A 55,650-nucleotide genomic window follows, 5' to 3' on the forward strand; every position below is an offset into this window, starting at 1 on the left:
TCGGTCTATTGGGGGGCCGGGGGGTGCGGGGGGGGGCCGCGGGGATTACGGCGGCCCCGCCCGGTCACCGCGCAGGTCAGACCGCGGCCGCCTGCGGGGCGGCCACCGGGGCCTCCGCCTCCACGTTCTCGCCGTCCTCCCCCACCCTCTTGCGTCCGAAGTGGTTGAGCGCGAGGTTCAGGACGACGGCGGCGACGCACCCGGCGGAGATGCCCGAGTCGGCGATCATGGCGACCTTCTCCGGGAACGCGTCGTAGAAGTGCGGGTAGGCGATCGGGAAGACGCCGAAGGCCATGCTGACCGCGACGATCAGCGCGTTGCCGCCCTCGTTCAGGTCGGCCTTGCCGAGCGTGCGGATGCCCGCCGTCGCCACCGAACCGAACAGCACGACGCCCGCGCCGCCCAGCACCGGCTGCGGCACCAGCGCCACCAGCCCGCCGACCACCGGCATGAGGCCCATCAGCACCAGGAACAGCCCGCACACCGCGACGACGAACCGGCTGCGGATCTTCGTGAGCGCGACGAGCCCGATGTTCTGCGCGAACGCGGTGCACGCGAACCCGTTGAAGAAGCCCGCGAAGGCGGTGGCCAGGCCGTCCGCGCGCAGACCTCCCGCGATCGTCCGGTCGTCGGCCGGCTTGTCGACGACCTCGCCCAGGGCGATGATGTCGGCCGTCGACTCGGTCATACACACGACCATGACGACCAGCATCGACACGATGACCGCCGCGTCGAACTCCGGCGCGCCGAACGCGAACGGCTTGGGCACCTCGAACACCGGCAGGTCCTTCAGCGTGCTGCCGTGCACCTTGCCGAACGGGATCGCCGCGAGCGTCCCGACCACCAGGCCGAGCAGGATCGCGATGCGCTGCAGGAACCCGGTCAGCAGCTGGTGCAGGAGCAGGATCGACACCAGCGTGATGCCGGCCAGCGCCAGGTTGGACGCCGAACCGTAGCCCGGCGCGTGCGAGTTGCCGCCCTGCGCCCAGTTCCCGGCGACCGGCAGCAGCGACACGCCGATGAGCGTGATCACCGTCCCGCTGACCACCGGCGGGAAGAACCTGACGAGCCGGCAGAACACCGGCGCGAGGACGAAGCAGAAGACGCCCGCGATGATCGTCGACCCGAACACGACCGGCAGCGTCGCGTCGCCCTTGGACGCGACCACGGCCAGGATCGGCGACACGACGGCGAACGTGACGCCGTTGACGAACGGCAGCCGCGACCCGACCTTCCAGAACCCGATCGTCTGCAGGACGGTGGCGAGCCCGGCGATCAGCAGGCTGGCCCCGAGCAGCGTGCTCAGCTCGGCGGCGGAGAGACCGAGCGCCCCGCCGATGATCAGCGGCGGCGCGGCGACGCCCGCGTACATGGTGGCGACGTGCTGCAGTGCCCCGGCCAGCAGCCGCCCGGGCGGCAGCAGTTCGTCGACGGGGTGGACCGCGTCCGCGACGGCGGCGGGGTCCTCGGTGGTGCGCTTGGCGGGGAGTGTCCAGCCCATGCGATGTGCCTCCACAGGGGAGGCCGCCCCCTGCGTGTGGAGCGGCCGTGGGTGGCTGTGCGTACGGCCTTGCGGTGTTTCCGGAGAAGCGCGCGCGTGCCGCGGGACCGGGGGCGATGTCGCCGCTGCGCAGATATACGGACGTATCGAATTCCACCATGCGGAACCCGACTTCCGATTTGTAGAAAGCGACTGTAGGGACGCGCACGAGACCGGTCAAGACTCGTCCCATGCGACGAAACGGATGGCGCTCGGGCCTGCCCGCGCACCGGCCCGGACATGCCGAACGCCCGCATCCCGGCGCAGGTGGCGCGGGGCGCGGGCGTCCGCGGAACGTCAGTGGTGTTCGCCCGTGCGGGTGGCGGAGCCGCTGGCGGACCACTCGGTGTCCTCCAGCTCGTTGACGTGCTTGCGCATGCGGAGGGCCGAGACGATCTCGACGAGGCCCACGGCGATGAGCCAGCAGCCGGCCAGGACGGTGAGGACGCGGATGGAGCCGAGCGGGGCGACGAGCAGGACGACACCGGCGATCAGTTCGACGATCGAGAGGAACATCTGCCAGCCGCGGCCCGGCATGGCGCGGTCGGACATCGCGGCCATGACCCCGGTGATGCCGCGGAACAGCCAGCCGATACCGATCCAGATGGCGAGCAGGAAGATCGACTCGGTGGTGCCGCGGAAGCAGAACAGGCCCAGGAGGATCGACAGCGTTCCGCTGATGAACGCCATGACGCGCATCGCCGTGGAGGCGTGGGTGCCGAACGCGGCGATCAGCTGGAACACACCGGCGATCAGCAGGTACAGGCCGAACAGCACGCCGACGACGCGCAGCGTCGGCTCCGGCCAGGCCAGGACGATGATGCCGACGGCCAGCGCGATGACGCCCGCGATCAGGACGGCCTGCCAGGCGCTGCGCGCGAGCTGCTTGAAGACGCCGTCCAGGTCGTCGTTCATGGTGGGGTACGGCTCTTTGGGGTCCATGGCTCCGCCTTTCCTGGCACCTGCCGAACGCGAGACATGTCGACTCATCGACATAATCCCGCTATCTCGACTAGAGCAGGGGCCGGGCGCCGCCGCAAACGGGGCGTGCGCCCGGCCTTCCGGACCCGGTCAGGGCGTCATTCGTCCTCGAGCCGGAACCCGACCTTGAGCCCCACCTGGTAGTGCTCGACGTGCCCGTCGACGATCTGGCCGCGCACTTGGGTGATCTCGAACCAGTCCAGGTGCCGCAGCGTCTTCGAGGCGCGGGCGATCGCGTTGCGGATCGCGGCGTCCACGCCCTCGTGGGACGAGCCGACGATCTCGGTCACGCGGTAGGTGTGCTCTGACATGGCACTCCCTCTTTCGAGCTCTTGCCGTAGTTCGCGGGGTGCGAGGCACCGCAGGGTCGGTTTTCAGTAGAACCCGGGTCCAACGGCCCCGCAAAAGCGGCGGCCGCCGGGCCCGACAGGTTCGGGACCGGCGGCTGCGGCCGGGTCAGCCCTACGAGACCAGCGGCTGGTCCTCCAGCTCGGCGAGCTTGACGGTGCACAGGCCGCCGCGTTCTGTCTTCACGTCGGTGACCTTGAGCTGGGTGCCGGGCAGGAGGACGTACTCCTCCTCGTCGGTGAAGGCCGAGAAGCTGCGGATGCCGACCGCGCGCCTCGGCTGGACCTCGAAGAGGGTGCGCTTGCCGCGGCTGCCGAGGAAGGAGCGGGCCACGCCGAGCTCGGAGGTGCAGGACGAGACGCCCCACCACGTCACGGTCCGGCCGAGCGGGTACTGCGCGCGCAGGTCGAGCGCGACGCCCCGCCACAGCGGCTCGGTGCGGGCCGGGAGTGCCGAGACCGCCCCGAAGAGGAGCCGGAGGTAGGCGAGGTACGGCACGACCTTGCTGCGGTCCGGCGAGCGCAGGATGGCGTTGATCTCGCGGTAGAACGCCGACTCGCACGTGTAGAGGTACAGGGCGGCGATGGCGTCGGCGGAGAGCGTCGCGGTCGCGTCGTCCGCGCGGCGCAGGCCGAACTCGTGGGACCGCTTGACGTAACGGTCGAGGCCGGACAGGAGTGCGGCGACCGGGGCGACCGCCTCGGTGAAGTCCATCACCGGTGTGTCGAACACGCCCGTGATGTCAGGGAGTTCGAGGCCTTCGTCCTTGACGCTGGAGAGGCGGTCCAGGTACAGCTGGTGGAGTTCCATGGTGGACGCGATGAACGCGCCCATGCGCTCGGCGGTCCCGCTGTCGGCGCCGCCGTTCGCGCCGGGGACCTTGTCCCAGCCGGTGCTCGGCAGCCAGTCGACGGGGTCGGTGCCGAGCGAGGCGAGCGCGTCGTTGACCATCGCGAAGTGGTCGCCGTCGCAGAAGATGTCGCCCTGCGCCGCGGGGTTCGGGTGGTCTATGTGCCGGACCTCGACGCCGGGGTATTTCTTCTGCAGCCGCTCGACGACCTTCTTCAGGTTGCGTGCGTGCGCGCCCCACCACGCGAACACGACGCCGCGGTCCTCCTCGTCGGCGTCCTGCTTGGACTTGAGGATCTCCTCGACGATGCGTTCGGCGACCGGGCGCCAGAACGCGGTGTGCCGGTCGGTCGGGGTCGAGCCGTCGGCGCTGGCGGTCAGGGACGCGTTGAGCAGCAGGACGCCCTGCGTGAGCATCGCCTGGAACCACTCCGGCGGCTGCACCGTCTCCTGCTTTTTGAGCAGCGCCCGGATATCGGCGATCGGGGTCTTCTTTGGAATCCCGTACTTCCACATCGCCGCCGCTTTGATGATGCAGCGGATGCTCACCACGCGGCCGAACTGGCTGTCGCTCCAGTCGTGGAAGGTGTTGTCGAACATCGCGATTCCCGTCGCGCTTTCCGGGCGCGGATACGGGTTCTGCCCGAATATGACGACCTTCCACTTGTGCGGCGGATTCGGCTTGAGCGCCTGGAAGGTCAGTTCGCGGACCGGGACGGTTTCGGGACCGCGGTTCGCTCCGATGAACGAGGCCGCGTCCGTCTGCGCCTCGATCACCGGCTTGAGCAGCGGAAGCCACGGTTCGCCGCCGCCCTTGAAGAGGTCGGCGAGGGCGAGCGGGTCGTTCGCGTCGGGCGTGGCGGGGGTGTTCGCGTCGCTCATGGTGGCGGAATCTCCGAAATGTCGTACGGCGCAGACGGGTTCGCGGTGGAACCGTGGAATCGGCCGCAGGCTAGCAGCGCTTTCCGACAGTCTCGAAAGGGGCGGGAACAAAGCGACTACGGGTCGCGGGGGGCCACGGGCGGGCCTGTCGGTGCGGCCGCATAGAGTCGGAGACGACCGCAGCAAACGTTTCCCGAACGGGGTGGACAATGACCGGTGTTCGCGCGCAGGAGCCGCTCAAGGTAGTGCTGACCGACATCAACACGAGCGTGGTGTCGGCGTGGCGCGCGGCCTTCGCGGGAACGCCCGGGATCGAGATCCGCAAGGGCTCGATCCTGGACGTCAAGGCGGACGCGTGGGTCACCCCGACCAACTCCCGCGGCCGCATGGACGGAGGCGTCGACGCCGCCATCAAGCGGCACCTCGGCGCGGGCATCCAGCTGCGCGTACAGCGGGCGATCCGCGAGGAGTTCGGGAGCGGCCTCCCGGTGGGCAGCGCGGTGTGCGTGCCGTCCGGCGCGACCAATCCGCGCTTCCTGATCTCGACGCCGACGATGGAGTCCTCGTCGGAGAACGTCAGCGAGACCCTGAACGTGGCGCTTGCCTGCGCGGCGGCGTTCCAGGCCGTGCACCGGCAGAACGAGCGAGTGCCCGGCAGCATCAGGTCGGTCGCGCTGGTCGGCATGGGCGCGCAGACCGGCCGGGTGCCGGCGCGGGTGTGCGCCAACCTCATGTGGAGCGGCCACGCGTTGTTCGAGGAGCACTACTTCGCGGACTACGACGACCTTCGCGACACCATCGTCACCCAGCTGGACGACCTGGAGAGCGCGCCCGCCGAGGAGCCGGTGCGCATCAAGCCCCCGCAGCGCGGCACCTCGCGCCGCTGAACGACGGGCACTGACCGAACCGGCGCTGCGGGATCGCCCCCGGCGGGGCAGGATCGAAGGGTCCCGACCGCCACGAGGCATCCCGAGGTACGCATGGCGACACCCGGCGACCCGCCGCCGCCCGAGCGGTCATCGACCCCGACGCCGGGGGACGCCAAGGCGTACTCCCCCGCCCGGCAGGCGCCCGGCGCGGCCACGGTGGCCGAGCTCGACCGCCGGCTCGTCGACTGCCGGGCCTGCCCGCGGCTGGTCGCGTGGCGGGAGGAGGCCGGGCGGGTCAAGCGGCGGGCGTACGCCGAATGGGACTACTGGGCGCGCCCGGTCGCGGGCTTCGGGCCCGCCGACGCGGCCGTGCTGGTCATCGGGCTGGCCCCGGCGGCGCACGGCGGCAACCGGACCGGGCGGATGTTCACCGGCGACCGTTCAGGCGACGTCCTGGTCGAGGCGCTGTACGACCTGGGCCTGGCCAGCCAGCCGACCACCGTGAGCCGCGACGACGGACTCGCCCTGCACGGCGTACGGTTCACCGCCCCGGTCCATTGCGCCCCGCCGGACAACAAACCGACCCCGGCGGAGCGCGACACCTGCCGCCCGTGGCTGGTCCACGAACTCCGGTTGCTCCGCCCGACGCTGCGCGCCGCCGTCGTCCTCGGCGGGTTCGGATGGCAGGCCGCGCTCCCGGCGTTCGCCGCGACCTGCTGGCACGTCCCCACGCCGCGCCCGAAGTTCGCCCACGGAGCGCGTACCACGTTGACCGCCACCGACGAGGGCCCGGACCTTGCGCTGTTCGGCTGCTACCACGTCAGCCAGCAGAACACCTTCACCGGCCGCCTGACCCCGGCGATGCTCCGCGAGGTGCTGGACGAGGCCGCCGTCGCGGCCGGCCTGCGGCCCTGACCCGGTCAGTCGCGCCGGTTGCGGGCGAACAGGCCTGTCGACGTGAAGTCGATGAGGAAGCCGAGGACGACGACGAACCAGCCGATGCCGGTGACGCCGAGGCCGGGCTGGTAGGCGAAGACGTACATCAGCGTGGCGAACGGGAACACGATCAGGCCCAGGAACGGGACGATGAACGTGTCGAACGCGCGGTCGACCAACGTGGTGAAGATCCACACCAGGGCCAGGGCGAGGCGCGGCGAGAGCGCGGCGACCATGGCGAGAATGCATCCGCAGCCCACCGGGACCTCCGTTCACGGCCGGACGGCCTGTCTATTTCCGATCATTTGACACCATTCAGTGCATCCGCGAGCGGCGCCACGCTGACCCTTGATTCACTTCCGAGCCCCCCGCTAGCGTTGTTTACGCGTGTGTATACAACGACGACGGGGAGCCGCTGTGACCGCACAACTGCCGTTCGCCATCACCGAACCACTCCGCCCGCCGCCCGAGCAACGGCGGCTCCGGGACTCCGGGGACGTGCACAAGATCCGCACCCGCGTCGGGGACGAGGCCTGGCTGGTCACCGGCTACGAGCACGTGCGGGCGCTGCTCGACGACGAGCGGCTCGGCCGCACCCACCCCGCGCCCGAGACGGCGCCGCGGTCCGGCGAGTCGGCGCTGCTCGGCACGCCCCTGCCCGGGTTCGAGACGGAGAAGGCCGACCACACGCGGATGCGCCGGCTACTCCAGCCGTACTTCTCGCCGCGGCGGATGCGCGCGCTGCGAGCGCGCGTCGAGGAGCTGACCGCCGAACTGCTCGACGCGATGGAGAAGCAGGGCCCGACCGCCGACCTGTGCGCCGCACTCGCGCTGCCGCTGCCGATCCTGGTGATCTGCGAGCTGCTGGGCGTCCCGTACGAGGACCGCGAGCGGTTCCGGGCGTGGTCCGTCGCGGTCGGCGATGTCGCGGACGCCGACCGGTCGCTCCAGGGGCTGGCGGAACTCTACGGCTACGGCCTGGAGTTGGTCGCCCGCAAGCGGCGCGAGCCGGGCGACGACGTGATCTCGGGGATGTGCGCGACCGAGGGCGTGAGCGACGCCGAGATCGCCCGCATGTCGATGCTGCTGCTCTTCGCCGGCCACGAGACGACGGTGGTGCAGATCGGCTTCGGCGCGCTGCTGTTGCTGGCGACGCCGGGGCAGTGGGCGTCGCTGGTGGCCGACCCGTCCCGCATCGACGCGGTGGTGGAGGAGGTCATGCGGGCGCCGTCGGTCGGCAACGGCGGCATACCGCGCTGGGCGAAGACGGATCTGGAGGTCGCGGGCACCCGCATCCGCGCGGGCGAGCTGGTCATGCTGGACACGTTCGCGGCCAACCACGACGGCACGGTGTACGCGTCCCCTGACCTGTTCGACCCGGAGCGCGTCGCGGCGCCGCACGTGGCGTTCGGGTACGGCGCCCGCTACTGCCTGGGCGCGCCGCTCGCGCGCATCGAGCTGGCGGTCGTGTTCGGGCAGCTGGCGCGCCGCTTCCCGGGGCTGCGCCTCGCCGTCCCGCCCGCGGAGGTCCGGTTCACCGAGAACCAGCTGACGTCGGGCGTCGTGGCCCTGCCGGTCGCCTGGTAGCGGACGCGCGGAGGAACCGCCGCCGCGCTCCGTCCGGGAGCCGGCGGCTCCGCCCGACCGGCGTCAGCGGGTGGCCACGGACGCCTCGATGTCGTCGGACGCCACGGTCAGCAGTCTGTGCGCGAGGTCGGACAGCGCCCTGGCCGCCGCGAGCTCGTCGCCGATCTGCGGGACGTCGCGGTCGGCGGGGTTCTTGCGGGCCGTGCCCCAGCCGCGCAGCGCGGTGTCGGGGTCGGGGTTCGTGCTGTCGCTGGTGTGCAGGTGGGCCTCCGCGTGGGTGCGCACCCGCTCGCCGTCCTCGACGTCGTCGGCGCCGGTCTTCTCGGTCAGGTACACGTCGACGGTCCAGTGCTTGATGGCGGACATCGTCTCCTCCTCCGGTCCCCCGCTGCGATGGGACGGCCCTTCCAGTGTCGGTCGTCGCCGGTTCCCCGGCGCGTCGGGCGTTCGCGGGCATCCATTGGTATTCCGATACCAGGCATTGGATTCCTCATTGGATTCCAATGAATACCCGGCCTACCTTCGAGGCATCGTCGCTGACGGCCCGTGAAGGAGCCGTCAGGGACCGTCGAAGTGCCTCAGGCTGGGAGAACAGCAATGTCGAAGATCCTCTTCGTGATGACCGGTGTCGACTACTGGACGCTGGCGGACGGCACCAAGCACCCCACCGGGTTCTGGGCCGAGGAGGTCGTGACCCCGTACGAGGCGCTCACCGCGGCCGGCCACGAGGTGGTCGTCGCGACGCCCGGCGGCGTGGCGCCGACGCCCGACGCCGGGAGCCTGTCCGCCGGCGCCAACGGCGGCGAGGCCGGCGCGGCGCGGATCGCCGAGGCGCTGGCGTCCTTCGAGAGCCTGCGCGCACCGCTCACGCTGAGCGAGGTGGACGTCGACGACTACGCGGCCGTCGTGTACCCCGGCGGCCACGGCCCCATGGAGGACCTCGCCGTCGACGCCGACTCGGGGCGCGTGCTGACCGAGGCCCTCGCCTCCGGCCGCCCGCTGGCGGTCGTGTGCCACGGCCCGGCCGCCCTGCTGGCCGCGCGCAACGCCGACGGCACGTCGCCGTTCGCCGGCTACCGGCTGACCGGGTTCACGAACGCCGAGGAGACGCAGGCCGGCTTCGCCGACAAGGCGAAGTGGCTGCTGCAGGACCGCCTCGTCGGGCTCGGCGCGGACTTCCGCGAGGGCGAGCCGTGGGCGCCGCACGTCGAGGTGGACCGCAACCTGGTCACCGGCCAGAACCCGGCCTCCTCGGGCCCGCTCGCCGCCGAGGTGCTCACGCTCCTGAACGCGGCCGGCTGACCGCTCGCGCCGTTCCCCGCTGACGCCGCCGACGCGACCCGGCATACTCCGTAACCCCTACGAGCCTTGGACCTTCATGCCTGTCACCAGCCGCGAATGGCACCTCGTCGCCCGCCCCGTCGGCGAGCCCCGGCCGTCCGACTTCTCCCTCGTCAGCACGACCGTTCCGGACCCCGGGCCCGACCAGGTGCTGGTGCGCAACGACTTCCTGTCCGTCGACCCGTACATGCGCGGGCGGATGAACGAAGGCGAGTCGTACATCCCGCCGTTCGTGCTGGGTGAGGCGATGACGGGCAGCGCGGTGGGTACCGTGGTGGCGTCCGAGAGCGCGCGGATCCCGGTGGGGTCGACCGTCTCGCACTTCGCCGGGTGGCGGGAGTACGCGCTGCTCGACGCCGGGGCCGTGCAGCCGGTCGACCCCGGACTCGCGCCGCCGCAGGCGTACCTGGGGGTGCTCGGGACGACCGGCCTGACAGCGTGGGCCAGCCTCAAGGACACCGCGCCGGTGCGCGAGGGCGACGTGGTGTTCGTGTCGGGCGCGGCGGGGGCCGTCGGCTCGGTCGCCGGACAGCTCGCGCGCAAGCTGGGCGCGTCGAGGGTCATCGGTTCGGCGGGCGGCCCCGAGAAGGGGGCGCGCCTGACCGACCGCTACGGCTTCGACGTCGCGCTGGACTACCGGAAGGGCGACATCGCGGGGCAGTTGGCCGAGGCGGCTCCCGACGGGGTCGACGTCTACCTCGACAACGTCGGCGGCGACCACCTCGACGCCGCGCTGCTGTCGATGAACCGGCACGGCCGCATCGCCCTCATCGGCGCGATCTCGGTCTACAACGCGACCGAGCCCGTCCCGGGTCCGGTGAACCTGCCGCTCGCGATCGGCAGGCGCCTCACGCTGCGGGGCATGCTCGTCGGCGACCACCTCAACCTGTTCGGCGAGTACGTCGCGACGGCCTCCGCGTGGCTCAAGGACGGCAGCCTGATCGCGGACGAGACGGTCGTCGACGGCATCGACCACGCGGTCGAGGCCTTCTCGGCGATGATGCGCGGCGCGAACACCGGCAAGATGCTGGTGCGGCTGGCGCACTGACGGGACGTCGCGCGCTGACGGGCCGTTATGCGTTGACGGCCCGTCACGCGCCGCCGGAGACCGCGTCCTGGTAGCGCTGCATCCCCCGGATCCACCGGTCGTAGTCGGCGCCCTTGCGCCGGTAGAACTCGAGGACCTGGGGGTGCGGCAGGACCAGGAACCGCTCGGTGCCGAGCGCTTCGACGACACGGTCCGCCACGTCGAGCGGTTGGAGCAGGTCGCCCGCGTCCAACACGGCGCGGGCGCTCGCCCGTTGCACCGGGTCGTCGGAGCGGGTGCCGGCCATGAGCAGTTCGGTCTCGACGGCCTGCGGGCACAGGCAGCTGACGCGGATGCCGCGGGAGCCGTACGTCACGGCCAGCCATTCGGCGAAGGCCACCGCGCCGTGTTTGCTGACCGAGTACGTCGGCGAGCCGATCTGCGTCAGCAGCCCGGCCGCCGAGGCGGTGCTGAAGAAATAGCCCGCGCCGCGCTCCAGCCAGCCCGGCACCAGCAGCTTGGCGGCGCGCACGTGGGCCATGACGTTGACCTCGAGCGCGGTCGCCCATTCGGCCTCGGGGGCGTCGAGGCCGGCCCCGTTGGCGACGCCGGCGTTGGCGAAGTACAGGTCGACCGCGCCGAGTTCGGCTTCGGCGTCGGCGAGCAGCGCGGTGAGGTCGGCGGTGGAGGCGGCGTCGGCGGCGCGGGCCAGGACGCGGCCGGGGTGTGCTTCGGCGAGCTGCTTGCCCGTCGCGTCCAGGCGTGCGGCGTCCAGGTCGGTCAGCAGGACGCCGCCCGCGCCGTGTTCGAGGAGCCGCTGGGCGATGGCGGCGCCGATGCCGCCCGCCGCGCCCGTGACGACCGCGACCTTGTCCGTGATGTCCATGGGCCTGCCTCCGCGTTCCGTGACGCCGCGCGGCCCCGGACGGCGAGGTCCGGGGCCGGGCGTTGGTTCTGACGACCGCTCAGTAGGTCATGCCTACCGGATCAGGCCGCCGCGGTGAAGACCGGCAGGTAGCCCTTCGACTGGCCGGTCGCGGTCGGGTGGTACGACTCGTCGATGGGCAGCGTGGTGCTGTGCAGCCATTCCGAGCCGGAGCAGATCTCGTGTCCGGTGAACGTCGTGCGCACGTCGCCGAAGCTGAACCCGGCGTTCGCGGCCCGCTTGGAGATCACCAGGTCCAGCTCGTCGGCCGCGCCGTTGAGCAGCGCGCGGTCGGTGTCGCCGATGCCGAACCAGCACGAGCCGCCGATCTTGTACAGGCGGGAGTAACCGAGCACGACCACATGGGCGTTGGGCGCCCGGCTGTGGATCTGGGCGTACACGTTGTCGAGCAGGCCGGGCAGCTGGTTGTCGGCGAACGAACGGGCCTGGGCGACCGCGTTCGCGCACGCCGTGTGCCCGTTGAGCACGCAGGTCTGCATCACGCTCGCGAAGCCGGCGTCGTTGCCGCCGATGGTGATGCTGACCAGCGAGGTCGACCCGTTGAGCGGGCCGAGCTGGTTGTTGAGCACGTCCCCGGTGCGGGCGCCCGAGCAGGCGACGAACGAGAACGACGACGGCGCGTGGGAGTTGGCCCACAGCACCGGGTAGGCCTTGGTGCTGCGCTTGCAGCTGCCGCTGGCGCTGTCGTAGCTGCCGGCGCCGACGCCGGCGGAGTACGAGTCGCCCAGGGCCACGTAGCCGCCGGTCGCGGCGTGCGCGGGCGGTGCCGCGAGCACGACGCCGAGGGCGACGAGAAGGGCGGTGAGCAGTGCGGACACGAACGACTGCCGTGCACGTGAAACGCGCATACAACCTCCCCGTAGGTGACAGGCATCACAGGTTGTAGCAGCGGCCGCTCCCGGCCCGGAAGACACCGACTCCCTCAAGTTACTGACGGGTCACCAGATCCTCACGAACCCACGCCGCACGGTGATCGTTTCGCCCCCGGACGGCCCCATCCCGCCGCCGCTCCACGCCCATTCCGCGCAAACGGGATGGATCGTGTGGGCCCTCGCTCGATAACGTGAGCGATCGTTAACCACACCGGAACGCGGGAGGTCAGGCCCCATGACGGACACAGCACGGCGGCGGGTGGCGGTGGCCACGGACGGGTTCGGCCAGGCGCACGACGAGGAACTGCCCGTGCTGGTCGCGGCGCTGCGCGACCACGGGTACGACGCGGAGGCCGTCGCGTGGGACGACCCGGCCTACGCCTGGCCGGGCGTCGACGCGGTGCTCATCCGGTCGACGTGGGAGTACACCGAACGGCTCAGCGAGTTCCGGGCGTGGCTGGATGTCGCCGCCGCCACGACCGTTCTGCACAACCCGGCCGCCGTCGTGCGCTGGAACACCGACAAGACGTACCTCGCCCAGCTCGAGGCGCACGGCGTGCCGATCGTCCCGACCGGCTACCTCGCGCCGGGCGAGCCCGTGGTGCTGCCGGCCGACGGCGAGATCGTGGTCAAGCCGTCCGTGTCCGTCGGCGGTCGCAACAGCGCGCGCTACACGGTGGCGCAGCGCGCGGCGGCCGAGGAGCACGTGCGGTTCCTGCACGCCGAGGGCGCGACGGCCATGGTGCAGCCGTACCTGCCGCGGATCGTCGACGGCGAGCGCGCGCTGGTGTTCCTCGGCGGCCGGTTCAGCCACGCGATGCGCAAGGGGCCGGTCCTCACCGACACCGGCCGCATAGACAACCAGCGGGACGCCCACCCGAACCCCGTCCCGCACACGCCGGGCGACGCCGAACTGGCCCTGGCTGACGCGGCGCTCTCGGCACTCAAGGCGATCGTCCCGGGCGCCGACGAGCCGCTGCTGTACGCCCGCGTCGACGTCGCCCTCGCGGACGACGGCGCGCCGGTCGTGATGGAGCTGGAGCTGATCGAGCCGAACCTGTTCCTGACCCGGGTCGAGGGCGGGGTGGCGCGCTACGTGGCCGCGGTGGAGGCGGCGATCGGGGCTCCGTGAGCGGGCCGGCCCTCAGGCGTCCGTGAGCCGCTCCCCGAGGAACACGCCGAGCCGCTCCCGGTAGAACTCCACGCGCAGGCCGTTCGGGTCCTGGATGTAGAGGCTGTCGTCGACACCGCGGTCGGGGCCCAGGTACTCGATCCCGGCCTCGTCGAGGACGCTTTTCAGCCGCGTGAAGGACTCCGCGTCCACGGACAGGGCGAGGTGCTGGATGCCGCCGATCGTCTCGTCGAACGCCGGGTGCGGATGGCCCGGGAAGTCGAAGAAGCCGAGCAGGTTGCCGTTGCCCAGGTCGAAGAAGAAGTGGCTGGACCCGGCGTAGTCGCGGTTCTCCACCAGCTCGACGAGCGGGAAGCCGAGCAGCTCCTGGTAGAAGCGGATGGTCTCCTCGACGTCGCGGCAGATGAACGCGGCGTGGTGGATGCCGCGCGTCGGCGGCGTGGGGCGCGCGTCGGCCTCGCGCACGTACTGCTCGCGCAGCTCGACGCGGCGCGCGCGGACGCTTTCGAGTTCGGGGCCCTCCGGCTGCGGCATCGCGTCCTCCTCGGGTCGGTGACCTGCGTGTACCAGACTAGGCGCGGCCAACCGATCGAGAGGACAGGCGCGATGGAGTTCAGCGACGTAGTACGGACCACCGGTGCGGTGCGGCGGTTCACGGACGAGCCGGTCCCGGACGCGACGCTGGCACGCGTGTTCGACAACGCCCGCTTCGCCCCGAGCGGCGGGAACCGGCAGGGCTGGCACGTGGTCATCGCCCGTTCGGCGGACGTGCGGCGGCGGCTGAGCGAGCTGTCGCGGGCGGGCTGGGAGGAGTACCAGGCGTACGTCGACGCGGGGCGGGTCCCGTTCGCGCCCGGCGAGGACGGGCGCATGCACGGCGTCCCGGACGACGTCGACTTCACCCGGCCGGCCCCGAGGAACCGCTTCATCGAACAGCTGGAGCGTGCGCCGGTGCTCGCGGTCCTCGCCGTCGACCTGCGCCAGCTCGCGGTGACCGACCGGGACCAGCCGCGGCACAGCATCGTGGGCGGCGGGTCCGTCTACCCGTTCGCCCAGAACGTCCTGCTCTCCGCGCGCGACGCGGGCCTCGGCGGCGTCCTGACCACCTTCCTGTGCCGCCGCGAACCGGAGGTCAAGGAACTGCTGGGCCTCCCCCAGCCGTACGCGGTCGCCGCCCTGCTGGCCATCGGCGTCCCGGAACGCCACCCTCGCAAGCTGACCCGGCGCAAGGTGGAGGAGTTCGTCACCTTCGACCGCTTCGACGGTGCGCCGCTGCCGGGCCCGGACGCCGCTGCTCCCACCGACTGAGATCGGGGTCTCCCGAAGAGCCCGTTTGGCGGTTATTCGCCCTGCCATATCCGCCTATGCTCGCCGGTGTTCCGGCGGGCGGAGGCGGCACATTCGTGTTCCTCCAGCCCGACGGACGACAAGTCCCCGGCAGGAAGGACGCGCTCATGGCGACCGGCACCGTGAAATGGTTCGACGCGGAGAAGGGCTACGGGTTCATCAACCCCGACGACGGAAGCGGAGACGTCATGGCCCATCACTCGGCCATCAAGTCCACCGGGTTCCGGACCTTGGACGAGAACGCCAAGGTGAGCTTCGAGATCGTGGAGGGCCCCAAGGGGCGGCAGGCCGCGAACATCACCGTCATGTGACGCAGCCCTTCGAACAGGCAATCGCGTAAGGCGCACAGCGCGTCCAACCCGCCCGGCGCTCCGCGGCCCGGCATCGGCCGCGGGGCCCGGGAACGGGCCGGAGTTTCGAGGGCCGGCGCGCAAAGTATTCACGTCATTCCAAGCTGAGCCTTCAAGTCCTTGCGTCTTTCATCGAGTTCTCCGCACGACCCTTGTGCGGGCAGGCGGCCGCGCGGCACGCTGACCGCGCCACCGCCGCACGGCGTGCCGCGGCGTATCGCGCGCGGCGCCGCGAACCTCGATGAAGGCAGGCCCTCATGTCCCTCGTCCTGCAGCCCACGACCCAGCCGCTCCCGGACGCCGAGCGGGCCGCGCGGATGGCGAAGCCCGGGTTCGGCCGGGTCTTCACCGAGCACATGGTGACGATCGACTGGAACGCGGAACCCGGGTGGCACGACGGCAGGTTGACGCCGTACGGGCCGTTCAGCGTCGACCCGGCGATGATGACGCTGCACTACGCGCAGTCCATCTTCGAGGGGCTCAAGGCCTACCGTCAGCCGGACGGCTCGGTGGCGACGTTCCGCCCGTACGCCAACGCGGCCCGCTTCCAGGCGTCGGCCCGCCGGCTGGCGATGCCGGAACTGCCGCAGGAGATGTTCGTCGAGGCCGTCGACACGCTGGTGCGCCAGGACCAGTCGTGGGTGCCTTCGGAGCAGGAACAGAGCCTCTACCTGCGGCCGTTCATGTTCGCGACCGAGGTCGGGCTGGGCGTGCGGCCGTCCAACGCTTTCCGGTTCATGGTGCTGGCCTGCCCTGTCGAGGGCTACTTCCCGGGCGGGGTCAAGCCGGTCTCGGTGTGGCTGTCGAAGGAGTACGTGCGCGCCGCACCCGGCGGCACCGGCGCGGCCAAGTGCGCCGGGAACTACGCGGCTTCGCTCATCGCGCAGGCACAGGCCGCCGAGCAGGGCTGCGACCAGGTCGTCTGGCTGGACGCCAACGAGCGCCGCTGGATCGAGGAAATGGGCGGCATGAACCTGTACTTCGTCCGGGGGTCCGGGCCCGGCGCCACCATCCTCACGCCGTCTCTCACGGGTTCGTTGCTCCCCGGCATCACCCGAGACTCGCTCCTCCAACTCGCCGCGGACCGCGGCTACACCGTCGAGGAGGGCAAGATCTCCGTCGACGACTGGCGGCAGGGCAACGCCGACGGCACGATCACCGAGGTGTTCGCCTGCGGCACTGCGGCCGTCATCACCCCGGTCGGCTCGGTGAAGTCCGCCGACGCGTCCTGGACGGTCGGCGACGGCACGGCCGGCCCCATCACGATGGAGCTGCGCCGGGCCCTCGTCGACATCCAGACCGGCAAGGCCGAGGACCCGCACGGCTGGCGCCACACGATCGTGTGAGCCGCCGGCCTCCCGGTCAACCGAAAGGTTTTCCCCTCGTTGGGCGTTCGTACGCCCGAGCACGGGCGTCGGACGCCTCACGGGGAGCCTCATGAGTTCGACACACCAACCCGCGCACCAACCCGCCGTCGGCCCACCGGGACAGGCACCGCCGGTTCAGCAGGACAAGACCCGCACCACCGTCGTGGCGGTGCGGGAGCGGATCCTCTGGATCGACAGCGCGGCCTACCCGGTGGCGAACATGGCTCGGGTTCAGACGTATTCGCTCAGCCCGGACGCGTGGAAGGAGTTCGTGCGCTTCGCCCGCGCCGCCCTCGTGGCGCTCGTCCTCGGAGCCGTGGGCGGCGCGCTCGACCAGCCCTGGTCAGGGATGCTGATCGCCGCCGCGGTCCTGATCAGCGTCTACGCACTGATCCGGTGGATCGGCGCCTTCGACACGATCTACTACGTCCTCGACGTCAACGGCTCCGGCGCCCAGGGCGCGGTCGTCAGCCGCGACCCGAATCAGATCGTCCACCTGCGCAACAGCGTCATCGCGGCGATCAACAGCGAACGTGCGGAGTTCGTCGCCCACATCACGAACTACGTCCACAAGGGCGACAAGATCGTGCAGCTGGGCGCCCACAACATCGGCAAAGTCAACCCGATGGGGGCGTGACGCATGCACGATCGACCGACTCCGGTGTTTCACAGCCACACCGGCGACACGATCAACCAGCGAGGCAACCACAACATCGGCAAGGTCGAAGGTGACGTCACCTATAACAACGGGCAGCCTTCCGCGACCCACGCGACCTTCGAGGACCTGCTCACCGCCCTCGCCGAGCTGCGCCCGCGCCTGCCAGAGGGCCCACAGCGCACCATGCTCGACGCCGCCGAGGACGGCCTCCGCACCGCCCCGACCGCGACGGCCCGCCGTCCGTTCCTCACCGCACTCCAGGGCATCCTGACCGCCCTGGGCCCGGTCGCGGCCGTGACCGCGGAGGTTCTGGGGCGCCTCGGCTGACGGCTCGGCGCATCAGGGGCCCCTCGGTGCACACCAGCCACCGAGGCGGCCCCTGCTGTTCCCTCCCAGACACCCGCTAATCCGACAAAACGCACCTTTCTGGCGACTTTGCTTGCCCTTTACCTAGTCGACGCATCATGACCACAGCGGTACAGGTGGTCACCCTCCCCTACGCAACGTGCCGCCGACTGCACACGCGGCCAGATTCCCGCCACACACCGGCGTTCCGGCACTACCCCGCGTGGCATATTCCCGATTCCCGAATTTCGGGAAACTTTCTTGCGGTTCAAGGGATTTGAGTTCGTAGACGGCGTCTGTCTACCTTCTTCGTCGTCGGTACCCACACCGACACCGCCCACCGGAACGCCGAGTTCTGCCGCCGGTCGGGACGGGACAGCTGAGAAGCAACCACGGCAGAAGCGGGGGACCCAGGTGAAATCCGCCGGACCGCCGGCGTACTTCGGTACGCCCGGGACGGCTTGGGGTGAAGCCATGCCTCGAACGCCCTGACAGGGCGTCGTGCAGGCAGGCCGGGCAACTCCAGCCCGAACCCGACAGCTCACCTCGCAGGCGTAGGAGAGGAATAGCTTGATGCTGTCCGCAACCCGTAAGCGTCTGGTCACCAAGTCCCGTATCGCCGTTGCCGCCGGTGTCACCGGCGCCGCGATCGCCGCCCCGCTGATCGGCGCGACCAGCGCGTCCGCCGCCCCGGTGAGCACCTGGGACAAGGTCGCCGAGTGCGAGAGCACCAACAACTGGTCCATCAACTCCGGCAACGGTTTCTACGGTGGCCTCCAGTTCACCAACTCCACGTGGCAGGCCTTCGGCGGCACGCAGTACGCCGAGCGCGCCGACCTGGCCACCAAGGGCCAGCAGATAGCCATCGCCGAGAAGGTCCTGGCGAGCCAGGGCCCCGGCGCCTGGCCGGTCTGCTCCATCAAGGCGGGCCTGACCAAGGGCGGCGCCGCGCCGCAGGTCGACACCGGCTCCGCCGTCAAGGCCGCCGCGCCGAAGGCCGCCGCGCCGAAGGCCGAGGCCAAGCCGGCCGCCGCGCCGCAGCCGACCGAGGACCGCGCGTCGCGTTCCGAGGCCCGCACCGAGGTCAAGGCCGCCCCGCAGGCCGAGGCGAAGACCGAGCAGGCCCCGGTCGCCGCCGCGAGCACCTACGCCGTGGTCGCCGGCGACACCCTGTTCAAGATCGCCGACGCGCACGACGTGGCCGGTGGCTGGCACAAGCTCTACCAGGACAACCGCAGCGTCATCGGCGGCAACCCGAACGTCATCTACCCGGGCCAGAAGCTGACCCTGAGCGGCAAGGCCGTCGCCCAGGCCCCGGCCGAGAAGCCCGCCGCGGCGAAGCCGGCCGCGGAGGCGCCGTCGACCTCGGTCGCGGCCCCGAAGGCCGAGTCGAACTCGACCGGTTCGAAGCTCGCCCAGAGCAAGGACACCGCCAAGTCGGCCTCCACGAACGTGGTGAAGAAGACGGCGAGCGCAAGCTCGGACGTCTCCTCGTCCGGCTACGTCCGCCCGGTCCCGGGTGCCCCGCACGGCTCGTACGGCAACTCCGGCTCGCTGTGGTCGCACGGCCACACCGGTGAGGACTTCACCGCCGCGTCCGGCACCTCCGTCAAGGCCGTCACCTCCGGCGTCATCGTCGAGGCCGGCTGGGGCGGCGCGTACGGCAACAACGTCGTGATCAAGCACGCCGACGGCAAGTACACCCAGTACGGCCACCTGTCCTCGATCTCCGTGTCGGTCGGCCAGAAGGTCTCCACCGGCCAGCAGATCGGCCTGTCCGGCTCGACCGGCAACTCGACCGGCCCGCACCTGCACTTCGAGGTCCGCACCGGCCCGAGCTACGGCTCGGACATCAACCCGATCGCGTACCTGCGCGCGCACGGCGTGAACGTCTGATCCACCACCGCTGAACGCCCTGCCCAGTTGTGGGGCTGACGCAGGGCGTCAAGCACCACGGACCGCCCGGCTGGAACACTCCAGCCGGGCGGTCCGGCGTTTGCGTGTCGTTCAGTCGCGCGCAGCCCGCCCGACGAACTCCGCCCACGCCCCGACGGGAAACGCGAGCCGGGGGCCGGCCGCGACCTTGGAGTCCCGGACCTGCGCCACATCGGACAAGGCCCGGACCTCGACGCATTCCCCGCCTTCATCGCTGCTGTAGCTGCTCTTGATCCACGCCGACGGAAAAGTCCGCGCTTGGGCGTTGGTGTTCATAGCGCTCCCAGAATCTCGCTGATCAGCGACGCAGACGCCTCGGGCTCAAGGGCCTTGGCTCGGATGCTCCCATACTTGGTCGCCAGAACATGCACCTCAGACCGGTCACCGATCAGTCGGTTCACGTCGTGCACCTCGACATAGGCGATCGGGCTGCGGTCGCGAAAGTGCATGAGCGTGAACGGCCCTGCCACGCCGGGATGCTCATGGCAGCCCGTGGGCATGACCTGCACCTCGCACCAGCGCAGGCTGGCGAGTTCGGCCAGCCGTTCCAGTTGTTCGCGCAAGACCGCCACCCCACCGAGCGGCCGACGCAGCACCGATTCCTCGACGACGCAGTTCACCGTCGGCGGTGGCCAGCGGGTCCAGAGGCGCTGCCGCTCGATCCTCGCCGCGACGCGCTCCTCGATGGTCTGGTCGTCGAGGATGGGGCGGCGCCCGGAGAAGAGCGTTCGCATGTAGGCCTCGGTCTGCATGACACCCGGGAACGTCATGGTGCTGAAGTAGGCGAGTTCAACCGCCTTGGCCTCCAAGCGCGCATAGTCCCGGAACCAGTCCGGATGCTTGACGCGCGCCTTCACCTTCGCTTTCCCGACGTCTTCGATCGTGGCCAGCAACAGTCCGCCAGCGTCCAGCACTTCGTCGGCGCTCCTCAGGAACTGCTCCTGCGGGACCCTCCGGCCCAGTTCGAGCGACATGATCTGGTCTTCGCCGTAGCCGACCCGGCTGCCCAACTCCCGGCGGGACCAGCCTTTCCGCTCCCGCAGCACCCGGACCTGTCGGCCCAGCGCCCGGAAGAAGTCGCTGGCGATATCCCCCTCGTCCAGGACCAGTTCGGGTTGCGGTGGTGGGGCCGCGTCCCCCTTGTCCGAGCCGGCGGAATCGGTCATCGCTGCCCCCTGATCGACATGCACGCTACGCGTCCGATCAACTCCGGAACGTGTCGAACGCCGTGCGCGTCAGCGTACGCTCGGCCACGCGAACGGCGCAGCCGACTCCCGTTCTTTGACCGGTTCGGCCGGTTTGGGGGCCGGGCGCCGAATGTCGCGGGGCTGGTCTACATCGCGGCGTTCGCCCCGGACGAGGGTGAGAACCTGGGCGGGCTGCTGGCACGCGACGGTGAGCCGATCCCCGACGGGTTCCTCAAGCCGGACGCCGACGGCTACCTGTGGATCGACTTCGCCGGTTTCCACGACGCGTGGCGCGACAAGCCCTGCTGGTACCAGGTCTCGACGCAGGACCGGATGATCCCGCCGATCACCGAGGCGTGGATGGCCGAACAGATGAAGGCCCGCTCGACCATCACCCTGGACGCCGGCCACGCCCCGCTCGCCTCCCGCCCGGACGACGTCGCGGCCCTCATCGACCAGGCCGTGAAGGAGGTCTGACCCGCGGCGCTTGCTCAGCGCGGGAGGACCAGTTCGGGTTGCGGCGGCCTGCTGCGGCGTGGAGATCGTCGGCCATGCACGGTCCCCTGGCCTGCCTGCCGGCGGTGTCCATCTCCCCCTCCCGATTTCGGATTGTCCGCGCGGCCGAACGGCTGTCAAGGCGCGGTGGGGCCAACCCTGTTCATGCGGCCTCGCCCGTTTCGAGGGGGCGCCTTGACAGCCGCCCGGCCGCGCTTAAAACCTCGGCAACTATCGGGAGGGGGAGGCGGTGTGGAGGCGCATCGGGCGCCTTGCGTCGCCGTCCTGCGGTCCCGGGGTGGGGTGGGCGGCCGCCTTTGACGACCGGTGACCACGCTTCACGGTTCTCATATCGCACCAAATCGGGGCATTGAGGCGCCTGAATGCCTATTGGCTTTGCGTCAAAAGAACCAAATGGCCACATGTTGCCATCTGGTTCTTTTGAAAACCGTTGTCAGTGAGAGATGAGAGGTCGGCGACCGCAGCCCGGCGGCGCGACCCGCCCCGGCACCCGACCAACACCGACCGGCAGCGCCGGGCGCCCACCACGCTGGGACCGCAGCCCGGCGACGCAAAGCGCGGGTAGCGGCGCCACACCTCCCGCCCCTCCCGCAGGTGCCAAGGATGTTCAGCGCGGACGGCCCGCGGGTCAAGCCGCCCCCTCCACCCCTGGACAGGCCGCCTTCAACAGCGTTGGCCATGCTGCGGCTTGACGCGCGGGACGGCCGCGCGAAAATCGAAAGCGGGAGGGGCGGGAGGCCACCGATCGCGAGGCAGGCCAGGAACGGTGCAGCCATCCAGGTGCCCACGGCAGCAGGTCAGCCCAACCCCCTGCGGCGATTCGCCGTCCACGCCGCTCCGGACCTGCACGGCGATCCGGTCGAGTCGCGTTGCCGTGGCGCCGGTCCTACCCCTGCTCCGGCTCCGGTGGGCCGATGCGGAGGCGGTTGCCGTCAGGGTCGGTCAGGGCGAGTTCCGCGCCCCACGGCTGCTCCTGGATCGCGGTGCCGAACTCGGCTGCGACGGCGGGCAGATCGCGCAGGCGAAGGTAGATGAGGGTGTCCGGACGCGCATCGCCTTCGTGTTCGGAGAGGAACAGACGGACCGGGCCGCGGGCGACCTCGACGAAGGCCGGGAAATGCGGCTCGAAGCGGTGCTCCCAGGTTTTGACGAAGCCCAGTCGGGCGTACCAGTCGCACGCCAGGGCGGCATCGGCGACGCGGAGGATCGGGATGACCGCCTCGGCCGGCGTATCGGCGTCCATGACGGTCATCATGACAAGGACGCCTGACACACCCAGGTGCCCGCCGCGCTTCGCGGGTGCGACCTGCGGCGTCCCGCCCGGCCGCCCCGGCCCGACGGAGGTCGCCTCGTGGACGCGCAGCGCTGGGTCCGTCAGCGCGTTGCGGACGTCGGGTCGGGTGGTGGGGCGTTGAGTTGGGTCAGGGCCTCGCGGAGGTCGACGGCTCGGACGGCCACGGCGCTGATGCGGACTTCGCCGGTGCGGCGGAAACGGAGGGTGAACTCCACGCGTTCGCCCGGTGCGAGCTTGTGCGGACGGATCAGGACCAGGTCGTCGCCCATGGGTGACATGGCCAGGCGGCCTCGGGGCGGGACGGCCAGGGCCTTGGCGGTGCGTGGGGTTCCGCTCATGGCAGCGTGCTTGTGGGTGCTCAGTTCCACGCGGGCGGCGGCGTCGGTGCGGGCCTCGATCAGGTCGTCGGGGACGTCGCCCGGGTTCTCGATGCGGAAGAACGCCGAGGTGGCCTGGGCGTCGTCGGACGTCGGCAGCAGTACGACGCCCGGTTGGACGCGTAGGGGCCGCGCCCGGCCGGCGGCGCCCGAGGACGCCCAGGCTGAGAGCAGCAGCACGGCGGCCAGCGCTGCGGCGATCGGGGCGGCGGCCGGGCGGAGGAGGGCGAGCCAGACACTGGCGCGGGCGCGGGCGCGGGCGAGTGCGCGGCGGGCGCGGCGGGACAGGAGCGTCGGGAGGCCTGTCATGCCGACACCTCCGCGAACGGCCGTGCGGCGCCTGGCTTCCGCCCACGCCGCGGTGCCGTCCGTGGGCGCCAGGTGCGCAGCCGTACGCTGTTCGCGACCACCAGCAGCGAACTCACCGCCATGGCCAGCCCCGCCAGCATCGGGTTGAGCAGCCCCAGCGCGGCCATGGGGATCAGCACCGTGTTGTAGCCGAAGGCCCACCACAGGTTGGCGCGGATGGTGGCGAGTGTGCGCCGGGCGAGCCGTACCGCGTCGACGAGGGCCTCGACGCCGTCGCGCAGCAGTGTCACGTCGGCGGCGCCGATGGCCGCGTCGGTGCCGGTGTGCAGGGCGATTCCGAGGTCGGCGGCGGCCAGGGCCACCGCGTCGTTCACCCCGTCGCCGACGACCGCCACGGTACGGCCGGCGGCCTGCAGTTCGGCGACGAGCTCCGCCTTGCGGGCCGGGCTCACCGCGGCGTGGACCGTGCCGATGCCGAGTTCGTCGCCGACCGCCCGGGTGACGGCCAGGGCGTCGCCGGAGACCAGCACCGGGGTCAGGCCGAGGGCGCGGAGGCGGTGCACGGTGCGGTAGCTGTCGGGGCGTACCGCGTCGCCGAGGACGAACACGGCGACGGGCTTGTCGTCACGCGTCATGATTACCGCCGTCGAGCCGGCCTGGTCGGCGTGTGCCAGTGCGTCGGTGAGGGCCTGGGGCAGTGCGTCCGTACGCCGTGGCCCTGGACGGCCGACGCGAACCCGTACCCCGTCGACCGTCCCCTCGACGCCGTGGCCCGGCCGCGCGGTGAACTCCGTGGCGGTCGGCAGGCGGTCGTCGGATCCGCGGTGCGCGGCCGCGGTCAGGGCGCGGCCGATCGGGTGTTCGGAATGCTGTTCGACGGCGGCGGCCTGGCGCAGTACCGCGTCGGGGTCCTCGCCGGGCACGGCCGCCGTGGCGAGCAGCCGCATGCGGCCCGTGGTGAGCGTGCCGGTCTTGTCGAGCAGCACGGTGTCGACGCGGCGCAGGCTCTCCAGCGCCTGCGGGCCCCGGACGAGGATGCCGAGTTCGGCACCCCGCCCGGTCGCGGCGAGGAGTGCCGTCGGGGTGGCGAGCCCGAGTGCGCACGGGCACGCGACGACCAGGACCGCGACCGCGGCCGAGACGGCGGCCTCGGGGTCGGCCTGGGCGCCGAGCCAGAACGTGAGGACACACACCGACACCGCGAGCGCGCACGGTACGAAGACGGCCGCGACGGCGTCGGCGACCCGCTGCGCGCGGGCCTTGCCGGCCTGGGCCTCTTCGACCAGACGGGTGATGCGGGCGAGTTGGGTGTCGCGTCCGACGGCCGTCGCACGGACGACCAGCCGCCCGCCAGCGTTGAGCGTCCCGCCGACGACGTGGTTCCCGGGCCCGACCTCCACGGGCGCGCTCTCCCCCGTGAGCATCGACATATCGACCGCGGACGCCCCTTCGACGACGACGCCATCGGTCGCGATCCGCTCGCCGGGCCGCACCGCGAAGAGCATTCCGGGGAGCAGGTGTTCGACAGGCGTTTGACGTTCGGTGCCGTCCTCGTCGACGACGGTCGCGTCCTTCACGGCGAGTTCGGCGAGCGCGCGGAGCGCGGACCCGGTGCGCCGCCCGACACGGCCCTCCAGCAGGCGCCCGCAGAGCACGAACAGCGGTACTCCTACGGCCGCTTCGAGATAGAGGTGGTGGCCCGCGCCGCCCGATCCGACAGTGAGCGAGAACGGCATGCGCAGGTCCGACGCACCCGCGCCGCCGAACACCAGTGCGTACACCGACCAGCCGAACGACGCCACGACGCCGAGGCTGACCAGCGTGTCCATCGTCCCGGCCGCGTGCCGCAGCGCGCGCCACGCACGGCGGTGGATCCCCCACGCGCCCCACGTAACGACGGGGACGGACAGCGCGAAGCACAGCCACTGCCAGCCGTCGAACTGCAGCCCGCTCGCCATCGACAGCACGATGACCGGGACGGCGAACAGGGCGGTGACGGCGACGTGCCACAGGGTCGGCCGGTCGTCGCGCGGCGCCTCGGCAGGGGCGTGGTCCGGTGCCAGCACGCGCGCGGCGTAGCCCGCGCTCTCGACGGCGGCCACCAGTTCCGACGGGGTCACGGACGCGGGGTGCGTGACCCGCGCGCGCCCGGTCACCAGATTCACCCCTGCACGCGCCCCCTCGACGCGGGCGATCTTGCGCTCGACGCGCGAGACGCACGCGGCGCAGGTCATGCCGTCGACGGCGAGTTCGGTGACGAGGTCGGGATGAGCGGTGGGCCGGGTCGACTCAGCGGCCGCAGTGAGCGTGGCTGACGGGGCACGACGCTCGGCAGGCGCGCCCACCAGCGAACCGGACTTGCCCGTACGCCGATTCACGCCCCCACCTGCCCGTCGGCAGCAACACCGTGCGTCCCCCCGGAGCCGCCGCTCAACGACGCCAACTGCATCTGCACCGAGGACGTCGAGACGCCCGGCACAAACGGCCGCAACACCGGCGCCCCGTTGTGCCCGTGGCCTCCCGCTCCCCCTCCCCCGCCCCCATCCCCCGGCACCAGCCCCGGTGCGACAGGCCCGGCCGCGCGTCCCGCCGCGTACGCGAACACCGCGAGCACGGCGAGCAGCAGCACGAACCCGAACAGCGTGCGCGCCGGACGCCCCGCCCCCGATCCCGCTCCGCGCGCCGCCGGGAGCAGGTCCGGCGTCGGCCCCGCTCCAGCCGCCGCGGTTGTCTTGCCGTGGTGCACGTACGCTCCGCTCCCTCGCGACGCCGCGTCCGAGGCGGCATTCCGTGCCGAGGTAGTCGGTCCGCGACGAGGTGGAGTTCCCGCAGTCCACGCGCCGAAACTGCCGCGCCCCGCTCGCCGCACCCTCGCTAGCCTGACCGCCTCAGGGGGGAGACTCGATGTCGCTGACGCGCACGCTTCTGCTCGGCCAAGCGCCGCGCGACGTGCTCAACGCGGTGCTCGGGCGCGTCGACGACGAGACCCGGCGGGCGGTGCTGGCGATCCCGCCGCCGCACGGCCGTCCGGTCATCGACCACGTCGTCGCCCACGGCCGCCCCGAGGACCGCCGCGATCTGGCCAAGAACCCCTGCCTGGAGCTGGAGTTCCTGGCGCGGCTCGCCGAGCATCCCGACCACGAGACAGCAAGCCGGCTCAGGCGCCATCCGCGGGCCACCCGTGAGCTGCTGCTGCGCACGATGGAGGTCACCGGGCCGCCGCCGGACCTCTTCGACCACCGGATCAGCCGGCACAGCCAGGCCGAGCTCTACGCGTTCGTCGAAGCGGACGACCCGACCGTCGTCAGATACGCCATGCGCGGCATCCGGATGGACGGCGGGAACGTAGGCGGCGTCGGCGTCGTGCTGCGCGGCTGCCTGAACGTCTGGCGCCTCGCCGGACGCGAGGCGGCTTCCGAGGCGCTCCGTCAGGCGACGCCGCTCCCCGCCGCGAAGCACCGGCTCGCCGCGCAGGCGTTCAAGGAGCGAGACGGCCGCCAGGTGCTCGGGCGGCTGATCGAGAGCGAGGGACGGACACCGGTCGTCGTCCAGCGACTGCGCGAGCTGGACCAGCGTCAGCGCGGGAGACACGCCCACCGAGGCGAGCCGAACGACTTCGCGGGGAGGTCGGCCGGCCTGCTACTGCGCGCACCCCACGACGCGCTCCAGTGGCCGCTGATCCTCCAGGAGGACAAGGATCAACCATGGTGCCAGGCGGTGTTGGACGTCCTGGGCGACCAACCCGGCTGCCCGGCCCCGCTCCTGACGCGCCGTGACGCGCCGGTGGATCCGCCCCCGCCCCGGGGTTCTCGCTCCCGGAAGAGGGACCCCCACCCGCGCGGCAGCACCAAGGCCGCAGGGCTGCGTCAGCTCCGCACGCTCACCAACGGCGCAGGCGACGGCCTGGTCCGCGCCTCCTTCGACGCCGGCCTGTTGGCACCGCGCGTGCTCCTCGCCCAGACGCCGCACGCGCACGCCGCCCTCACCGTGTTCCGCGACGCGGACGCCCACCAGATGGCCGGCGCCTTCCGCGCGATACGGGCCCTGACCGACGCCCATCTCGGCACCGACCCAGAGGCCTGGGTGGTGGCCCTCCGACTCCTCCCGGAGTTCAACGGCACGCTGCCGGAGCTGCTCCAGACCGCCCACGCCATGACGCGGTAAGGTCCGAGCCACCTAACGCCGTTGGCGGCCGGCGAGCACGAAGTCGCGGTACTCGTCCCCAGCGATGCCCTGATTGACCCAACGGCCACGAACGGCCCCGGCCCGCCGCTCCGCAAGCACGAGGGCGTCAAGCGCCCCCGCTGCCGTTCCGATCTCCAGGCCGAACTGCCCGCCCTCGGGGAGACATCACACTTCGGCCAAGGCCACGTGCCCCGCCCTCGCCGGACAGCCGCACGGTTGGTCGAGCGTGCGTTCGAACCATGCGCCGCGGCCGTGCCACTGTGCGCTCTGCCGCACCGCGCCACCCGCACCGGATGCTGAACACCCCATCCGCGCCCCGCCCTTCGGGAGGTCCCCACCGTGCGCACCACCCCCGCCCCGGTTCCCGCGCCCCGTTCCGCCGCACCCTCGACCGCCGCGCCCGACGGCGGCACGGACGAGGATGAGGACTACACGATCAACGCGCCCGGGGCGGAAAACGACGAGGCCGTCGCCCGGGTCACGACGCGGGCGATGGCGGCGCGGCTGCCGCATCTGGTGGGCAAGGCGCTCAAGCTGGGCTGGATCTGCGACCGGCGGGCCCTGATCGCGCTGTTGGTCTGTCAGGTCGCCGCCGGGGTGCTGGAGGCGGCGGGGTTGCTCGCCACCACGTCGACCATCACCGCGGTGATCGGCGGCGGGGACGTCGGTGAACGGCTCTGGCAGGCCGCACCCGCGTTGACCGGGCTCGCGCTCGCGGTCGGGGCGCGCGCCGCGCTGGGCATCGCGGTGCGGTATCTGACGCAGCGGCTGGCCCCGTCCATCAACCGGCGCGCCGAGATGCTGCTGCTCGAAGCCACCACCACGGCCGAACTGGAGGCGTACGACGGCGCCGAGTTCAAGCACCAGTACAACGCGGCCGACCGGGGCGCGCAGCAGATGCGCGGCCTGCTGAGCCAGTCCCAGAACGTCATCGCCGCCGTCGCCTCGGTCGTCGCGGCGGCGTCCGTCATCACCTATCTGCACCCGCTGCTGCTGCCGTTGCTCCTGCTCGGCGCCGTGCCGCGCGGGGTGGCGGCGGTGCGTGCCGCCCGCATCGAGTACCAGAGCTCGGTCACGACGAGCAACGAACGCCACATCCTGGCGGTGCTGCGCTGGAACCTCACCGAGAAGTGGGGTGCCAACCAGCTGCGTTCGTCCGGGCTCGCACCGCACCTGCTGGCCCGTTACGAGCGCACCGGCGACCGCGTGCAGCGGGTCGTGCAGGAGGCCGCCCTGCGGGAGGCGAAGGTGGCGGTCGCGGGCGCGATGGTCGGCGGGCTCGCCGCCGGGCTGGTGTGGGCGGCGGTGTTGTGGCTGCTGGCGTCGGGCCGGATGAGCGTGCCCGCGGCCGGCACCGCCGTGATCGCGCTGCGCACGGTCACCGCGTCCCTCGGCGGCGTCGTCACGTCCGGCACCGAGATGTACGCCATCGGCCTGTACATGGACGACTGGGACCGCTTCCTCACCGAGGTCGGCGGCCACCGCATGAGCGCGCGGCGCGGCACCCGCGTCATCACCCGGCCGCGCGTGTTCCGCGCCGAGAACATCACCTACACCTACATGTCCGACCGGACGCCGCTCTCCGACGACCCGTCCACGCCGCCGCGCCGCGCCCTCGACGGCGTCGACCTCGAGGTCCACGCGGGCGAGGTGGTCGCGATCGTCGGCGAGAACGGCTCGGGCAAGTCGACACTGGCCAACCTGCTCACGGGCCTCGTCCTGCCCGACACCGGTCGGATCACGTGGGACGGCGTGGACACCCGCGACCTGGACCCCGCGAGCGCGTTCGGGCACGTCGCGTACCTCACGCAGGACGTGGTGCGCTGGCCGGTGACGTTCCGTGAGAACGTGACGCTGTGCCAGCCACGCGGCGACCACGACGACGCCATGGCCTACGCGCTGGCCGCGTCCGGCGCGGACGAAGTGGCCGACGGCCTGCCGCGCGGCCTGCGCACGCTGCTCACGCAGGAGTTCCTCGGCGGCACCTACCTGTCCGGCGGCCAGTTCCAGCGGGTCAACCTGGCACGCGTGTTCTATCCCGACCGCGCGCTGCTGATCCTCGACGAGCCGACCAGCGCCCTGGATCCGCGCGCCGAGCACCGCATCTTCAAACAGCTGCGCGAGTACGCCGCCGACCGCGCCGTCGTCCTGGTCACACACCGCCTGCCGAACGTCGCCAAAGCCGACCGGATCATCGTCATGGAGCACGGACGCATCGTGCAGCAGGGCACCTGCCCCGAACTCCTCGCCCAAAAGGGCCTGTTCCGCGAGCTCTGGGACCTCCAGCAGGACCGCTGAACCCACACCCGGGGCGCAAGGAGGACACACAAGCCAAGCCGCACGGCGCACGCCCCCGCAACGGGGCGTGCGCCCCGCGCGCACCCGGTGCGTATCGGGCAATTCGACCGGCGTTCACACGAGAACCCCCTGCCGGAGGGCATCCGTTCGGTGGGCGCGCTGCGCAAGGGCAGCGTCGGCTGCTGAGGGCGCGACGCGGCGCCCTGGCCCGGTTTGGAGCCGGGGCGGGGCGCCGTGTCGTTCGTCCGGGCGAGCCGGTCGGGGTCGGCTACGAGGGCTCGGGGACCGGGTCGCGCATCAGTTCACCCGCGGCGGGGAGGTCGGCGGAGGTGCCGCCCATCAGGCGTTCCAGGCCGCGGATCACCGCGAGGTCCGGTTCGGCCGGGACGTGGACGGGCATCCCGGTCGCGTCCCGGATCAGCCCCGGCAAGGCTTCGAAACGGGCTGCGCCGCCGGTGAGGACGACGCCGCGGTCGGCGACGTCGACGACCACGTCCGGCGTGCAGCGTTCCATGACGCGCCGCACCGCGCCGGAGACCAGGGCCAGGAGCGGGCCGACGGCCTCGCGCAGTTCCTCGATGTCGACGTCCATGTTGGACGGCCGGTTCTCGCGCAGGTCCCAGCAGCGGACCGTCTTCGTGCCGGGCCCGGCGCGGTCGAGCGCGGCGACCAGGCCGCGGACCCGTTCGGCGGACACGGCGACCCAGTAGCGGCGGCGCAGGTGCTCTTCCACCGTTCGGGCGATCTCGTCGCCGCCGACGTGGAGCGTCTCGGTGAACAGCGAGTAGGCGCTGGAGAGCACCGCGACCTGGGTCATGGACGCGCCGCACACGGCGACGACGGCCGGGCTGGGGTCGTGCAACGGGACGCCGCAGCCGACCCCGGCGGCGAGCGGCGCCTCGACCATCTCGACGTGGCGCAGCCCGATGCGGCCGAGCGCGGTCTTCACGGCGCCGCGGTTGTCGGCGCTGAGGTGCTGCGGCATGGCGGTCACCGCGTCGCGGCCGAACCGGCCGGCGGCCGAGACGACGCGGTGCTTGCCGAGCATGCAGCGCAGCATCTCGCCGACGATGTCGGGCTGGACGACGGCCCCGCCGAGCAGCGGCCGCGAGACGCGGATGTGGTCGGGGCTGCGGCCGTCCAGCGTCGCCGCGGCGTCCCCGGCGGCGACGACCTTTCCGGAGCGCAGGTCGATGGCGACGGCACTGGGCGCGTCGACGACCAGTCCCTTGCCACGGAGGGCCACGCGCACGCGCGAGGACCCCAGATCGACGGCGACCCGGCAGCGGCGCAGGCGCTCGGTGTCGACGGCCATGGTTTCCTCCCGCGTTTCCGGCGGTGGTGTGGGTGCATTCGGATCCATCGTCACCGGCCGGGCGCGGGTCGGCACCCGGTGTTCACCCACATGCAGCACCCGGGCGCGAGATGACGGCGCGTCAGCGGCGTCGCCGCGTGCGGGAACGCGACTTCATGCCGGGGTGTCTCCCCCGCGCCAATGATTGTTCGGTCAACGAATAGCAAGATCCGTTGAGCGGACACCCAGGTGTCACTACGCTCGCCGCGCACGCCGTGAAACTCCGCACGGCGTGCACGCATAACCACGCAATCCGCCGGGCTCCGGCGTGCCACAAGCATGCCCGCGTCCGGTTTTTCACGCTGGTCCCCTTCAACTCACACAGGAGGACTGTCGATGGCTCCAACCGTGCGCCGATGGCTCACGGCCGGCGCGGGTAGCCTCGCGCTCGCCGCTACGGGCCTGGTGCTCGCGCCCACCGGAGGGGCGCAGGCAACCGCGTACCCCGAGGTGCGTCCGGCGGTCGCCGAGTACACCCAGATGACCGCGGGTGACACGCCGCCGACGCAGGCGCAGTGCGCCTCGGCCGGCCGGCGCTGCTTCAGCCCGCAGGCGATACGCGCCGCGTACAACGTCGGTCCGCTGTACGCGGGCGGTCTCGACGGACGCGGGCAGACGATCGCCATCGTCGACTCGTACGGCAGCGACACCATGGCCCACGACCTGCACGTCTTCGACCAGGCCTTCGGCCTGCAGGCGATGTGCGGCGAAGAGGGCGTGGCGTGCGCACCGGGCATGCCGACGTTCAGTGAACTGCACCTGCAGGGCTCCCCCGCGACCAAGGCGCCGCCGCCGAAGAGCAAGGGGACCGGCCAGGAGAACAAGAGCGCCTGGGCGCTCGAGGTCGCACTCGACGTCGAGATGGCGCACGCCATGGCGCCGGGCGCGAACATCCTGCTGGTGACCACGCCGACCGCGGAGACGCTGGGCGTGCAGGGCCTGCCGCAGATGATGGCCGCCGAGCAGTACGTCGTCGACCACCACCTCGCGACCGTGATCTCGCAGTCCTTCGGGACCGCCGAGGGCGCGTTCGGCAGCCCGCAGTCGCTGAAGAACCTGCGGCACGCCTTCGAGGCGGCGGCGCAGAACGGCGTCACCGTGCTGGCGTCGTCGGGCGACGACGGCAGCTCCGGGTCGAAGAAGACCCCAGTCAAGAAGGGCGGCACCACGCTGCCCGACCCCGAGGTCGGCTACCCGGCGTCGGACCCGCTCGTCACCGGCGTCGGCGGCACGTACCTGTGCACCGACACCAACGCGACCTCGGGACGGGTCGTGGACAGTGCGAGCGCGCCCGGCAAGTGCGGGCAGTTCCCGGGCCAGGCCGAGGTCGGCTGGACGTTCTCCGGCGGCGGCTTCAGCTCGGTGTTCGACCGTCCGGACTACCAGGCGAACCTGCCTGTCGGCAGCACCCCGATCGGCACCCAGCGCGGCGTTCCGGACATCGGCCTCCAGGCCAGCTCCGGCACCGGCGCGCTGGTGTACCTGTCGCTGCCGCCGGACGGCCAGGGCGGCCTGAAGTGCGGCGACACGCCGTGCAGCACCGGTTGGTACGACATCGGCGGCACGTCGCTGGCGTGCCCGGAGTGGGCCGGTCTCGTGGCGATCGCCGACCAGATCAACGGCGGTGGCCTCGGGCCGATCAACCCCGCGCTGTACAAGCTGGGCGGCGACCCGGCCAAGTACGCGCAGGACTTCTACGACGTCACCACCGGCAACAACACGGCCGACCCGAACGTGCCGGGCTTCCCGGCCACGACGGGCTGGGACCCGGTCACGGGCCTCGGTACGCCGAACGCGGCCAAGCTGCTGCCGGACCTGGTGGCGGCCGCGCACAGCTGATCCACGCGACACCTGCACACCGCGACGGGCCTCGGGGGTACTCCCCCGGGGCCCGTCCCGTTGCCGTGCGACGGCCGCGTTCCGCCGCGCTTCGTGGCGTGTTCCGCCCCGCCGGAAATTCGGGGGCGCGGGCCCGCAGGCACTGGTTGGATGGGCTTCATATGCGTACTGGACAGATAGAAACCCCCTGGGGAGCATCGGTTTTCGGGGCGGCCACCGTTGAGGCGGCGCCCGATCTCGCACGTATCCGTGTCGCTGTGCGGCAGACCCGTTCCGAGGCACCGGAGGCGTTCGCGGCGACCCGGTCGCACGTCAACCGGGTCCGCGAAGTACTGCGCGGACACGGCGTCGCGGACACAGACGTCGCGGTGTCGCGGATCCAGGTGACGACCGAGTGGCAGTACCTCGACAACCGCCGCGAGTTCGCCGGCTACGAGTGCGCCGCGGGCTTCACGGTGCGGCTGCGCGACCTGGACCGGCTCGAGGCCGTGCTGGTGGACGTCATCGACGCGGGCGCCAACGACGTCCAGCAGGTGGAGTTCGACGCGGCCGACCGCGACGCGCTGCGTACGCAGGCCCGGCGCGACGCCGTGGCGGCGGCGCGCGCGAAGGCGGAACTGTACGCGGAGGCCGCGGGCGTACGGGTCGGGCGCGTGCTGCACATCCAGGACACCGAGGACGCCGACGCGGAGGTCGTCTACAAAGGCGGCATATCGATCCGCGCCGGTGGTGGAGGCGGCGGCAGGCCCGGCGACCTCGCGCCGGGCGAGGTGTCGGTGAGCGCTGCCGTCCTGGTCGGGTTCGCGCTGGAGGCGTGACCTCGCCTCAGGTGCTTCACGTGTAGAGGGGCGCGAGCGCGGTGGACACGAACCGCCGCGCCGCGCGCATCTCCGCGACCGGGTCGGGTGCCATGTCGAGCTCCAGCAGTGTGGGCGCGGTGAAGCCGATCTCGCGCATCAGGCGGGCCCACGCGAACCAGTCGACGACGCCGCTGCCGAGCGGGCAGAAGTACGGCTGGTGCGCGACGTAGACCTGTTCGTCGATCTCCACGTCCATCGGCGCGGGGCCGAGGGCGTCCTTCCAGTGCGCGATGACGATGCGTTCGCGGTGTCGGGAGACGACGTGCACGGGGTCGGCGCCGGAGAGCGTCAGGTGCGCGGTGTCGGGGCACAGGCCGACGTACATCGGGTCGGTGAGCAGCATGAACAGGTCGACGTCGCGGCCGGTGCACAGCATCGAGTGGGCCTCGGTGTGCAGGGCGAGCCGCACGCCGTGGCGCAGCGTGGTGTGGCCGATCTCGTTGAGGAGGGCGGCGAGCGGCTCGGCGGTGGCCATGTCGACGAAGCTCGCGGGCAGTGCGCCGAGCGTGCGGCGCAGCGGCAGGCCGGCGACGAGGACGGTGCCGCCGGCGCGTTGGAGGAAGTCGGCGTAGTCGGCGGCGGAGCGCAGCACCTCGCGGCGGCCGTCGGGGGTGCGCCAGTCGACGCGGTCGATGTCGGCGAAGAAGCCGCTGACGAGGGTGAGTCCGTGGTCCTTGAGGGCTTCGGCGAAGCCTTCGGGTGATCCGTACGCGGCGACGGCGGAGTGCCGGTCGCCGGGCGGGAAGGTCATCTCCAGTCCGGTGATGCCGGCGTCGCGGAGCGCTCCGAGGCAGCGGTCCCAGAACCAGCGCGGTTCGGCGGCGGTCTTGGCGACGAGCTCTTCGTAGCTGTCCAGGCCCCAGAACGCCGGGTGGTAGAAGGTGATGAGGTCGACGGCGTACAGCGGTTCGGCGGCGTTCGACGTCGCGGAAGTCGTGGAAGTCGTGGAGGTCTCGGGAGCGGCCACGGTCGGTTCCTCTCGGACGGGCGGTTGAGCCGGGATCGGTTCGGGGTCGGGGCGTCGGCGGGCCGGGTGCCTGACTGCCGCGCTGATTGGATTCAGCGCGGTTCAGCGCGTTCCAGCGCGGTTCAGCGCACGGCCGGGCGTTCGCAGGTGCTGGTCATCGCGATCGGTGCGCCCGCCCTGCCGGACGCCCCTATGGCGTCGAGGACTTCGAGCACGTGCAGCGCGAGCGGCGCCGACGCGCGGTGCGGTGCGCCGCGCAGGGAGGCGGCCAGGTCGGCCACGCCCGGGCCGCGCAGCAGCTGGTGCTCGAACGAGTCGGCGGGGCCCTGGACGGGGACGACCGGCGCGGCGGTGGTCCACGCGTCCTCCCCGTGCAGCCGGACCTTGACGTCGCCGTCGTACATGTTGGGGTCGGGGATGCTGAGGGTGCCGCGCGTGCCGTAGATCTCGATGAACGGCAGCTGGTGGTCCCAGACGTCGAAGCTGAGGGTCGTGCCGGCCAGCACCCCGGACGCGAAGGCGAGGACCGCCGCGGCGTGCGTGTCGACCTCGACGCCGATGGTGTCGACCGTGCGGCCGGGGGCGGTGACCGTGCGGACCGGCGCGCCGACGCGGGACCTGCCGTACACCTCGGCGACCGGGCCGAGGCAGTTGACCAGTTGCGTGACGTAGTAGGGGCCGAGGTCGAGGACGGGCCCGCCGCCGGGCTTGAACAGAAACGTCGGGTCGGGGTGCCAGGTCTCGGCGCGGCTGTGCGTGACGAACGCGGTGGCGCCGACGGGGTCGCCGATCGCGCCGCCGTCGAGCACGGCGCGGGCGGTCTGCCCGGCGCTGCCGAGGAACGTGTCCGGCGCGCCGCCGAGGGCGAGGCCGAGGTCCTTGGCCAACGCGAGCTGTTCGCGCGCGGTGTCGAGGTCGGTCGTGATGGGCTTCTCGACGTAGACGTGTCGGCCGGCACGCAGTGCGGCCTCGGTGACGGCGGCGTGCACGGTCGGCGGCGTGATGTTGACGACGATCTCGACGCGGTCGTCGGCGAGCAGCGCGTCGAGCGTGCCGTGGCGGGTGTCGGGGCCGACGAGTCCGGCGCCGTGCCGGGCGCGCTCGGAGTCGACGTCGGCGACGTGCACGATGCGCAGTTCGGGGAACCGGCCGAGGCCGCGCACGTAGCGCTCGAAGATGTTGCCGCAGCCGACGATGCCGATGCCCGTGGTCGTGTCGCCGCTCACTGGACCTCCTCCTTCATGGTCTTCTGCTCGTAGCTCTCCTCGGCCGGGCCTCCGCTGTTGACCGCGAACGCCGCGTCGAAGGACCGGGTGGCCGGGGCGAAGTCGAACTGCCTGAGATGGCCGAGGGCTTCGGGGGCGCCACGCAGGCGGTCCATACCGGCGTCCTCCCATTCGATCGAGATGGGGCCCGCGTAGCCGATCGCGTTCAGGGCGCGGAACACCGCCTCCCACGGGGTGTCGCCGCGGCCCGCGGACACGAAGTCCCAGCCGCGCCGGGGGTCGCCCCACGGCAGGTGGGAGCCGAGGCGCCCGGTGCGTCCGTCGAAGCGGGTGCGGGTGTCCTTGCAGTCGACGTGCCAGATGCGGTCGGCGAAGTCGAGGACGAACTGGACCGGGTCGACGTCCTGCCAGATCATGTGGCTCGGGTCGAAGTTGAGTCCGAACGCCGGGTGGCCGCCGAGGACTTCCAGGGTGCGCGCGGTCGTCCAGTAGTCGTAGGCGATCTCGCTGGGATGGACCTCGAGGGCGAAGCGCACGCCGTGCTCGAGGTACGCGTCCAGGATGGGCGTCCACGTCGCGGCGAAGTCGGCGTAGCCCTGGGCGATCTGATCGGCCGTCACCGGCGGGAACATGGCCACGGTATGCCAGATCGGCGAGCCCGTGAAGCCGATGACGGTGTCGACGCCGAAGCGCCGTGCGGCCTGCGCGGTCAGCCGCATCTCGTCGGCGGCGCGGCGGCGCACGCCGGCGGGGTCGCCGTCGCCCCAGATGTGCGGGGGCAGGATCGCCCGGTGCCGCTCGTCGATGAGGTGGTCGCTGACAGCCTGGCCGACCAGGTGGTGCGATATTGCCCAGCAGCCGAGGCCGTGGGCGTCCAGGACGGCGCGCTGCCCGGCGACGTAGTCGTCGTCGACGGCCGCGCGCCGGACGTCGAAGTGGTCGCCGGAGCACGCGATTTCGAGGCCGTCGTAGCCCCATCCGGCGGCCAGGGCGGCGACCTCCTCGAGCGGGAGGTCGGCCCACTGCCCGGTGAACAGCGTGTAGGGGCGGGTGCCGGAGGGCGTGGTGTGCGTCATGTCGGGCTCCCGGGGTCGGGGGGCGTGTCGGGGACGTGCTGCCATGTCCCCGACGCGGCGCTGCGCAGCGCGGCGTCGAGCACCAGTTGGACACCGAGTCCGTCGGTGAAGTCCGGTGCCGCGCCGGTTCCTTGGCCGATGGCGGTGAGCAGGTCGCGGGCCTGGTGGGTGAAGGTGTGCTCCCAGCCGAGGACGTGGCCCGGCGGCCACCAGGCGGCCAGGTACGGGTGGTCGGGCTCGGTGGCCAGGAGGGTGCGGAAGCCCTGTTCGCCGCGGGGCGCGGTGGCGTCGAGGAACTCCAGTTCGTTGAGGCGCTCGAGGTCGAATGCGAGGGCCCCGTCGGTCCCGTCGATCTCGATGCGCAGGCTGTTCTTGCGGCCGGTGGCGGCGCGGGAGACCTCGAAGGTGGCGAGGGCGCCGTTCGCCATGCGCGCGGTGAGGACGGCGGCGTCGTCGACGGTGACGGGACCGGGGGTGCCGTCGGCGCCGGGGCGTTCGGTGGTGAAGGTGTGGGTGCAGCCGAAGACGTCGGTGATGCGGTGGCCCGTCAGGTACTGGGCGAGGTCGATGATGTGGCTGCCGATGTCGCCGAGGGCGCCGGACCCGGCCTCGGCGGCGTCGAGCCGCCAGGTGAGCGGGGTGTGCGGGTCGGCGAGCCAGTCCTGGAGGTAGCGCGCCCTGACGTGCCGGACACGCCCGAGGCGGCCGTGCTCCACGAGGCCGCGGGCGAGGGCCACGGCGGGGACGCGGCGGTAGTTGAAGCCGAGCAGCGCGACCGCGCCGCTTCGGGCGGCGGCGATCCGGGCCGCCCCGGCCAGGCGTGCGGCCTCGGCGACGGTGTTGGCCAGCGGCTTCTCGCACAGCACGTGCTTGCCCGCGGCCAGCGCGGCGGCGGCGATCTCGGCGTGGCTGCGGGACGGCGTGCAGATGTCGACGACGTCGACGGCGGGGTCGGCGACCACCGCCCTCCAGTCGTCCGCCGACGCCGCCCAGCCCCAGCGCGCGGCCGCGGCGGCCGCGTTGCCCCGGTCGCGTCCGCAGAGCACGGCCATCCGGGGCACCGGGTCGACGTCGAAGGCGTGGGCCACGGTGCGCCACGCCTGCGAGTGGGCGGCCCCCATGAACCCGTGGCCGACCAGCGCGACGTTGACCGTCCGCCGGCCGCCCCGCTCTCGTTCGTCTGACTGGTCTGGCACGCGCGCCCTCCCCGGACTTGGGTGAGAAGGAAGCTATTAGTGCCTAGAGTTATGCACAAGACCGCCGGAACTTATTTCGGATCTGGACATAAGAACCGGCCGTCGCCTAGCATCGCGCCCATGCCGGCCAGTCGGGAACACGAGGGAATGAGCGCCCTGTTGGCGCTGATCGCGAGCGGCACGGCGGTCACGCGCACCGAACTGGCCGCCACGTGCGGCCTCTCGCGCTCGACCGTCACGCAGCGGGTGAACCGGCTGCTGGACACCGGCCTGGTCGTCGAGGAGGGCAACGGCGCGTCGGAAGGCGGCCGCCCGCCGACCGTGCTCGCGCTGGCCCCCGGCGGCGGGGTCCTGCTGGCCGCGGACCTGGGGGCGACGCACGCGCGCCTGGCGGTCGCCGGCCTCGGCGGCACCGTCCTGGCCGAGACGGACGACGACATCGACGTCGACGACGGGCCCGAGGCGGTGCTCGGCCTCGTCCGGGACGGCTGGGCGCGGCTGCTCGGCGGGCTCGGCGCGGGCGTACCCGACGTGCGCGGCGTCGGCATCGGCGTCCCGGGGCCGGTCGAGTTCTCCACGGGCACCGTGGTCCGTCCGCCGATCATGGCGGGTTGGGACGGGTTCCGCGTGCCGGGGTTCTTCACCGAGCACCGCGACGTGCCGATCCTGGTCGACAACGACGTGAACCTCATGGCGCTCGGCGAGCACCGCGGCGCGCGGGCCACCGAGGACAGCCTGCTCTACGTCAAGATCGGCACCGGCATCGGCTGCGGCATCGTCACCGCCGGCCGGCTCTACCGGGGCGGCGACGGCGCGGCCGGCGACATCGGGCACATCCGGCTGCCGGGCCACGAGGAGACGGTCTGCCACTGCGGCAACACGGGCTGCGTCGAGGCGGTCGCCTCGGGGGCGGCCCTCGTGCAGGCGCTGCGCGCCGGAGGCCTGGACGTCGGCACCGCCCGCGACGTCGCGCGGCTGGCCGCCGAGGGCAACACCGCCGCCCGTCGCGCGGTCCGGGTCGCGGCCGGCCGGATCGGCGAGGTGATCGCGGCCGTCGTGAGCTTCCACAACCCGCGCGTCATCCTCGTCGGCGGCCCGTTCACCGCCGTCGGCGACGAGGTCCTCGCGGAGATCAAGGCGGTCGTCTACCGGCGCGTCCTGCCGCTGGCCACCCGTACGCTGCGCGTCGAGACCGGCCCGCTCGGCGGGCGGGCCGGCATCGTCGGGGCGATCGCCCTGGCCCAGGAACACGCCCTGAGCCCGGGCGCGTTGGCGCGGTGGCTGTGAGCCGGGCGGGGTGCTTCGCGGACCGGGTCAGGCGCCCGGCGGCGGGGTGAGCCCGTAGCGCTCGATGACGTCCGGCAGCCACGCGGGGCGGCCGAACTCGAGGCCGTACGCCGCGCCCAGCTCGGCGATCGCCTCGGGGGCCGGCGGACCGTCGTCGAGGAGGTCGACCATCTCGCGGAAGAAGTGCTCGAATCCGGCCGGGCTGATGACCTCGATCATGCGCGCGGGCGCCGGTCCGGCGTTCCACATCGTGTGCAGCTCGCCGCGCGGCTTGGTGATGTAGCCGCCCGCGCCGAGCACGACCTCGCGGTCCCCTGAGCGGAAGCCGATCTCACCGTCGGTGACGATCGAGTACTCGTCCTCGCGCGTGTGCAGATGGGGCGGGACGAGGGCGCCGACCGGGAACGGATGCTCCACGATCGACACGCTGCCCCCGGTGTCGCGGCCCCACAGCTTGAAGGCGACGCCGATGCTGCCCAGAAACCCTTCGCCGCCTTCACCCGGCCGGACGACGGTCAGATGCGGGGGCTCGGTGGTGATGGCACTCACGGCCGCCACCTCCTTCGGAGATTTCCCGATACACTGGTGTTCTCTCAAATTCGAGTCTGCGCCTGTCCCCAGAGGGTGTCAACAGTTGAGTGAACAGCAGCGTTCACCGAAACCGCGCCCGTATGCCATGGCCCGCCGCGCCGAGCAGGTCGGGGAGACCCGGCAGCGGATCGTCGACGCGGCCGTCCACCTGCACGGCACCGTCGGCCCGGCCGGCACCAGCATCGCGGCGATCGCCGAGCGGGCGGGCGTCACACGGCTGACCGTCTACCGGCACTTCCCCGACGACACGGCGTTGTTCACCGCGTGCTCGCAGGACTGGCTGTCGCGGCACGCGCTGCCGGAGCCCGAGGCGTGGGAGCGGATCCCCGACCCGGTGGAGCGGCTGCGCGCCGGGCTGGCGGACCTGTACCGGTTCTACCGCTCCGGCGCGCAGATGCTGGCGATGATCCACCGCGACCGCGACGTGGTCCCCGCGCCGGTGCGCGAGTTCCGCGAGGCCGCCGACCGGGCCCGGGTGGACGTCCTGGCCTCGGCCTTCGCGGACCGGGACCGCCGCGACCGCCGCCTGCGCCTGGCGCTGACGGCGCACGCGGCGGCGTTCCCGACGTGGCGGTCGCTGTGCGTCGAACAGGGGCTGACGGACAAGGAGGCGGTGGCGGCCATGGTGGCGCTGGTGCGCGACCTGCCGGACCGCTGACCGCCCCTCCCCCGCCTACCTGTCACACCGCCGCCGGGCGCTTCGCGCCTCCGGCCTCCGCTCCCGCGCTCTCGGCCTCGGCCAGCGCCCGACGCGCGGCGCCGATCGCGCGCGGGTCCCAGCCCGGACGCGGCACCGACGCCAACAGCAGCTGCGTGTAGGGGTGTTCGGGCGCCTCCAGCACGCGCGCCGTCGCCCCCGACTCGACGATCCGCCCGCGGCGCATGACGATCACGTCGTCCGTCACGCACCGCACCACGCCCAGGTCGTGGGTGATGAACAGGTAGCCCACCCGGGTCTGTTCGCGGATGTCGGCGAGCAGGTTGAGGATCTGCGCCTGCACCGAGACGTCCAGCGCGGCGACGGCCTCGTCGAGGACGAGGATCGCCGGCTCGACCGCCAGCGCGCGGGCGATGGCCACGCGCTGCCGCTGCCCGCCGGACAGTTCGCGCGGCCGGGCGTCCGCCGCCCGGGTGCCCAGGCCGACCTGGTCGAGGAGTTCGCGGATGCGCGCGGCGTGGTCGGTGCCCGGGAAGTGCAGCCGAAGGGTCTCGCGCAGCACGTCGTGGACGCTGGTGCGCGGGTCGAGGGACAGGTACGGGTCCTGGAACACCATCTGGATCCGGCGGGCGCGCGCCAGCCGGGCCGCGCGGCCGCGGGCCGTCCCGGTCTGCTCCGCGCCGTGGACGCGCACCGTGCCCGCGTCGGCCCGGTCCAGGCCGACGATGATGCGGGCGGTGGTGGTCTTGCCGGAGCCCGACTCGCCGACGATGCCGAGCGAGCCGCCCTCGGCGAGGGTGAAGGACACGTCGTCCACGGCGTGCACGTCGCCGAAGGTGCGGGACAGCCCGCTGACGTCGAGGAGGAGGTCAGACATCGGCGGCCTCCCGGGCGAGGCGGTCGGCGTGGTGGCACGCGGCGGTGTGGGCGGGTTCCCCGGGTGCGGAGGTGCTCTGCGGCGCCTCCGTCGTGCAGACCTCGGTCGCCAGCGGGCACCGGGGCGCGAACGGACAGCCGTGCAACTCCTGGCGCAGGTCCGGCGGTTGGCCGTCGATGGCGGTCAGCCGGCCCTGGGGCGTGTCCAGGCTCGGGGTCGATGCGAGCAGGGCCCGGGTGTAGGGGTGCCGGGGCCGCGCGAAGATCGACTCCGACGGGCCGGTCTCCACGATGCGTCCGGCGTACATGACGTACACGCGGTCGCTGATCGCGGCGGCGAGCCCGAGGTCGTGGGTGACGAACAGCAGCCCGGTGCCGAAGCGTTCGCGCAGGTCCGCGAGCAGTGTCACGACCTCGGCCTGCGAGGTGACGTCGAGCGCGGTGGTCGGCTCGTCGGCGAGCAGCAGCCTGGGGTCGCCCATGAGCGCCGCGGCGATCATGACGCGTTGCAGCATGCCGCCCGACAGCTGTCCGGGGTAGCGGCGCATAAGGTCGGCGGACAGGCCGACGGCGTCGAGGAGTTCGACGGCGCGCGTGTCGGCCTCGGCGGCCGTCATGAGCTTGTTGAGGCGGGCGCTCTCGGTGAGGAAGTCGCCGATGCGGCGCAGCGGATTGATCGCGGCGCGCGGGTCCTGGAAGACCATCGCCGCGGTCTGCGTGCGCAGCTTCCGCAACTGCTTGGCGTTCATGGTCAGGACGTCGTCGCCGGCGACCTCGACGCGGCCTTCGGTGGCCGCGCCCTTGGGGAGCAGGCGCAGCACGGTGCGCGAGGTCAGCGACTTGCCGGAGCCGGACTCGCCGACGAGGGCGACGGTCTCGGACGCGTCGACGCTGAGGTCGACGCCGTCCAGGACCGGGCGCGCCGCGCCGGGCAGGCGCAGGCGCAGTCCGCGGATGTCGAGTGTGGTCACCGCGTCCTCCCCGCGACCTTGTCGGCCCACCGCTCGCCGACGACGTTGAAGGCGACGACGGTGAGGACGATCGCCAGGCAGGGGATGATCGCCGAGAGCGGATAGCCGCTCTGGATGGCGGACTTGCCGTCGAAGACCATGCGTCCCCAGTCGGGCGTGAGGGCGGGGACGCCGAGGCCGAGGAAGGACAGGCCGGCCAGGTCGATCAGGGCGTACCCGAAGTTGACGGTGGACTGCGCCAGCACCACGGGGGCGATGTTGGGCACGACGTGCCGTACGCAGATCTGGAGCCCTGAGTGGCCCTGGACCTGGTAGGCGGCGACGTACGGCCGGGCGCGTTCGGCGAGGACCAGCGACCGGGTGAGCCGGCTGACGTACGGGAAGTACGCGACCGACAGGGCCACGACAGGCGCGAGCAGCCCTTCGCCGTACACCGACACGATGAGGATCGCGAGCAGCAACCCGGGAAAGGCGAGCGTGAGTTCGGAGCCGCGGGAGAGCACCGAGTCGAGCCAGCCGCCGCGCCAGCCCGCGGCCACGCCCACGGCGGCGCCGAGGACGGTGGAGAACACGACGACGCCGAGCGGGCCGAGCAGCGAGGTGCGGGCACCGGCGACCAGCCGCGAGAACGTGTCGCGGCCGGCCGCGTCGACGCCGAACAGGTGGTCGCCGGACGGCGGGGCGAGCGCGTTGCCGAGGTCGGCGATGTTCGGGTCGTACGGCTGGATCCACGGTGCGAGCAGCGCGAGGAGGACGACGACACCCGCGAACACGAGGCTCGCCACGTACAGCGGTGCGCGCTTGGTGCGGACCTTGGCGAGGCCGGGCCGTCGCACGAGGGTCATGGTCATGACGCCGCCCGCGTTCCGAGCTTGATGCGCGGGTCGACCAGCGGGAGCAGCAGGTCGACGATGAGGTTCACGGTCATGAAGAGCCCGATGATGATGAGGCAGATCGCTTGCACGGTCGGGAAGTCCTTGGTGGTGCTGGCCAGTTCGAGGAGCTGGCCGATGCCGCCGACGCTGAACGCGGACTCCACGAGGACCGTGCAGACCATGAGCGTGGAGACGATCAGTCCCGCGGTGGTCAGCACGGCGCCGAGCGCGTTGCGGAACACGTGCCGGCTGATGATGTGCCGCTCCGGTACGCCGCGGCTGCGGGCGACGGTGACGTGCTCGCCCTCGAGCGCCTCCAGCATCGCGCTGCGCGTGACCCGGGCGAGCAGCCCGACCAGGTAGAGCGCGAGCGCGATCGCGGGCAGTGTCAGGTGCCAGAGCATCGCGCCAAGTCCGTCGCCGCTTCCGCTGCCGCTGGAGGGGAACCAGCCGAGTTCGACCGCGAAGAAGCCCTGGAGCAGGATCGCCGCGACGAACGAGGGGGTGCCGACGGCGAACGTGGTGCCGACCAGGATCCCCGAGTCGACCGCGCCGCCGCGGACCGCCGAGAGCCAGCCGAGCGCGAGGCCCAGCGCGACGACGATGACGAGCGCCATGCCGACCAGCAGCAGCGTCGTCGGCAGCCGCGACGACAGCAGGTCCGAGACGTCGGTCCGGTACTCGAGCGAGCGGCCGAAGTCGCCGTGCGCGATGTTCCCGAGCCAGCGCCAGTACTGCACGATGAACGGGTCGTCCAGGTGGTACTGCTTCTCGATCGCCTCGAGGGCGGCCGGGGAGGCCGACCGCCCACCGAGGAGGAAACTCGCCGGATTGCCCGGCGCCAGGTACATCGCACCGAAGACCACGAACGAGGCGCCGAGCAGGGTGACGGCCATCTCGAGCAGCCGCCGTACGGCGAATCTCAGGAAATTCACCCCGCGGCCCCCACATCGGCGGCCCACGGGTAGTACATGTAGGCGATGGTCGTCGGCGCGCCGGTGATCTTCTTGTTGAGGAACACCGTGGACGGCCACTCGGCGACCGGCATCCAGACCACCTCTTCGGCGGCCTTCTGCTGGAGCTTGGCCTCCAGCGCGAGGCGCTGCGCCGGGTCGTACGTGGAGGTGATCTGTTCGACGAGCGCGTCGTACTCGGGGTTCGAGTAGCTCGCGTGGTTCTGGTACGCGCCGGTCTTGAAGTTCCGCAGCAGGTCGACCGGGTCGGTCACCGAGAGGTAGAAGGTCTCGGGGAAGGCGTCGATGCCCTCGCGCGCGGCCGGGTCGGTGAACAGCGCGGAGAAGGCGTCGGGCGCGATGGTCTTCAGCTCGACCTTGAGGCCGATCTTCGAGCCCGCGGTCTGCAGGGCGGTCGCGAGCAGCGTGACGTCCTGGCCGATGGGGCTGGTCGCGACGGTGACGGTCTTGCCCTTGGCGCCGGCCTCCTCGATGAGCTTCTTGGCCTGCTCGATGTCCTGCGCGGCGGGCGGCAGGGCGTCGAACGCGGCGGCCCGCGTCTCGGGTCCGGCGGCGGCCCAGGCGGCCTTCGGGGTGATCGAGTTGGTCACCGTGCCGTTGCCGCCGAGCGCGGCCTTGACGAAGCCGCCGCGGTCCAGCGCCATCGACAGCGCGCGGCGCACGCGGACGTCGCCGAGGGCGCCCTTGATGCTGGTGACGTTGACGTTGACGGTGCTCAGGCCCTCGCCGAAGTAGAGGCTGCCGACGCCGCTGGTGCGCAGCCGCTCGTAGCTGTCGGTGGGGACGAGGAAGCTGCCGTCGACCTCGCCGCTGAGCATCGCGTTGGTGCGCGCGGCGGGGTCGGTGAGGAACTTGAACTCGACGGTCTTGGCCTTGGCCTTGGTGCCCCAGTAGTCGTCGAAGCGGTCGAGTTCGAGGGACTGGCCCTTGGCCCAGTGGGTGAGCTTGTAGGGGCCGGTGCAGTCGAGGCTGCCGTCGACGCCGTAGTCCTTGCCGGCCGCCTCGACGCCCTTGCGGCTCGCGACGACGCCGGCGGCGGTCGCCATGAGCTGCGGGAACAGCGCGTCGGGCTGCTTGAGCTTGACGGTGACCTGGAGCGGCCCGGTCGCGGTGACGGCGGCGACGTTCTCGAACGAGTCGGCCCAGGCTGCGGCGAGTTCGGGGTTCGTCTGGCGGCCGAAGCTGAAGACCACGTCGTCGGCGGTCAGCGGCTCACCGTTGTGGAACTTCACGCCCGGACGCAGGTCGTACACCCACGTGTTCGGGTCGGGGTTGGCCGCCTTCTCGGCGAGCCCCGGCGCGAGGGTGAGCTGCGGGGTCCAACGCATGAGGCTCTCGCACACGTTGGACAGCACGGTGTTCTGCGGGTAGTCGAACGCCTGGATCCAGTCGAGCGTGAGGGGCTCGGCGTACAGCGCCCAGCTGAACTTGTCGATCGTGCCCTTGGCGGGCGGAGTGCCCTCGGAGAGCTGGTAGTTCGCGGCGGGGCTGTCGGCGCCGTGCTTCGCGGGCCCGGAGCAGGCGGCGAGCAGGGCGAAGGCGGCGAGCGCCGCCGTGGCCGGTGCCGCGGCGCGTCTGAACGTGCGGGCGGAGTTCTGAGTGGGCATCAGGCGTCCTTTCGGGCGACGGGGACCTGCTGGGTGATGCAGTGCACGCCGCCGCCGCCGTAGGCGACGGTGGGGGTCGGTACGCCGACGACCTTGCGGTCCGGGAACACGGACTGGATGACGGCGAGGGCGCCGGCGTCCGAGGGGTGGTCCGCGACCGGCACGACGACGCCGCCGTTGGCGATGTAGAAGTTCAGGTACGAGACCTCGATCTCGACGCCGCCCCACTCCAGGGAGTTGGACTGCGGGATCGCGACGACCTCGAACGGGCGGCCCTGCGCGTCCGTGGACGCCTCGAGCACCGCCTTGTTGGCGCGGGAGCGCACGTAGTCCGGGTGCTCGGGGTCGTCGGGGAGCTGGACGACGACCTTGGCCGGGGCGACGAACGCGCAGACGCCGTCGACGTGGCCGTCGGTCTCGGTGTCGAGCGCCCCGCCGTACGGCAGCCAGATGATCTTCTCGACGCCGAGCCGGGCCTTGATCTCGGCCTCGATCTCCTCGCGCGTCATGTCGGGGTTGCGGTTGGGGTGCAGCAGGCACTGCTCGGTGGTGATGAGCGTGCCCTCGCCGTCGACGGTGATCGCGCCGCCCTCCAGGATCATGTCCGAGGCGATGCGGGTGTCGCCGACCCGCTCGATCAGCGCCGCGGCGACGCGGTCGTCGGAGTCCCACGGGGAGTGCTTGCGGCCCCAGGCGTTGAAGCGGAAGTCGACGCCGGAGCGGCGGCCGTCCGCGTCCGTGACGAAGATCGGGCCCGAGTCGCGGAACCACGCGTCGTCGATGGGGATCTCGATGACGGTGACGGCCTCGCCGCACAGCTCGCGGGCCTCGTCGGCCGCGCCGGGGACGGTGACCATGGTGACCGGCTCGAACTCCGAGATGGCGCGCGCGACCAGGGCGTACTCGGTCTTCGCGGACGCGAACGTGTCCCCCCACAGGTCGGCCCGGGTCGGCCAGGCCATGAGGCAGCCCTCGTGCTCGGTCCACTCGGCGGGCATGCGGAACGTCATGGGTGTCGTCTCTTTCGATCGTGGTGCTGTGTGCGGGGCTTGAGGTCGGCGGGAAGTCAGCAGAAGGATCAGAGGAAGTAGAGGCGGTTGAGCGGGACTTCGTCGGCCGGGTCGGAACGCACGGGGGCGCCGTCGAGGGTGACGAGGCCGGTGCGCGGGTCGACCTGGACGTGGCCGGTCCGGGCGTTGCGCACCATGTCGGCGGGGCCGATGCCGCGCGTGCCGCGGACCGCGACGCGGCGGCGCCGGGTGGTCATGTGGTCGCCGCCCTGTTCGGCGGCGGCGCGGCTGACGAACGCGACGGACAGGTCGGCGGGCGCGGCGCCGTGCGCGCCGAAAAGCGGTCCCAGCACCTGCGGTTGGCAGTTGTCGGTGGCCGCGTTCGGGTCGCCGACGACGCCGTACGCGGGGAACCCGGCCTTGAGCACCATCTGCGGCTTCGCACCGAACGTCGGCGGCCGCCACAGCACGATGTCGGCGAGCTTGCCGACCTCGAGCGTGCCGATCTCATGCGAAAGTCCGTGCGCGATCGCCGGGTTGACGGTGAGTTTGGCGATGTAGCGCAGCACGCGGGCGTTGTCGTGGTCCGGCCCGTCGCCGTCCGCGGGGCCGAACTCGCTCTTCATCTTTCCGGCGACGGCGAACGTGCGGCGGACGGTCTCGCCGGCGCGGCCCATGCCCTGCGCGTCGGAGGAGGTGATGCCGATGACACCGAGGTCGTGCAGGACGTCTTCGGCGCCCATGGTCCCGGCGCGGATGCGGTCGCGGGCCATGGCGGCGTCGCCGGGCAGGTCGGTCTTCAGGCCGTGGACCGAGACGATCATGCCGTAGTGCTCGGCGACGGCGTCGCGTCCGAACGGCAGCGTCGGGTTGGTGGAGGAGCCGATGACGTTGGGGACGCCGGCCATCTTGAGCACGTTGGGCACGTGCCCGCCGCCGCAGCCCTCGATGTGGAAGGCGTGGATGGTGCGGCCATCGAGGACGGACAGCGTGTCCTCGACCGAGAGGCACTCGTTCAGCCCGTCGGTGTGCAGGGCGACCTGCACGTCGTGGTCCTCGGCGACGCGCAGCGCGGTGTCGAGGGCACGGGCGTGCGCGCCCATGTCCTCGTGCACCTTGAACCCGCACGCGCCGCCCTCCGCGAGCGCCTCGACGAGTCCGGCCGGGTCGGAGGCCGAACCGCGGCCCAGGAAGCCGATGTTCACCGGCCACGCGTCGAACGCGTTGAACGCGTGCTTGAGCGCCCACGGCGAGTTGACGCCGACGCCCCACAGCGGGCCGAACTCCTGGCCGATGATCGTGGTGACGCCCGCGGCGAGCGAGGCCTCCATGATGCGGGGGCTGAGCAGGTGGACGTGCGTGTCGATGGCGCCGGCGGTGGCGATCAGGCCTTCGCCCGACACGATCGCGGTGCCGGTGCCGACGACCACGTCGACGCCGTCCAGGGTGTCCGGGTTGCCGGCGCGTCCGATGCCGGAGATGCGGCCTTCCCGGATCCCGATGGACACCTTGCGGATGCCCTGCACCGCGTCGATGACGACGACGTTGCTGATGACGACGTCGCACGTCTCGCGCACGGTCGCGGCCTTCAGGTGCAGGCCGTCGCGGGCGGTCTTGCCGAAGCCGGCCAGGAACTCGTCGCCGGGGGCCTGCGCGTCGGACTCGACCTCGACGACCAGGCCGGAGTCGCCGAGCCGGATGCGGTCGCCCGCGCGCGGGCCGTAGGTGGCGGCGTAGTCGTGGGCATCAATGGTGCCGCTGCTCACGGGAGTTCCCTTCCAGAGGTGGTGCCGGTGGTGCTCGCGGTGCTGAGGTACGGCTCTTCCGCCCCGAGGTATCCGCAGGCGCGGGCGCGGCGGAGCGCCTCCTCCTTCGCGCCCGGGGCGTCCAACGGCCCGTCGACCAGGCCGGCGAAGCCGACGGCCACGCGCGCGCCGCCGATCGGGACCAGGCCGACCTCGACGTCGGCGTCCGGGTCGAAGCGGGTGGACGCCCCGGCGGGGGCGGCCAGCCGCATGCCGTAGGCGGCCGAACGGTCGAAGCGCAGCCGGGGGTTGGCCTCGAAGAAGTGGAAGTGCGAGGTGACGCTGACCGGGACGTCGGCGGTGTTCCGCACCGTGACGTACGCGGTGGGCGCGGACGCGAACGCGGTGTCCGGGCCGGGGATCACCGCGCCGGGCGCCGCGTCCCCCAGCTCACCGCCGCCACCGAACGGGTCGGTGACGACGGCGAGCCTGGTGCCGTCCGCGAAGACGGCCTCGACGTACACCTCCGGGACGAGGTCCACGACGCCTGGGAGCACGTCGTCGGGCCCGAGCACGCCGCGCCCGGCGGCGAGCGCGTCGGCGAGCCGTCCGCCGGCCCGGGCCGCCTCGCACACCGTGTCCGCGATGAGCGCGGTGGCCTCCGGCATGTTGAGCAGCAGTCCGGCCGCCCGACGGCGGCGGGCGAGCTCGGCGGCGTTGAACAGCAGCAGCCGGTCGCGCTCGGTCGGCGTCAACTGCACGGATCCTCCAGGTGGTTCTGGTCTGGTGCGGTGGTGCGGGCGGTGCTGCGGAGGACTCGGCCGTGCAGCGTTCGGGGCTAGGCGCGCGGTTCCTGCATGGTCGAGCAGTGCACGCCGCCGCCGCCGAGGGCGATGCGGTCGATGTCGATCTGGACGACCTGGCGTCCGGGGTACGCGGCGGCGACCACCTGCTTGGCGGCGGCGTCCTTGGCGGTGTCGCCGAACTGGGCCATCACGACGCCGCCGTTGCAGACGTGGAAGTTGACGTAGGAGTCGACGAAGTCCTCGCTGTTCGAGCGCACGGTGTCCGGCCCGTCGATGCGGATGACCTGGAGCCGGCGGCCCTTGGCGTCCGTCGCGTTCGACAGGATCTGGAGCTGCTTGCGGGCGTCCTGCGCCCAGATGTCGGTGCGGCTGGCGGGCGGCACCTGCACCATCACGACGCCCGGGGCGATGAACCGCGACGTCGCGTCGATGTGGTCGTCGGTGATGTCCTGGCCCTTGATGCCGGGCACCCACAGCATCTTGCTCGCGCCGTAGGCGGCCAGCACCGCGGCCTCCACCTGGGCCTTGGTCTTGCCCGGGTTGCGGTTGCTGTTGACGAGGCTGCTCTCGGTGGCCATGACGGTGCCGTCGCCGTCGGTCTCGATCGCGCCGCCCTCGCCGGTGAATCCGGCACGGGTGAAGGCGAGGCTGTCGTACGCGGCGATGCGCGAGGCCACCAGGGCGTCCTTGGCGTGCGTCTGCTTGTTGCCCCAGCCGTTGAAGCCGAGGCCGACCGTGTCGCGGCCGCCCGCGCCGTCCGTGCGGAAGACCGGGCCGGTGTCGCGCATCCACAGGTCGTCGACCGGGATGGTGCTGATGACGGTGACGGACGACCCGCACCGCGCCCGCGCGTCCGAGGCGCTGGTGGCGTCCGGCGCGCACATGACCACCGGCTCGAACCGGGCGATGGACTTCGCGATCAGGGCGACGTCGTTCTGCACGCCGTTGAGCTGCCGCCCCCAGATCGACGACTTCGTCGGCCACGCCATCCAGGTGCGGACGTGGGCGACGTCGTCGGAGGGCACCCGCAGCGTGCCGGCTGCCGCCGCCTGCGATCCGGCGGCGTCGGCCCGGGACAGCAGTCCCCCGCCGACGGCCAGCCCGGCGGCACCGAGCAGCGCGCCGCCGAGCACGGCGCGGCGCGTGGGCCCGGACGCGGCGGCGTCCGGCGTTTCCGTGCGACTGAATCTGTGCGCTCCATGCATGGCTGACTCTCCCCAAGAGCTGTCGCTGGGTGTCGTGTGTTGTCGCGCGCCGCCCCACGGGCGGGCCGACCAGCGGGCCGCACCTGACCACTACGCGGATCCGCGGCACCGGCCGGACCCGATACCGGTGCGCGCTCCCCCGGCCGCGTCCACACTGTGGCACTGACTGAAAACTCAGTCAATACCGCGACCGGCAATCGACCACCGCGGAAACGGAAACGTAACCGGCGAGGACGAGAGCGCCCGGCGGCCCGGCCGACGGCGGATGCGAGGGTCTTGCCGCTCGCCGGGTGGGCGGCGGGCGCGGGAGGCTTCCCGTGGAGGGGCTTCGGCGGTGGGGTGTACCGGGCGGGGGCGCGGGTTCGGTGCGGGTCTCGGAGGGGGCAGGGTGGCCGGAAGGCGTGGGGTGGGCGGGGTGCGACGGTGGGTCGCGGGGCTGGGGGCGGCCGTGGTGCTGGGGGCGGTGGGGGTGCTCGGTGCGGGTGCCGCGGCGGGGTCGCGGGGGCCGGGCGCGCCGGAGCCCGTCAGTGTCGGGGCGCGTGCGTTACCGGGCGCGGACGGGGCGGACTGCGACCCCTACCGGAGCCTGCGGCCGTCCCGTGCGGACGGGCCGGCCGTGCAGCGGATCCGGCAGCGCGGGTTCCTGGTCGCGGGCGTCGACGGGAACAGCTTCCGGTGGGGCGCGGTCAACGCGGACACGCGCGAGTACGAGGGCTTCGACATCGACCTCGTCCACGCCATCGCCGACGACATCCTCGGGCCGGGCGCGAAGGTCCGCTTCGTCACCATGCCGCCGGACCAGCGCATCCCCCGCCTGACCGGCGGCGACGTCGACGTCCTCGTGCGCACCATGACGGTCACCTGCACGCGCGCGAGCGAAGTCACCTTCTCCAGCGTGTACTTCGCGAGCGGCCACCGGTTGCTCGTCCCCGATGACTCGAAGGTCGAGGCGTTCGACGCCGCACAGCTCGCCGGCCGGCGCATTTGCGTCGGGCGCGGGTCGTCGGCCGTCGATGTCCTCGCGCGGTCGGGGACGGGCGCCCGGGTGGTCGAGGCCGACAGTCACCTCGACTGCCTGGTGATGATCCAGAAGGGCCTGGCGGACGCGGTCCTGACCCACGAGTCGCTCGCGGCCGGGCTCGTGGCGCAGGACCCGCACCTGAGGTTCGTCGGCGCGCGCCTGGACCAGACGCCGTACGGGGTGGCGATGCGCAAGACCGACCCCGACCTGGTCCGGCGCGTCAACGCGGTGTTGGCGGACTACGCCGCGGGCGGCAGGAACAGCGCGTGGGCCCGGTCGTACGGCACGTGGCTCGCGGCCTACCTGGGAGCGGCGCCGACGGGGCCGCCCGCGGCGACGTATGCGGACTAGGGCCTGTTTCAGAAGTGGATCTTGATCTGGGCGATGTGGGACGGGGGGATCTGACGAATGCCCAGTGGGTGCGGGGGGCCGATCCGTTTCCTCGCCCGTCGTGCCGACCCGCGGTCGAGCCCGGTGGTCCCGTGGCGGATTTGACGGGGCTGAAAGCCTGGAAGAGAGGGTCGTCCGCTGGAGGCCCGGGTCGGATACCCGGGCCTCACCACGCCGTCCACGGGAGCCGGTGGTTCTTTTGCCGGGCATCGGCGGCGGAACGCCACGGAAGACCCGGAAGGGACAGCACAGCGTGCGTATCGAAGCAGGACAGGTCGCGGTCGTGACCGGAGCGGCCGGCGGGATCGGGTACGGGACCGCGCAGGCGTTCGCCGGCCGAGGGATGAGCGTGGTACTCGCCGACCAGGACGGGGCGCGGCTCGCCGAAGGAGCGCGATCGCTGCGGGAGGCCGGAGCGCGCGTGCTCGCGGTGCCCACCGATGTACGCGACCTTGCGGCTGTGCAGGCGCTCTCCGACGCCGCTCTTACCGCCTTCGGTCGTGTAGATGTCGTGTGCAACAACGCGGGCGTGTGGACGCTCGGCCGGCAGTGGGAGACCTCGGCACAGCAGTGGGCGTGGGTGATCGACGTCAACCTGTGGGGCGTGATCCACGGCGTGCGCACCTTCGTCCCCCTGCTGCTGGCTCAGCCCGGCGGTGGTCACATCGTGAACACCGCGTCGATGGGAGGCATGCTCGGCGCCGCCCTGACCGGGCCGTACAGCGCGACCAAGCACGCGGTGGTCGGCCTGACGAAGGGGCTGCTCGCCGAGCTCGCGGACACTCGTGTCGGGGTGTCGCTGGTCTGCCCGGGGAAGGTCGCCTCCGGCATGCTCGACCACGTCGCGGGCCCCGGCGACTCCGACAGCGACGCGTCCGGCACGGCGACCCTCGGCCCACGAGAGCGTGCCGTGCTTGACACCATGCGCGGCGCGCAGGCCGGAGCGATGTCCGCTCGCGACGCGGGAGAACACATCGCCTCCGCCGTCGAACACGACCGCTTCTGGGTCCTGCCCGGTGCGCAGGCGCACGAGCCTTTGCTCCAGCGTGACTTCGCCGAGCTGACCACCGCGTTCCACCCCGAGGCCACCGACTAGGGTGTGGATCTTGGTTATAGCCATTCGCCGATGACGGCGATGATGACGGTGGCCTCGTAGCGGACGGCGAGCTTGTCGTATCTGGTCGCCACAGCCCGATGGCGTTTGAGTCGGTTGATGCCGCATTCGACTGCGTGTCGGGCCTTGTAGTCCTCGCGGTCGAAGGCCGGCGGGCGTCCGCCCGCCGGCCCGCGGTTCTTGCGGTTGCGGATCTGGTCGGCGGGTTCGGGGATGGTTCAGGCTATGCCACGCCTGCGCAGCAGCGCGCGGTTCGCCCGTGAGCAATACGCTTTGTCGCCGCGGACCCGCGTCGGGCGGGTGCGCGGACGGCCGGGTCCGAGCCGGGGCACACGTATCGCGTTCAGCACGGTAGCGAACTGCGGTGAGTCGCCGCGCTGTCCGGCGGTCACCAGTAGGGCCAGCGGGCGCTGGCCCTGCTCGCAGGCCAGGTGGATCTTCGTGCTCAGTCCGCCACGGGAGCGTCCGAGGGCATGATCGTCCGCCTCGACCGCGACGCCGCCGGGCGGCTCGACCTGCAGGTCCCCCTTTTCCGCGCCCCGGCGGCGTGCTGGTGCGCGCGGCAGACCGTGGAGTCGACGTTCACATCCCAGGTGATCAGGCCCTGCGCGCCGGCCTCGGCCTGGAGCCGTTTCAGGATCCGGGCCCAGGTGCCGTTGCGCTGCCAGCGGCGGAACAAGCCATAGACCGTCTCCCACCAAGATCCACTTCTGAAACAGACCCTAGGGGCTGTCAGGCGCCGCTGTGCTCGGCGATCAGCGCCTGCAGCACGGCGAAGGCCGGTTTCGGCGTGTAGTCGTCGGTCGTGATTCCGAAGCGGTGGAACAGGCCGGGGTTGCCGCTGCCCGCGTCGCGGAGCGCGAAGTGGGTGTATCCGGCGAGGCCGAGTGCCTCGGCGTGGGCGGCCATGGTGCCGACGACCGTGTCGACGACCTCGGCCTGGCGCTCGGGCGTGCGGTCGGGACCGGTCGGCCAGCCGTGTTCGGTGACGACGAGCGGGAGGTGGCCGAGCCCGGCCGGGGTGAGAGCCGTGTCGCGGTGGTGGCACAGCAGGCCCTCGACGGTGGCGGCCAACTCGTCGGCGGGGACGGGGCGGAAGACGTCCGGGAAGAAGTCCAGGCCGATGTAGTCGAGGTCCGCGACGAACAACTCGCCGCCTTCGGAGACGAGTTCGGCCGGGAAGACGGCGGACGGGCCGAAGAGCGGGGTCGTGTTGAAGCCTACGCGCAGGTGGTGGTGGCCGAGTTCGCGTGCGGCGGCCTTCGCGGCGGAGACGCCGCGGATCAGGGCCTCGCGGACGCGGGGGTAGTGCCCGTCGAGGGTGGGGTTCCCGGCGACGTTCGGTTCCTCGGTGATCTGAAGGGTTTCGGTGACCGGGCCGTACTGCGCGACGAGTTCGCGGACGAAGGCGCAGTAGCCGTCGACGTCGCCGACGGCCGACTGATACTGCGCCACCAGGTCGAGGCGGCGTCCGCGTACGGCGTGCCGGGCGGCGTCCGGCGGGGTCGCGGTCGGGTGCGGGGCGCCGAGTTCGGTCCGGTCGGTGAACTGGAGGTAGGCGCGTACGAGGAACGGCCTGCCCTCGGGCCCCTGGAGCCGGTCGAGCAGGGCGTCTATGCGCTCGGGGTCGTCGGGTTTGCCGGCGGCCAGCCCGCCGGTGTCGTCGCCGGTCGCGCTGCCGGGGTAAATGCCGAAGAGCAGGGTGCCGGGGGCGGGGTGGGGCATGGTGTCCTCTCGCGGGGTCGGTCACTCGGTGGGGCTGGCGGGGCCCGCGTCCGGCCAGGCCAGCGCGCCGCTGCGGATGTCGGCGACGACCGCGTCGATCCAGGCGAGTTCGGCGCGGGCGAGGGCGATGGCGTACTCGGCCTCGATGACGAACAGCCGCGGGACGTCCTGGGCGAGCGCCTCGGCGAGCCGCCGTTCGTCGGCCTGGGTGCGGTCGGCGAGGCGCCGGGTCCGTTCGGTGAGGGCGTCGACGGCGCCGTCCGGGCCGAGTGCGCCGAGGTGGCTGACGGCCCCGAGGAAGCGGGAGAACTCCCGCTCGGGGTTGCGGATCTCGGCGTCGAGGCGGCGGACGAGCTCGGCGTGTCCGGCCTCGGTCAGCGCGTACACCGTCCGCTCGGGGCGGTTGCCGGAGCGCTGCTGGCCCTGTTCGGCGATCCAACCGGCCTCGGTGAGCGCGGCAACGGTGTTGTAGAGCGTTCCGCGGGTCGTCGCGGCGGCGTGGTTGTCACTGCGTTTCCGCAGGTCGGACAACATCTGGTAGGGGTGCGCGGGCTGTTCGAGGAGTAGTCCGAGCACGGCGGGCACGAGCGGGTTGTCGAGAGCACGACGCGGCATGGTCGAACTCTAACAGTCTAAATAGACTATGTGGAGTGTCGGCGGGGCGGCGGGGCACGGCAAAGGCCCACCCTCGGAGGTTCCGAGGGTGGGCCTTGTGTTCTTCTGTGCCGTTTGTGCGCTGCGCGTCGCTACGTCGTCAGCCGCCCAGGCGCGCCAGTTCCACGTCGATCCCCGCGCGCAT

Annotated in this window: 55 protein-coding genes and 1 riboswitch (1 of these 56 only partly in view); of the genes, 21 read left to right on the plus strand and 34 right to left on the minus strand. The window is 72.1% G+C overall.

The annotated features are described in order from the left end of the window. Nucleotides 1-76: 76 nt before the first annotated feature. The 4 genes from QI554_RS05445 to QI554_RS05460 form a co-directional block, all read right to left on the minus strand. Nucleotides 77-1,501 carry a nucleobase:cation symporter-2 family protein gene (locus tag QI554_RS05445; RefSeq protein WP_281466437.1) on the minus strand — a complete coding sequence of 475 codons (1,425 nt, stop codon included), beginning with the start codon at nucleotides 1,499-1,501 and terminating at the stop codon, nucleotides 77-79. 336 nt (nucleotides 1,502-1,837) lie between these two features. Next, nucleotides 1,838-2,482, minus strand: coding sequence for an HdeD family acid-resistance protein (locus tag QI554_RS05450; RefSeq protein WP_281466439.1), 645 nt, complete (start codon nucleotides 2,480-2,482; stop codon nucleotides 1,838-1,840). A 137-nt stretch (nucleotides 2,483-2,619) separates the two neighbouring features. Then, entirely contained in the window at nucleotides 2,620-2,832 is a 213-nt protein-coding gene (locus QI554_RS05455) for a dodecin (protein ID WP_281466440.1), read from the minus strand. 151 nt (nucleotides 2,833-2,983) lie between these two features. Next, nucleotides 2,984-4,600, minus strand: a complete 1,617-nt coding sequence (locus tag QI554_RS05460; RefSeq protein ID WP_281466442.1) for an ADP-ribosyltransferase domain-containing protein — start codon at nucleotides 4,598-4,600, stop codon at nucleotides 2,984-2,986. A 209-nt stretch (nucleotides 4,601-4,809) separates the two neighbouring features. On the opposite strand from QI554_RS05460, the gene QI554_RS05465 reads away from it, so the two are divergent. Both QI554_RS05465 and QI554_RS05470 read left to right on the plus strand, forming a co-directional pair. Further along, nucleotides 4,810-5,487 (plus strand): macro domain-containing protein, encoded by a 678-nt coding sequence (locus QI554_RS05465; protein ID WP_281466444.1) that lies wholly within the window; start codon nucleotides 4,810-4,812, stop codon nucleotides 5,485-5,487. A gap of 93 nt (nucleotides 5,488-5,580) precedes the next feature. Then, nucleotides 5,581-6,384, plus strand: a complete 804-nt coding sequence (locus QI554_RS05470) for a uracil-DNA glycosylase (protein ID WP_281466446.1) — start codon at nucleotides 5,581-5,583, stop codon at nucleotides 6,382-6,384. Between the two features lie 5 nt (nucleotides 6,385-6,389). Here the strand turns inward: QI554_RS05470 and QI554_RS05475 are convergent, their stop codons facing one another. Further along, nucleotides 6,390-6,641, minus strand: coding sequence for a hypothetical protein (locus tag QI554_RS05475; protein ID WP_281466448.1), 252 nt, complete (start codon nucleotides 6,639-6,641; stop codon nucleotides 6,390-6,392). 181 nt (nucleotides 6,642-6,822) lie between these two features. Between QI554_RS05475 and QI554_RS05480 the strand changes: the two genes are divergently transcribed. Beyond that, nucleotides 6,823-7,992, plus strand: a complete 1,170-nt coding sequence (locus tag QI554_RS05480; RefSeq protein WP_281466450.1) for a cytochrome P450 — start codon at nucleotides 6,823-6,825, stop codon at nucleotides 7,990-7,992. 63 nt (nucleotides 7,993-8,055) lie between these two features. On the opposite strand, the gene QI554_RS05485 is transcribed toward QI554_RS05480, so the two are convergent. After that, nucleotides 8,056-8,358 (minus strand): DUF1876 domain-containing protein, encoded by a 303-nt coding sequence (locus tag QI554_RS05485; protein ID WP_281466452.1) that lies wholly within the window; start codon nucleotides 8,356-8,358, stop codon nucleotides 8,056-8,058. A 231-nt stretch (nucleotides 8,359-8,589) separates the two neighbouring features. Here QI554_RS05485 and QI554_RS05490 point away from each other — a divergent pair, with 231 nt between their 5' ends. Then, nucleotides 8,590-9,294, plus strand: coding sequence for a type 1 glutamine amidotransferase domain-containing protein (locus QI554_RS05490; protein WP_281466454.1), 705 nt, complete (start codon nucleotides 8,590-8,592; stop codon nucleotides 9,292-9,294). A 76-nt stretch (nucleotides 9,295-9,370) separates the two neighbouring features. Further along, the gene (locus QI554_RS05495) at nucleotides 9,371-10,381 is read left to right on the plus strand and encodes an NADP-dependent oxidoreductase (RefSeq protein WP_281466456.1); all 1,011 of its coding nucleotides are present in this window, start codon (nucleotides 9,371-9,373) and stop codon (nucleotides 10,379-10,381) included. 43 nt (nucleotides 10,382-10,424) lie between these two features. Here QI554_RS05495 and QI554_RS05500 read toward each other — a convergent pair whose 3' ends face one another. Together QI554_RS05500 and QI554_RS05505 are read right to left on the minus strand one after the other, a co-directional pair. Continuing rightward, nucleotides 10,425-11,246 (minus strand): SDR family oxidoreductase, encoded by an 822-nt coding sequence (locus QI554_RS05500; RefSeq protein ID WP_281466459.1) that lies wholly within the window; start codon nucleotides 11,244-11,246, stop codon nucleotides 10,425-10,427. A gap of 101 nt (nucleotides 11,247-11,347) precedes the next feature. Next, on the minus strand, nucleotides 11,348-12,154 hold the full coding sequence (locus QI554_RS05505) for an SGNH/GDSL hydrolase family protein (protein WP_281466461.1): 807 nt from the start codon (nucleotides 12,152-12,154) through the stop codon (nucleotides 11,348-11,350). Between the two features lie 259 nt (nucleotides 12,155-12,413). On the opposite strand from QI554_RS05505, the gene QI554_RS05510 reads away from it, so the two are divergent. Further along, on the plus strand, nucleotides 12,414-13,310 hold the full coding sequence (locus QI554_RS05510; protein ID WP_281466463.1) for an ATP-grasp domain-containing protein: 897 nt from the start codon (nucleotides 12,414-12,416) through the stop codon (nucleotides 13,308-13,310). Between the two features lie 12 nt (nucleotides 13,311-13,322). Here the strand turns inward: QI554_RS05510 and QI554_RS05515 are convergent, their stop codons facing one another. Continuing rightward, a complete protein-coding gene (locus QI554_RS05515; protein ID WP_281466465.1) occupies nucleotides 13,323-13,844 on the minus strand; it encodes a VOC family protein in 522 nt (173 codons plus the stop codon). A 72-nt stretch (nucleotides 13,845-13,916) separates the two neighbouring features. On the opposite strand from QI554_RS05515, the gene QI554_RS05520 reads away from it, so the two are divergent. The 6 genes from QI554_RS05520 (at nucleotide 13,917) to QI554_RS05545 (ending at nucleotide 19,273) form a co-directional block, all read left to right on the plus strand. Then, nucleotides 13,917-14,618 carry a nitroreductase family protein gene (locus QI554_RS05520; RefSeq protein WP_281466467.1) on the plus strand — a complete coding sequence of 234 codons (702 nt, stop codon included), beginning with the start codon at nucleotides 13,917-13,919 and terminating at the stop codon, nucleotides 14,616-14,618. 146 nt (nucleotides 14,619-14,764) lie between these two features. Next, nucleotides 14,765-14,968, plus strand: coding sequence for a cold-shock protein (locus tag QI554_RS05525; RefSeq protein ID WP_281466469.1), 204 nt, complete (start codon nucleotides 14,765-14,767; stop codon nucleotides 14,966-14,968). Nucleotides 14,969-15,264: 296 nt separating this feature from the next. Next, nucleotides 15,265-16,353: a branched-chain amino acid aminotransferase gene (locus QI554_RS05530; protein ID WP_281466471.1), complete on the plus strand. Its 1,089-nt coding sequence runs from the start codon at nucleotides 15,265-15,267 to the stop codon at nucleotides 16,351-16,353. A gap of 91 nt (nucleotides 16,354-16,444) precedes the next feature. Next, the gene (locus QI554_RS05535) at nucleotides 16,445-17,011 is read left to right on the plus strand and encodes a DUF6232 family protein (protein ID WP_281466473.1); all 567 of its coding nucleotides are present in this window, start codon (nucleotides 16,445-16,447) and stop codon (nucleotides 17,009-17,011) included. Between the two features lie 3 nt (nucleotides 17,012-17,014). Then, nucleotides 17,015-17,359, plus strand: coding sequence for a hypothetical protein (locus QI554_RS05540; protein WP_281466475.1), 345 nt, complete (start codon nucleotides 17,015-17,017; stop codon nucleotides 17,357-17,359). Nucleotides 17,360-17,761: 402 nt separating this feature from the next. Further along, nucleotides 17,762-17,945, plus strand: a riboswitch (cyclic di-AMP (ydaO/yuaA leader). 5 nt (nucleotides 17,946-17,950) lie between these two features. Then, nucleotides 17,951-19,273, plus strand: coding sequence for a transglycosylase family protein (locus QI554_RS05545; RefSeq protein ID WP_281466477.1), 1,323 nt, complete (start codon nucleotides 17,951-17,953; stop codon nucleotides 19,271-19,273). A gap of 111 nt (nucleotides 19,274-19,384) precedes the next feature. On the opposite strand, the gene QI554_RS05550 is transcribed toward QI554_RS05545, so the two are convergent. After that, nucleotides 19,385-19,588, minus strand: coding sequence for a DUF397 domain-containing protein (locus QI554_RS05550; protein ID WP_281466480.1), 204 nt, complete (start codon nucleotides 19,586-19,588; stop codon nucleotides 19,385-19,387). After that, nucleotides 19,585-20,478: a helix-turn-helix domain-containing protein gene (locus QI554_RS05555; RefSeq protein ID WP_281466482.1), complete on the minus strand. Its 894-nt coding sequence runs from the start codon at nucleotides 20,476-20,478 to the stop codon at nucleotides 19,585-19,587. The genes QI554_RS05550 and QI554_RS05555 overlap by 4 nt, the downstream gene beginning before the upstream one ends. 18 nt (nucleotides 20,479-20,496) lie before the next feature. Between QI554_RS05555 and QI554_RS05560 the strand changes: the two genes are divergently transcribed. Further along, entirely contained in the window at nucleotides 20,497-20,976 is a 480-nt protein-coding gene (locus QI554_RS05560) for an alpha/beta hydrolase (RefSeq protein WP_281466484.1), read from the plus strand. A 925-nt stretch (nucleotides 20,977-21,901) separates the two neighbouring features. Here QI554_RS05560 and QI554_RS05565 read toward each other — a convergent pair. The 4 genes from QI554_RS05565 to QI554_RS05580 form a co-directional block, all read right to left on the minus strand. After that, complete coding sequence (locus QI554_RS05565) at nucleotides 21,902-22,267, minus strand: glyoxalase superfamily protein (RefSeq protein ID WP_281466487.1); 366 nt, start codon at nucleotides 22,265-22,267, stop codon at nucleotides 21,902-21,904. Between the two features lie 122 nt (nucleotides 22,268-22,389). Continuing rightward, nucleotides 22,390-22,995, minus strand: a complete 606-nt coding sequence (locus QI554_RS05570; protein WP_281466488.1) for a copper chaperone PCu(A)C — start codon at nucleotides 22,993-22,995, stop codon at nucleotides 22,390-22,392. Next, nucleotides 22,992-25,373 carry a heavy metal translocating P-type ATPase gene (locus tag QI554_RS05575; RefSeq protein WP_281466491.1) on the minus strand — a complete coding sequence of 794 codons (2,382 nt, stop codon included), beginning with the start codon at nucleotides 25,371-25,373 and terminating at the stop codon, nucleotides 22,992-22,994. The genes QI554_RS05570 and QI554_RS05575 overlap by 4 nt, the downstream gene beginning before the upstream one ends. After that, complete coding sequence (locus QI554_RS05580; protein ID WP_281466493.1) at nucleotides 25,370-25,741, minus strand: hypothetical protein; 372 nt, start codon at nucleotides 25,739-25,741, stop codon at nucleotides 25,370-25,372. The genes QI554_RS05575 and QI554_RS05580 overlap by 4 nt, the downstream gene beginning before the upstream one ends. Nucleotides 25,742-25,899: 158 nt before the next feature. Between QI554_RS05580 and QI554_RS05585 the strand changes: the two genes are divergently transcribed. Together QI554_RS05585 and QI554_RS05590 are read left to right on the plus strand one after the other, a co-directional pair. After that, on the plus strand, nucleotides 25,900-27,159 hold the full coding sequence (locus QI554_RS05585) for a hypothetical protein (protein WP_281466495.1): 1,260 nt from the start codon (nucleotides 25,900-25,902) through the stop codon (nucleotides 27,157-27,159). A 360-nt stretch (nucleotides 27,160-27,519) separates the two neighbouring features. Beyond that, a complete protein-coding gene (locus tag QI554_RS05590) occupies nucleotides 27,520-29,478 on the plus strand; it encodes an ABC transporter ATP-binding protein (RefSeq protein WP_281466497.1) in 1,959 nt (652 codons plus the stop codon). A 268-nt stretch (nucleotides 29,479-29,746) separates the two neighbouring features. Here QI554_RS05590 and QI554_RS05595 read toward each other — a convergent pair whose 3' ends face one another. After that, entirely contained in the window at nucleotides 29,747-30,793 is a 1,047-nt protein-coding gene (locus tag QI554_RS05595) for a rod shape-determining protein (protein ID WP_281466499.1), read from the minus strand. A gap of 375 nt (nucleotides 30,794-31,168) precedes the next feature. Between QI554_RS05595 and QI554_RS05600 the strand changes: the two genes are divergently transcribed. Both QI554_RS05600 and QI554_RS05605 read left to right on the plus strand, forming a co-directional pair. Next, nucleotides 31,169-32,671, plus strand: a complete 1,503-nt coding sequence (locus tag QI554_RS05600) for a S53 family peptidase (RefSeq protein ID WP_281466501.1) — start codon at nucleotides 31,169-31,171, stop codon at nucleotides 32,669-32,671. A gap of 161 nt (nucleotides 32,672-32,832) precedes the next feature. Beyond that, nucleotides 32,833-33,489, plus strand: coding sequence for an SIMPL domain-containing protein (locus tag QI554_RS05605; RefSeq protein ID WP_281466503.1), 657 nt, complete (start codon nucleotides 32,833-32,835; stop codon nucleotides 33,487-33,489). Between the two features lie 16 nt (nucleotides 33,490-33,505). Here the strand turns inward: QI554_RS05605 and QI554_RS05610 are convergent, their stop codons facing one another. The 4 genes from QI554_RS05610 to QI554_RS05625 form a co-directional block, all read right to left on the minus strand. Beyond that, a complete protein-coding gene (locus tag QI554_RS05610) occupies nucleotides 33,506-34,498 on the minus strand; it encodes a sugar phosphate isomerase/epimerase family protein (RefSeq protein WP_281466506.1) in 993 nt (330 codons plus the stop codon). 122 nt (nucleotides 34,499-34,620) lie between these two features. Next, entirely contained in the window at nucleotides 34,621-35,724 is a 1,104-nt protein-coding gene (locus QI554_RS05615; RefSeq protein WP_281466507.1) for a Gfo/Idh/MocA family protein, read from the minus strand. After that, on the minus strand, nucleotides 35,721-36,800 hold the full coding sequence (locus QI554_RS05620) for a sugar phosphate isomerase/epimerase family protein (RefSeq protein ID WP_281466509.1): 1,080 nt from the start codon (nucleotides 36,798-36,800) through the stop codon (nucleotides 35,721-35,723). The genes QI554_RS05615 and QI554_RS05620 overlap by 4 nt, the downstream gene beginning before the upstream one ends. Then, nucleotides 36,797-37,996 carry a Gfo/Idh/MocA family protein gene (locus QI554_RS05625; RefSeq protein WP_281466511.1) on the minus strand — a complete coding sequence of 400 codons (1,200 nt, stop codon included), beginning with the start codon at nucleotides 37,994-37,996 and terminating at the stop codon, nucleotides 36,797-36,799. Before QI554_RS05625 ends, QI554_RS05620 begins: the two co-directional genes overlap by 4 nt. Nucleotides 37,997-38,116: 120 nt before the next feature. On the opposite strand from QI554_RS05625, the gene QI554_RS05630 reads away from it, so the two are divergent. Then, nucleotides 38,117-39,283 (plus strand): ROK family transcriptional regulator, encoded by a 1,167-nt coding sequence (locus QI554_RS05630; protein WP_281466514.1) that lies wholly within the window; start codon nucleotides 38,117-38,119, stop codon nucleotides 39,281-39,283. 27 nt (nucleotides 39,284-39,310) lie between these two features. On the opposite strand, the gene QI554_RS05635 is transcribed toward QI554_RS05630, so the two are convergent. Continuing rightward, entirely contained in the window at nucleotides 39,311-39,832 is a 522-nt protein-coding gene (locus QI554_RS05635) for a cupin domain-containing protein (RefSeq protein ID WP_281466516.1), read from the minus strand. Nucleotides 39,833-39,917: 85 nt separating this feature from the next. Between QI554_RS05635 and QI554_RS05640 the strand changes: the two genes are divergently transcribed. Further along, nucleotides 39,918-40,532 (plus strand): TetR/AcrR family transcriptional regulator, encoded by a 615-nt coding sequence (locus QI554_RS05640; protein WP_281466518.1) that lies wholly within the window; start codon nucleotides 39,918-39,920, stop codon nucleotides 40,530-40,532. Nucleotides 40,533-40,554: 22 nt separating this feature from the next. Here the strand turns inward: QI554_RS05640 and QI554_RS05645 are convergent, their stop codons facing one another. The 9 genes from QI554_RS05645 to QI554_RS05685 form a co-directional block, all read right to left on the minus strand. Next, a complete protein-coding gene (locus QI554_RS05645; protein ID WP_281466520.1) occupies nucleotides 40,555-41,409 on the minus strand; it encodes an ABC transporter ATP-binding protein in 855 nt (284 codons plus the stop codon). Beyond that, nucleotides 41,402-42,379, minus strand: a complete 978-nt coding sequence (locus QI554_RS05650; protein ID WP_281466522.1) for an ABC transporter ATP-binding protein — start codon at nucleotides 42,377-42,379, stop codon at nucleotides 41,402-41,404. Before QI554_RS05650 ends, QI554_RS05645 begins: the two co-directional genes overlap by 8 nt. Then, a complete protein-coding gene (locus QI554_RS05655; protein ID WP_281466524.1) occupies nucleotides 42,376-43,230 on the minus strand; it encodes an ABC transporter permease in 855 nt (284 codons plus the stop codon). Before QI554_RS05655 ends, QI554_RS05650 begins: the two co-directional genes overlap by 4 nt. Next, entirely contained in the window at nucleotides 43,227-44,189 is a 963-nt protein-coding gene (locus QI554_RS05660; protein WP_281466525.1) for an ABC transporter permease, read from the minus strand. The genes QI554_RS05655 and QI554_RS05660 overlap by 4 nt, the downstream gene beginning before the upstream one ends. Further along, a complete protein-coding gene (locus QI554_RS05665; protein ID WP_281466527.1) occupies nucleotides 44,186-45,835 on the minus strand; it encodes an ABC transporter substrate-binding protein in 1,650 nt (549 codons plus the stop codon). Before QI554_RS05665 ends, QI554_RS05660 begins: the two co-directional genes overlap by 4 nt. Continuing rightward, nucleotides 45,835-46,845 carry an agmatine deiminase family protein gene (locus tag QI554_RS05670; RefSeq protein ID WP_281466529.1) on the minus strand — a complete coding sequence of 337 codons (1,011 nt, stop codon included), beginning with the start codon at nucleotides 46,843-46,845 and terminating at the stop codon, nucleotides 45,835-45,837. The genes QI554_RS05665 and QI554_RS05670 overlap by 1 nt, the downstream gene beginning before the upstream one ends. 68 nt (nucleotides 46,846-46,913) lie before the next feature. Further along, entirely contained in the window at nucleotides 46,914-48,611 is a 1,698-nt protein-coding gene (locus QI554_RS05675) for an urease subunit alpha (protein ID WP_425527918.1), read from the minus strand. Then, complete coding sequence (ureA, locus tag QI554_RS05680) at nucleotides 48,608-49,351, minus strand: urease subunit gamma (protein ID WP_281466532.1); 744 nt, start codon at nucleotides 49,349-49,351, stop codon at nucleotides 48,608-48,610. Before ureA ends, QI554_RS05675 begins: the two co-directional genes overlap by 4 nt. 77 nt (nucleotides 49,352-49,428) lie before the next feature. After that, nucleotides 49,429-50,601, minus strand: coding sequence for an agmatine deiminase family protein (locus QI554_RS05685; RefSeq protein WP_281466534.1), 1,173 nt, complete (start codon nucleotides 50,599-50,601; stop codon nucleotides 49,429-49,431). 616 nt (nucleotides 50,602-51,217) lie between these two features. Between QI554_RS05685 and QI554_RS05690 the strand changes: the two genes are divergently transcribed. Together QI554_RS05690 and QI554_RS05695 are read left to right on the plus strand one after the other, a co-directional pair. Further along, nucleotides 51,218-51,973 (plus strand): glutamate ABC transporter substrate-binding protein, encoded by a 756-nt coding sequence (locus tag QI554_RS05690; protein ID WP_281466536.1) that lies wholly within the window; start codon nucleotides 51,218-51,220, stop codon nucleotides 51,971-51,973. Nucleotides 51,974-52,265: 292 nt separating this feature from the next. Beyond that, nucleotides 52,266-53,108 carry an SDR family NAD(P)-dependent oxidoreductase gene (locus tag QI554_RS05695; RefSeq protein WP_281466538.1) on the plus strand — a complete coding sequence of 281 codons (843 nt, stop codon included), beginning with the start codon at nucleotides 52,266-52,268 and terminating at the stop codon, nucleotides 53,106-53,108. Nucleotides 53,109-53,344: 236 nt separating this feature from the next. Here QI554_RS05695 and QI554_RS05700 read toward each other — a convergent pair whose 3' ends face one another. From QI554_RS05700 to QI554_RS05715, 4 genes are all read right to left on the minus strand, one after another. Then, entirely contained in the window at nucleotides 53,345-53,824 is a 480-nt protein-coding gene (locus tag QI554_RS05700) for a transposase (protein ID WP_425527920.1), read from the minus strand. Between the two features lie 34 nt (nucleotides 53,825-53,858). After that, nucleotides 53,859-54,851, minus strand: coding sequence for a glycoside hydrolase 5 family protein (locus QI554_RS05705; RefSeq protein ID WP_281466539.1), 993 nt, complete (start codon nucleotides 54,849-54,851; stop codon nucleotides 53,859-53,861). A 21-nt stretch (nucleotides 54,852-54,872) separates the two neighbouring features. Continuing rightward, nucleotides 54,873-55,466 carry a PadR family transcriptional regulator gene (locus QI554_RS05710; protein WP_281466541.1) on the minus strand — a complete coding sequence of 198 codons (594 nt, stop codon included), beginning with the start codon at nucleotides 55,464-55,466 and terminating at the stop codon, nucleotides 54,873-54,875. A 139-nt stretch (nucleotides 55,467-55,605) separates the two neighbouring features. Further along, nucleotides 55,606-55,650: the final stretch of a TetR/AcrR family transcriptional regulator gene (locus QI554_RS05715; RefSeq protein ID WP_281466710.1), read on the minus strand. The gene runs 510 nt beyond the window's last position; 45 of the gene's 555 nt are visible here — the last part of the coding sequence; the start codon falls outside the window, past its right edge; its stop codon occupies nucleotides 55,606-55,608.

Source organism: Yinghuangia seranimata, from assembly GCF_029953285.1.
GTDB classification, from domain to species: Bacteria; Actinomycetota; Actinomycetes; order Streptomycetales; family Streptomycetaceae; genus Yinghuangia; species Yinghuangia seranimata.

Bases quoted from the DNA above. Each gene is read 5' to 3' on its own strand.
- QI554_RS05445 (WP_281466437.1), bottom strand. From the start codon at position 1,501: ATGGGCTGGACACTCCCCGCCAAGCGCACCACCGAGGACCCCGCCGCC.
- QI554_RS05450 (WP_281466439.1), bottom strand. From the start codon at position 2,482: ATGGACCCCAAAGAGCCGTACCCCACCATGAACGACGACCTGGACGGC.
- QI554_RS05455 (WP_281466440.1), bottom strand. From the start codon at position 2,832: ATGTCAGAGCACACCTACCGCGTGACCGAGATCGTCGGCTCGTCCCAC.
- QI554_RS05460 (WP_281466442.1), bottom strand. From the start codon at position 4,600: ATGAGCGACGCGAACACCCCCGCCACGCCCGACGCGAACGACCCGCTC.
- QI554_RS05465 (WP_281466444.1), top strand. From the start codon at position 4,810: ATGACCGGTGTTCGCGCGCAGGAGCCGCTCAAGGTAGTGCTGACCGAC.
- QI554_RS05470 (WP_281466446.1), top strand. From the start codon at position 5,581: ATGGCGACACCCGGCGACCCGCCGCCGCCCGAGCGGTCATCGACCCCG.
- QI554_RS05475 (WP_281466448.1), bottom strand. From the start codon at position 6,641: ATGGTCGCCGCGCTCTCGCCGCGCCTCGCCCTGGCCCTGGTGTGGATC.
- QI554_RS05485 (WP_281466452.1), bottom strand. From the start codon at position 8,358: ATGTCCGCCATCAAGCACTGGACCGTCGACGTGTACCTGACCGAGAAG.
- QI554_RS05490 (WP_281466454.1), top strand. From the start codon at position 8,590: ATGTCGAAGATCCTCTTCGTGATGACCGGTGTCGACTACTGGACGCTG.
- QI554_RS05495 (WP_281466456.1), top strand. From the start codon at position 9,371: ATGCCTGTCACCAGCCGCGAATGGCACCTCGTCGCCCGCCCCGTCGGC.
- QI554_RS05500 (WP_281466459.1), bottom strand. From the start codon at position 11,246: ATGGACATCACGGACAAGGTCGCGGTCGTCACGGGCGCGGCGGGCGGC.
- QI554_RS05505 (WP_281466461.1), bottom strand. From the start codon at position 12,154: ATGCGCGTTTCACGTGCACGGCAGTCGTTCGTGTCCGCACTGCTCACC.
- QI554_RS05510 (WP_281466463.1), top strand. From the start codon at position 12,414: ATGACGGACACAGCACGGCGGCGGGTGGCGGTGGCCACGGACGGGTTC.
- QI554_RS05515 (WP_281466465.1), bottom strand. From the start codon at position 13,844: ATGCCGCAGCCGGAGGGCCCCGAACTCGAAAGCGTCCGCGCGCGCCGC.
- QI554_RS05520 (WP_281466467.1), top strand. From the start codon at position 13,917: ATGGAGTTCAGCGACGTAGTACGGACCACCGGTGCGGTGCGGCGGTTC.
- QI554_RS05525 (WP_281466469.1), top strand. From the start codon at position 14,765: ATGGCGACCGGCACCGTGAAATGGTTCGACGCGGAGAAGGGCTACGGG.
- QI554_RS05530 (WP_281466471.1), top strand. From the start codon at position 15,265: ATGTCCCTCGTCCTGCAGCCCACGACCCAGCCGCTCCCGGACGCCGAG.
- QI554_RS05535 (WP_281466473.1), top strand. From the start codon at position 16,445: ATGAGTTCGACACACCAACCCGCGCACCAACCCGCCGTCGGCCCACCG.
- QI554_RS05540 (WP_281466475.1), top strand. From the start codon at position 17,015: ATGCACGATCGACCGACTCCGGTGTTTCACAGCCACACCGGCGACACG.
- QI554_RS05545 (WP_281466477.1), top strand. From the start codon at position 17,951: ATGCTGTCCGCAACCCGTAAGCGTCTGGTCACCAAGTCCCGTATCGCC.
- QI554_RS05550 (WP_281466480.1), bottom strand. From the start codon at position 19,588: ATGAACACCAACGCCCAAGCGCGGACTTTTCCGTCGGCGTGGATCAAG.
- QI554_RS05555 (WP_281466482.1), bottom strand. From the start codon at position 20,478: ATGACCGATTCCGCCGGCTCGGACAAGGGGGACGCGGCCCCACCACCG.
- QI554_RS05560 (WP_281466484.1), top strand. From the start codon at position 20,497: ATGCACGCTACGCGTCCGATCAACTCCGGAACGTGTCGAACGCCGTGC.
- QI554_RS05565 (WP_281466487.1), bottom strand. From the start codon at position 22,267: ATGACCGTCATGGACGCCGATACGCCGGCCGAGGCGGTCATCCCGATC.
- QI554_RS05570 (WP_281466488.1), bottom strand. From the start codon at position 22,995: ATGACAGGCCTCCCGACGCTCCTGTCCCGCCGCGCCCGCCGCGCACTC.
- QI554_RS05585 (WP_281466495.1), top strand. From the start codon at position 25,900: ATGTCGCTGACGCGCACGCTTCTGCTCGGCCAAGCGCCGCGCGACGTG.
- QI554_RS05595 (WP_281466499.1), bottom strand. From the start codon at position 30,793: ATGGCCGTCGACACCGAGCGCCTGCGCCGCTGCCGGGTCGCCGTCGAT.
- QI554_RS05600 (WP_281466501.1), top strand. From the start codon at position 31,169: ATGGCTCCAACCGTGCGCCGATGGCTCACGGCCGGCGCGGGTAGCCTC.
- QI554_RS05605 (WP_281466503.1), top strand. From the start codon at position 32,833: ATGCGTACTGGACAGATAGAAACCCCCTGGGGAGCATCGGTTTTCGGG.
- QI554_RS05620 (WP_281466509.1), bottom strand. From the start codon at position 36,800: ATGACGCACACCACGCCCTCCGGCACCCGCCCCTACACGCTGTTCACC.
- QI554_RS05630 (WP_281466514.1), top strand. From the start codon at position 38,117: ATGCCGGCCAGTCGGGAACACGAGGGAATGAGCGCCCTGTTGGCGCTG.
- QI554_RS05645 (WP_281466520.1), bottom strand. From the start codon at position 41,409: ATGTCTGACCTCCTCCTCGACGTCAGCGGGCTGTCCCGCACCTTCGGC.
- QI554_RS05655 (WP_281466524.1), bottom strand. From the start codon at position 43,230: ATGACCATGACCCTCGTGCGACGGCCCGGCCTCGCCAAGGTCCGCACC.
- QI554_RS05665 (WP_281466527.1), bottom strand. From the start codon at position 45,835: ATGCCCACTCAGAACTCCGCCCGCACGTTCAGACGCGCCGCGGCACCG.
- QI554_RS05670 (WP_281466529.1), bottom strand. From the start codon at position 46,845: ATGACGTTCCGCATGCCCGCCGAGTGGACCGAGCACGAGGGCTGCCTC.
- QI554_RS05685 (WP_281466534.1), bottom strand. From the start codon at position 50,601: ATGCATGGAGCGCACAGATTCAGTCGCACGGAAACGCCGGACGCCGCC.
- QI554_RS05705 (WP_281466539.1), bottom strand. From the start codon at position 54,851: ATGCCCCACCCCGCCCCCGGCACCCTGCTCTTCGGCATTTACCCCGGC.
- QI554_RS05710 (WP_281466541.1), bottom strand. From the start codon at position 55,466: ATGCCGCGTCGTGCTCTCGACAACCCGCTCGTGCCCGCCGTGCTCGGA.